48 protein-coding genes (1 of these 48 only partly in view) are annotated in these 57435 nt (G+C 70.0%); 16 read left to right on the plus strand and 32 right to left on the minus strand.

What is annotated here, in order from left to right; translation table 11 throughout:
* Positions 1 to 252: 252 nt before the first annotated feature.
* From AB0I10_RS08555 to AB0I10_RS08605, 11 genes are all read right to left on the minus strand, one after another.
* Complete coding sequence (locus AB0I10_RS08555; RefSeq protein ID WP_363151590.1) at positions 253 to 1530, minus strand: thymidine phosphorylase; 1278 nt, start codon at positions 1528 to 1530, stop codon at positions 253 to 255.
* Positions 1531 to 1639: 109 nt separating this feature from the next.
* A complete protein-coding gene (locus AB0I10_RS08560) occupies positions 1640 to 2032 on the minus strand; it encodes a cytidine deaminase (RefSeq protein WP_363151591.1) in 393 nt (130 codons plus the stop codon).
* Positions 2029 to 3279, minus strand: coding sequence for an ABC transporter permease (locus tag AB0I10_RS08565; RefSeq protein ID WP_363151757.1), 1251 nt, complete (start codon positions 3277 to 3279; stop codon positions 2029 to 2031). Before AB0I10_RS08565 ends, AB0I10_RS08560 begins: the two co-directional genes overlap by 4 nt.
* A 41-nt stretch (positions 3280 to 3320) precedes the next feature.
* Positions 3321 to 4427: an ABC transporter permease gene (locus AB0I10_RS08570; protein ID WP_363151592.1), complete on the minus strand. Its 1107-nt coding sequence runs from the start codon at positions 4425 to 4427 to the stop codon at positions 3321 to 3323.
* Complete coding sequence (locus AB0I10_RS08575) at positions 4424 to 5998, minus strand: ABC transporter ATP-binding protein (RefSeq protein ID WP_363151593.1); 1575 nt, start codon at positions 5996 to 5998, stop codon at positions 4424 to 4426. Before AB0I10_RS08575 ends, AB0I10_RS08570 begins: the two co-directional genes overlap by 4 nt.
* Before the next feature lie 232 nt (positions 5999 to 6230).
* Entirely contained in the window at positions 6231 to 7268 is a 1038-nt protein-coding gene (locus AB0I10_RS08580) for a BMP family ABC transporter substrate-binding protein (protein ID WP_363151594.1), read from the minus strand.
* Between the two features lie 197 nt (positions 7269 to 7465).
* Positions 7466 to 8692 (minus strand): amidohydrolase, encoded by a 1227-nt coding sequence (locus tag AB0I10_RS08585; protein WP_363151758.1) that lies wholly within the window; start codon positions 8690 to 8692, stop codon positions 7466 to 7468.
* Between the two features lie 139 nt (positions 8693 to 8831).
* Entirely contained in the window at positions 8832 to 9920 is a 1089-nt protein-coding gene (locus tag AB0I10_RS08590) for a hypothetical protein (protein WP_363151759.1), read from the minus strand.
* Between the two features lie 145 nt (positions 9921 to 10065).
* Positions 10066 to 11013 (minus strand): N-acetylneuraminate synthase family protein, encoded by a 948-nt coding sequence (locus AB0I10_RS08595; protein WP_363151595.1) that lies wholly within the window; start codon positions 11011 to 11013, stop codon positions 10066 to 10068.
* Positions 11014 to 11088: 75 nt separating this feature from the next.
* Positions 11089 to 12306 carry an acylneuraminate cytidylyltransferase gene (locus tag AB0I10_RS08600; protein WP_363151596.1) on the minus strand — a complete coding sequence of 406 codons (1218 nt, stop codon included), beginning with the start codon at positions 12304 to 12306 and terminating at the stop codon, positions 11089 to 11091.
* A 35-nt stretch (positions 12307 to 12341) separates the two neighbouring features.
* Entirely contained in the window at positions 12342 to 13697 is a 1356-nt protein-coding gene (locus tag AB0I10_RS08605; protein ID WP_363151597.1) for a DUF6716 putative glycosyltransferase, read from the minus strand.
* A gap of 187 nt (positions 13698 to 13884) precedes the next feature.
* On the opposite strand from AB0I10_RS08605, the gene AB0I10_RS08610 reads away from it, so the two are divergent.
* The 3 genes from AB0I10_RS08610 to AB0I10_RS08620 are packed head-to-tail and all read left to right on the plus strand — an operon-like array spanning position 13885 to position 17371.
* Complete coding sequence (locus AB0I10_RS08610) at positions 13885 to 14862, plus strand: glycosyltransferase family 2 protein (protein WP_363151598.1); 978 nt, start codon at positions 13885 to 13887, stop codon at positions 14860 to 14862.
* On the plus strand, positions 14862 to 16211 hold the full coding sequence (locus tag AB0I10_RS08615; RefSeq protein ID WP_363151599.1) for an alpha-2,8-polysialyltransferase family protein: 1350 nt from the start codon (positions 14862 to 14864) through the stop codon (positions 16209 to 16211). The genes AB0I10_RS08610 and AB0I10_RS08615 overlap by 1 nt, the downstream gene beginning before the upstream one ends.
* Complete coding sequence (locus AB0I10_RS08620; protein ID WP_363151600.1) at positions 16208 to 17371, plus strand: acyltransferase; 1164 nt, start codon at positions 16208 to 16210, stop codon at positions 17369 to 17371. The genes AB0I10_RS08615 and AB0I10_RS08620 overlap by 4 nt, the downstream gene beginning before the upstream one ends.
* Positions 17372 to 17404: 33 nt before the next feature.
* On the opposite strand, the gene AB0I10_RS08625 is transcribed toward AB0I10_RS08620, so the two are convergent.
* Complete coding sequence (locus tag AB0I10_RS08625; protein WP_363151601.1) at positions 17405 to 18097, minus strand: TetR/AcrR family transcriptional regulator C-terminal domain-containing protein; 693 nt, start codon at positions 18095 to 18097, stop codon at positions 17405 to 17407.
* A 38-nt stretch (positions 18098 to 18135) separates the two neighbouring features.
* On the opposite strand from AB0I10_RS08625, the gene AB0I10_RS08630 reads away from it, so the two are divergent.
* Both AB0I10_RS08630 and AB0I10_RS08635 read left to right on the plus strand, forming a co-directional pair.
* A complete protein-coding gene (locus AB0I10_RS08630) occupies positions 18136 to 19803 on the plus strand; it encodes an FAD-dependent monooxygenase (RefSeq protein WP_363151602.1) in 1668 nt (555 codons plus the stop codon).
* 82 nt (positions 19804 to 19885) lie between these two features.
* Positions 19886 to 20956 (plus strand): hypothetical protein, encoded by a 1071-nt coding sequence (locus AB0I10_RS08635; protein WP_363151603.1) that lies wholly within the window; start codon positions 19886 to 19888, stop codon positions 20954 to 20956.
* A gap of 48 nt (positions 20957 to 21004) precedes the next feature.
* On the opposite strand, the gene AB0I10_RS08640 is transcribed toward AB0I10_RS08635, so the two are convergent.
* The 3 genes from AB0I10_RS08640 to AB0I10_RS08650 all read right to left on the minus strand — a co-directional run bounded on the left by AB0I10_RS08640 (position 21005) and on the right by AB0I10_RS08650 (position 23767).
* Positions 21005 to 21574 (minus strand): S1 RNA-binding domain-containing protein, encoded by a 570-nt coding sequence (locus AB0I10_RS08640; RefSeq protein ID WP_363151604.1) that lies wholly within the window; start codon positions 21572 to 21574, stop codon positions 21005 to 21007.
* A 159-nt stretch (positions 21575 to 21733) separates the two neighbouring features.
* Positions 21734 to 23131, minus strand: a complete 1398-nt coding sequence (locus tag AB0I10_RS08645; RefSeq protein WP_363151605.1) for a gluconate:H+ symporter — start codon at positions 23129 to 23131, stop codon at positions 21734 to 21736.
* Positions 23132 to 23251: 120 nt separating this feature from the next.
* Positions 23252 to 23767: a gluconokinase gene (locus tag AB0I10_RS08650; RefSeq protein ID WP_363151606.1), complete on the minus strand. Its 516-nt coding sequence runs from the start codon at positions 23765 to 23767 to the stop codon at positions 23252 to 23254.
* Between the two features lie 132 nt (positions 23768 to 23899).
* Between AB0I10_RS08650 and AB0I10_RS08655 the strand changes: the two genes are divergently transcribed.
* A complete protein-coding gene (locus AB0I10_RS08655) occupies positions 23900 to 24601 on the plus strand; it encodes a FadR/GntR family transcriptional regulator (protein WP_363151607.1) in 702 nt (233 codons plus the stop codon).
* A 432-nt stretch (positions 24602 to 25033) separates the two neighbouring features.
* On the opposite strand, the gene AB0I10_RS08660 is transcribed toward AB0I10_RS08655, so the two are convergent.
* The gene (locus AB0I10_RS08660) at positions 25034 to 26632 is read right to left on the minus strand and encodes a methylmalonyl-CoA mutase family protein (protein ID WP_363151608.1); all 1599 of its coding nucleotides are present in this window, start codon (positions 26630 to 26632) and stop codon (positions 25034 to 25036) included.
* Positions 26633 to 26759: 127 nt separating this feature from the next.
* On the opposite strand from AB0I10_RS08660, the gene AB0I10_RS08665 reads away from it, so the two are divergent.
* On the plus strand, positions 26760 to 27614 hold the full coding sequence (locus AB0I10_RS08665; RefSeq protein ID WP_363151609.1) for a L,D-transpeptidase family protein: 855 nt from the start codon (positions 26760 to 26762) through the stop codon (positions 27612 to 27614).
* A 292-nt stretch (positions 27615 to 27906) separates the two neighbouring features.
* Here the strand turns inward: AB0I10_RS08665 and AB0I10_RS08670 are convergent, their stop codons facing one another.
* The 3 genes from AB0I10_RS08670 to AB0I10_RS08680 form a co-directional block, all read right to left on the minus strand.
* Positions 27907 to 28986, minus strand: a complete 1080-nt coding sequence (locus AB0I10_RS08670; RefSeq protein WP_363151610.1) for a hypothetical protein — start codon at positions 28984 to 28986, stop codon at positions 27907 to 27909.
* The gene (locus AB0I10_RS08675) at positions 28986 to 29801 is read right to left on the minus strand and encodes an RNA polymerase sigma factor (protein WP_363151611.1); all 816 of its coding nucleotides are present in this window, start codon (positions 29799 to 29801) and stop codon (positions 28986 to 28988) included. Before AB0I10_RS08675 ends, AB0I10_RS08670 begins: the two co-directional genes overlap by 1 nt.
* A 535-nt stretch (positions 29802 to 30336) precedes the next feature.
* Entirely contained in the window at positions 30337 to 31995 is a 1659-nt protein-coding gene (locus AB0I10_RS08680) for a glycoside hydrolase family 20 protein (RefSeq protein WP_363151612.1), read from the minus strand.
* A gap of 475 nt (positions 31996 to 32470) precedes the next feature.
* Here AB0I10_RS08680 and AB0I10_RS08685 point away from each other — a divergent pair, with 475 nt between their 5' ends.
* The 5 genes from AB0I10_RS08685 (at position 32471) to AB0I10_RS08705 (ending at position 36643) form a co-directional block, all read left to right on the plus strand.
* Complete coding sequence (locus AB0I10_RS08685; RefSeq protein WP_363151760.1) at positions 32471 to 32995, plus strand: 2-oxo-4-hydroxy-4-carboxy-5-ureidoimidazoline decarboxylase; 525 nt, start codon at positions 32471 to 32473, stop codon at positions 32993 to 32995.
* A gap of 228 nt (positions 32996 to 33223) precedes the next feature.
* Positions 33224 to 33604, plus strand: a complete 381-nt coding sequence (sdhC, locus tag AB0I10_RS08690) for a succinate dehydrogenase, cytochrome b556 subunit (RefSeq protein WP_363151613.1) — start codon at positions 33224 to 33226, stop codon at positions 33602 to 33604.
* A 9-nt stretch (positions 33605 to 33613) separates the two neighbouring features.
* The gene (locus AB0I10_RS08695) at positions 33614 to 34081 is read left to right on the plus strand and encodes a succinate dehydrogenase hydrophobic membrane anchor subunit (RefSeq protein ID WP_363151614.1); all 468 of its coding nucleotides are present in this window, start codon (positions 33614 to 33616) and stop codon (positions 34079 to 34081) included.
* A 25-nt stretch (positions 34082 to 34106) separates the two neighbouring features.
* Complete coding sequence (gene sdhA, locus AB0I10_RS08700; protein ID WP_363151615.1) at positions 34107 to 35867, plus strand: succinate dehydrogenase flavoprotein subunit; 1761 nt, start codon at positions 34107 to 34109, stop codon at positions 35865 to 35867.
* Positions 35867 to 36643, plus strand: coding sequence for a succinate dehydrogenase iron-sulfur subunit (locus AB0I10_RS08705; protein ID WP_363151616.1), 777 nt, complete (start codon positions 35867 to 35869; stop codon positions 36641 to 36643). Before sdhA ends, AB0I10_RS08705 begins: the two co-directional genes overlap by 1 nt.
* Here the strand turns inward: AB0I10_RS08705 and AB0I10_RS08710 are convergent.
* From AB0I10_RS08710 to AB0I10_RS08740, 7 genes are all read right to left on the minus strand, one after another.
* Positions 36627 to 37475: a hypothetical protein gene (locus AB0I10_RS08710; protein ID WP_363151617.1), complete on the minus strand. Its 849-nt coding sequence runs from the start codon at positions 37473 to 37475 to the stop codon at positions 36627 to 36629. The genes AB0I10_RS08705 and AB0I10_RS08710 overlap by 17 nt on opposite strands.
* A gap of 198 nt (positions 37476 to 37673) precedes the next feature.
* Complete coding sequence (locus tag AB0I10_RS08715; protein WP_363151618.1) at positions 37674 to 38984, minus strand: hypothetical protein; 1311 nt, start codon at positions 38982 to 38984, stop codon at positions 37674 to 37676.
* Between the two features lie 123 nt (positions 38985 to 39107).
* Positions 39108 to 40301 (minus strand): S8 family serine peptidase, encoded by a 1194-nt coding sequence (locus AB0I10_RS08720; RefSeq protein ID WP_363151619.1) that lies wholly within the window; start codon positions 40299 to 40301, stop codon positions 39108 to 39110.
* A 113-nt stretch (positions 40302 to 40414) separates the two neighbouring features.
* The gene (locus tag AB0I10_RS08725) at positions 40415 to 41860 is read right to left on the minus strand and encodes a hypothetical protein (protein WP_363151620.1); all 1446 of its coding nucleotides are present in this window, start codon (positions 41858 to 41860) and stop codon (positions 40415 to 40417) included.
* Between the two features lie 70 nt (positions 41861 to 41930).
* Entirely contained in the window at positions 41931 to 42242 is a 312-nt protein-coding gene (locus AB0I10_RS08730; protein WP_363151621.1) for a hypothetical protein, read from the minus strand.
* Between the two features lie 252 nt (positions 42243 to 42494).
* Positions 42495 to 43805, minus strand: a complete 1311-nt coding sequence (locus tag AB0I10_RS08735; protein WP_363151622.1) for a metallophosphoesterase — start codon at positions 43803 to 43805, stop codon at positions 42495 to 42497.
* 22 nt (positions 43806 to 43827) lie between these two features.
* On the minus strand, positions 43828 to 44163 hold the full coding sequence (locus AB0I10_RS08740; protein ID WP_363151623.1) for a hypothetical protein: 336 nt from the start codon (positions 44161 to 44163) through the stop codon (positions 43828 to 43830).
* A gap of 10 nt (positions 44164 to 44173) precedes the next feature.
* Between AB0I10_RS08740 and AB0I10_RS08745 the strand changes: the two genes are divergently transcribed.
* The gene (locus AB0I10_RS08745; protein WP_363151624.1) at positions 44174 to 45703 is read left to right on the plus strand and encodes a D-alanyl-D-alanine carboxypeptidase; all 1530 of its coding nucleotides are present in this window, start codon (positions 44174 to 44176) and stop codon (positions 45701 to 45703) included.
* Positions 45704 to 45716: 13 nt separating this feature from the next.
* Here AB0I10_RS08745 and AB0I10_RS08750 read toward each other — a convergent pair whose 3' ends face one another.
* The 4 genes from AB0I10_RS08750 to glyA all read right to left on the minus strand — a co-directional run bounded on the left by AB0I10_RS08750 (position 45717) and on the right by glyA (position 50177).
* Positions 45717 to 46796: a YihY/virulence factor BrkB family protein gene (locus AB0I10_RS08750; RefSeq protein ID WP_363151625.1), complete on the minus strand. Its 1080-nt coding sequence runs from the start codon at positions 46794 to 46796 to the stop codon at positions 45717 to 45719.
* 193 nt (positions 46797 to 46989) lie between these two features.
* On the minus strand, positions 46990 to 47571 hold the full coding sequence (locus AB0I10_RS08755) for a 2'-5' RNA ligase family protein (RefSeq protein ID WP_363151626.1): 582 nt from the start codon (positions 47569 to 47571) through the stop codon (positions 46990 to 46992).
* Positions 47572 to 47779: 208 nt separating this feature from the next.
* The gene (gene trpS, locus AB0I10_RS08760; RefSeq protein ID WP_363151627.1) at positions 47780 to 48790 is read right to left on the minus strand and encodes a tryptophan--tRNA ligase; all 1011 of its coding nucleotides are present in this window, start codon (positions 48788 to 48790) and stop codon (positions 47780 to 47782) included.
* A gap of 112 nt (positions 48791 to 48902) precedes the next feature.
* On the minus strand, positions 48903 to 50177 hold the full coding sequence (gene glyA, locus AB0I10_RS08765) for a serine hydroxymethyltransferase (RefSeq protein WP_363151628.1): 1275 nt from the start codon (positions 50175 to 50177) through the stop codon (positions 48903 to 48905).
* Between the two features lie 338 nt (positions 50178 to 50515).
* Between glyA and rocD the strand changes: the two genes are divergently transcribed.
* Positions 50516 to 51721 (plus strand): ornithine--oxo-acid transaminase, encoded by a 1206-nt coding sequence (gene rocD, locus AB0I10_RS08770; protein WP_363151629.1) that lies wholly within the window; start codon positions 50516 to 50518, stop codon positions 51719 to 51721.
* A 106-nt stretch (positions 51722 to 51827) separates the two neighbouring features.
* On the opposite strand, the gene AB0I10_RS08775 is transcribed toward rocD, so the two are convergent.
* Both AB0I10_RS08775 and AB0I10_RS08780 read right to left on the minus strand, forming a co-directional pair.
* A complete protein-coding gene (locus AB0I10_RS08775; RefSeq protein ID WP_363151630.1) occupies positions 51828 to 53018 on the minus strand; it encodes a glutathionylspermidine synthase family protein in 1191 nt (396 codons plus the stop codon).
* Between the two features lie 12 nt (positions 53019 to 53030).
* Positions 53031 to 53414 carry a hypothetical protein gene (locus AB0I10_RS08780; protein ID WP_363151631.1) on the minus strand — a complete coding sequence of 128 codons (384 nt, stop codon included), beginning with the start codon at positions 53412 to 53414 and terminating at the stop codon, positions 53031 to 53033.
* A 146-nt stretch (positions 53415 to 53560) separates the two neighbouring features.
* Here AB0I10_RS08780 and AB0I10_RS08785 point away from each other — a divergent pair, with 146 nt between their 5' ends.
* Together AB0I10_RS08785 and AB0I10_RS08790 are read left to right on the plus strand one after the other, a co-directional pair.
* A complete protein-coding gene (locus tag AB0I10_RS08785; protein WP_363151761.1) occupies positions 53561 to 54466 on the plus strand; it encodes a hypothetical protein in 906 nt (301 codons plus the stop codon).
* A gap of 190 nt (positions 54467 to 54656) precedes the next feature.
* Positions 54657 to 57435: the 5' portion of a DUF6531 domain-containing protein gene (locus tag AB0I10_RS08790; RefSeq protein WP_363151632.1), read on the plus strand. It continues 1979 nt past the right edge of the window; the window shows 2779 of its 4758 coding nt (coding positions 1-2779); its start codon is at positions 54657 to 54659; the stop codon falls past the right edge of the window.

The raw sequence follows: 57435 nt of genomic DNA on the forward strand, positions 1-57435 counted from the left end.
CCCACACTCAACGGGAGGGGCCGGACCGCAGGACGGAGTCCGGAGGTCCGGAACCGCACCCGACAGCCCCGCGCAGCGGCAACCGCCCCGCCGCAAGCACAGTGGCGGGGCGGCCAAAAACGCGGCTCAGGCAAAGCGCAGCGGACCGGCCCGCCGCAGGCGCAACGGCGACAAACCCCCACGGCGGGACAGCCGAAAACGGCGAGCAACCAAGCCGGCCCAGGCAAAGCGCAGCGGAAGCGCAGCGGACCCTTACGAGATGCGGTCCAGCACAATCGGGTTCCGGGTGAAGTCCGTGCCCGTGGGGGCGATGTCGTACGCGGACTCAAGGGACTTGAGGGCGTAGTCGAACTTGTCCGGGGTGTCGGTGTGGAGGGTCAGGAGGGGCTGTCCCTGCTGGATCTCGTCGCCGGGCTTGGCGTGCAGTTCCACGCCGGCGCCGGCCTGGACGGGGTCCCCCTTGCGGGCGCGGCCGGCGCCCAGGCGCCAGGCGGCGAGGCCGACGGCGTAGGCGTCGAGGGAGGTGAGGATGCCGGAGGTGGGGGCCGCGACGGTGTGCTTTTCGCGGGCTACCGGGAGCGGGGCGTCCGGGTCGCCGCCCTGGGCCTGGATCATGCGGCGCCAGTGGTCCATGGCGGAGCCGTCCGCGAGGGCCTTGGCGGGGTCGGCATCCTTCAGCCCTGCCGCGTCGAGCATTTCGCGGGCGAGCGCGAGGGTCAGGTCGATGACGTCCTGCGGGCCGCCGCCGGCCAGGACCTCGACGGATTCGCGGACTTCGAGGGCGTTGCCCGCGGTCAGGCCGAGAGGGGTGGCCATGTCGGTGAGCAGGGCCGTGGTGCGCACGCCGTGGTCGTTGCCCAACTCGACCATGGTGGCGGCCAGTTCGCGGGCGTCGCCGAGGTTCTTCATGAACGCGCCGGAGCCGACCTTGACGTCCAGGACCAGCGAGCCGGTGCCCTCGGCGATCTTCTTGGACATGATGGACGAGGCGATGAGGGGGATGGATTCGACGGTGCCGGTGACGTCGCGGAGGGCGTAGAGCTTCTTGTCGGCGGGGGCCAGGCCGTCGCCGGCCGCGCAGATGACGGAGCCCACGTCGCGGAGGACGTTCAGCATTTCGGGGTTGGTGAGCTGGGCTCGCCAGCCGGGGATCGCTTCGAGCTTGTCGAGGGTGCCGCCGGTGTGGCCGAGGCCTCGGCCGGAGAGCTGCGGGACGGCGGCGCCGCAGGCGGCGACGAGGGGGGCGAGGGGGAGGGTGATCTTGTCGCCCACGCCGCCGGTGGAGTGCTTGTCGGCGGTGGGGCGGGTGAGGGAGGAGAAGTCCATGCGCTCGCCGGAGGCGATCATCGCCGCCGTCCAGCGGGCGATCTCCGTGCGGTTCATACCGTTGAGGAAGATGGCCATCGCCAGGGACGACATCTGCTCATGGGCGACCTCGCCGCGGGTGTAGGCGTCGATCACCCAGTCGATCTGATCGTCGCTCAGCTCGCCGCGGTCGCGCTTGGTGCGGATGACGGAGATGGCGTCCATGAAGGCTTCCTTTCGAACGGGTAGGTCCGTTCTACACGCATAGAGCGGATGGCGGCCAGGGAATGTGGCAGCCATCCGCTCTCTGCGTGGTGTGTGGTGTCCCGGCGCGCTACCTGACCAGGTGCCCCGGGCCGAACGCGTCCGGCAGCAGTTCCGCCAGCGGCCGGATGCCGGCGGCCGTGTCGACCTGGAGCTCCGGGCCGCCGTGCTCGTAGAGGAGCTGGCGGCAGCGGCCGCACGGGACGAGGAGTTCTCCCTCGCCGTCGACACAGGTGAAGGCGGTCAGCCGGCCGCCGCCGCCCGCGAACAGGGCGGAGATCAGGCCGCATTCGGCACACAGAGCGAGTCCGTACGAGGCGTTCTCGACATTGCAGCCGGTGACGGTGCGGCCGTCGTCCACCAGGGCGGCGGCACCGACGGGAAAGCCGGAGTACGGGGCGTAGGCCCGGGACATCGCGTCCCGGGCCTGCGCGCGCAGCGACTCCCAGTCGGGAGTCCTCACTTGCCTTGGCCTCTTCTGTAGATCTTGCCGATGGCCTTCGGCGGCCGCAGTCGCTGCGCGGCCAACGAGAGCACCAGCAGCGTGGCGATGTACGGGGCGACGCCGACGATCTCCAGCGGGACCGTGTCGGTGGTGGTGTACCAGAGGGCGAGCAGCGCGGCGGCGACCAGGCTGATCACGGCCTGGGTGCGCTGTCCGCCGCGCAGCTTCCACAGCGCCAGGCCGACCAGCAGAACGGCGAGCAGGAGCAGCAGCGCGTGGACGGTGGGGCCGCCGCCGCGCAGCTGGAGCGCGTCCATGAAGCCGAACAGGCCGGCGCCCATGGCGACGCCGCCCGGCCGCCAGTTGCCGAAGATCATGGTGGCGAGGCCGATATAGCCGCGGCCGCCGGTCTGGCCGTCCTGGAAGATGTGGACGTAGATCGCGAGGAACGCGCCGCCGAGGCCGGCCAGCGCGCCGGATACGGCCACCGCCGCGTACTTGTAGCGGTAGACGTTGACACCCAGCGACTCGGCCGCGATCGGGCCCTCGCCGCAGGAGCGCAGCCGCAGGCCGAAGGCGGAGCGCCACAGGACGAAGAAGGTCAGCACGAAGATGCCGACGGTCACCAGGGTCAGCCAGGAGACGTTGGTGACCAGGGAGCCGGCGATGCCTGCCGTGTCGGAGACCAGGAACCAGTGGTGCTGCTCGATGGAGTAGAGCCAGTCGGACAGCCCGGGGACGGTGAACGTCGGCATATCGGCCATCGGCGGCGACTGCTTGTCGTTGCCGCCGGCGGCCGCTGCCGCGCTGCCTTCCGCGCCGAACCACAGCTTGGCGAGGAACTGGGTCAGGCCGAGCGCCATGATGTTGATGGCGACACCGGAGATGATGTGGTCGACGCCGAAGGTGACGGTGGCGAGCGCGTGCAGCAGTCCGCCGAGCGCGCCGCCGATGACACCGGCCAGCGCCGCGGCCCAGGGGCCGTGCTGCCAGCCGACCGCGCCCGCGGAGAACGCGCCGAGCATCATCATGCCTTCGAGGCCGATGTTGATCACGCCGGAGCGCTCGGACCACAGACCGCCGAGGCCGGCCAGGCCGATCGGCACGGCGGCGTTGAGCGCGGCGGTGTACTGGCCGGATCCGGTCAGGTTGTCGGCGCCGGTGACGATCCGCAGCAGGGACAGCAGGATCAGGCTGCCCGAGATGATCAACAGGATCTTGGGGTAGCTGAGCCTGGCCCGGGTCTTGTGCTTGTGCTTGTGCACATGCCCGGTGGCCGGGTCGACCGGGGCCGTGAGGTTCGTGCTCACGAGGACACCTCCGCCTTGTCGGTCTTGCGGGCCTGGGCGGCGAGCTCCTCGCCGACCTGCCGCTGCTGGAGTCTGAGGCCGTAGCGACGCACGACTTCGTAGGCGATGACGACGCACAGCACGATGACGCCCTGCATCACACCGACGATCTCCTGCTCGTACTCCTCGAATTCGAGCTGGGTGCCGGTGCGTTCGAGGAAGCCCCACAGCAGCGCGCCGGCGGCCATCCCGACCGGGTGGTTACGGCCCAGCAGCGCGATGGCGATACCGGTGAAGCCGATGCCGACGGGGAAGTCGGTGCCGTAGTTGTACGAGACGCCGAGCAGCGTCGGCATGCCGATCAGGCCGGCCGCGGCGCCGGACAGCAGCATGGAAGTGACGATCATGCGCTTGACGTTGACGCCGCCCGCCTCGGCCGCGGACTCGGACTGGCCGACCGTCCGCAGGTCGAAGCCGAAGCGGGTGCGGTTGAGCACGAACCAGTACGCGAAGCCGACGATGACGGCGATGACGATGAAGCCGTCGATGGGGTCGGGGGTGGTGGGGATGGTGAAGAAGTGGCTGGAGTCAGGGAGGTTGGGCGTGTGGAAGAGGTTGCCATCCTTCCGCGCCAGCCGGCCTTCCTGGAGGAAGTAGCCGATGACCGCGGCCGCGATGGCGTTCAGCATGATCGTGGTGATCACCTCGCTGACGCCGCGGGTGGTCTTCAGCAGGCCCGCGATGCCCGCCCAGACCGAGCCGACCAGCATCGCGACGATGATGATGATCGGGATCTGGAGGAAGCCGGGGAGGGTCAGCGCACCGCCGACCACCGCGGCGAAGAAGGCCGCGATGCGGTACTGGCCGTCGACGCCGATGTTGAAGAGGTTCATCCGGAAGCCGATGGCGACGGCCAGCGCGGACAGGTAGTACGGGACCGCCTTGTTGATGATCCAGACCTGGCTGTCGCTCTTGGAACCGAAGTCGACCATCACCGTGTAGGCGTAGATCGGGTCCTTGCCGGTGGCCAGGATGATCACCGAGGTGATGGCCAGCGCCGCGACGATCGCCAGCACGGGCGCGGCGATGCCCAGGATCAGCTTGTTCTTGTCGAGCTTCTTCACTCGGACTCCCCCTCCTGGGACGAGCGCGGCTCCGAGTCCGCGGCGGAGTCGCTGTCGGAATGGGCGAGATGGCCGCTGGCGGCGCCGGTCATGGCCGAGCCCAGCTCCTCCGGGGTGATGGTGGCGGGGTCCGCGTCCGCGACGAGCCGGCCGCGGTACATCACCCGCAGGCTGTCGGACAGGCCGATCAGCTCGTCCAGGTCGGCCGAGATCAGCAGTACGGCGAGACCCTCGTGGCGGGCGGTGCGGATCTGGTCCCAGATCTGCGCCTGGGCGCCGACGTCCACGCCCCGGGTGGGGTGCGCGGCGATCAGCAGCTTGGGGTGGTGGCTCATCTCGCGGCCGACGATCAGCTTCTGCTGGTTGCCGCCGGAGAGCGAGGCCGCGGTGACCTCGATGCCGGGGGTGCGGACGTCGTACTCGTCGACGATCCGCTTGGTGTCGGCTCGGGCGGCCTTCAAATCGAGCAGCCGGCCCTTGGCGTTGGGCTTTTCGGTGACATGGCCCAGGATGCGGTTCTCCCACAGCGGGGCTTCCAGCAGCAGGCCGTGCCGGTGGCGGTCCTCGGGGATGTAGCCGATGCCGTCCTCGCGCCGGGTGCGGGTGGGCAGATGGCTGATGTCGGTGCCGTCCAGCGTGATGGTGCCGCCGTCCGGGTCACGCATGCCCATGATGGCCTCGACCAGTTCGGCCTGGCCGTTGCCCTCCACACCCGCGATGCCCAGGACCTCGCCCTTGTGGATGGTCAGCGACACATCGTCCAGGACGGTGCGCTCCACCCCCTCCGCATCGGCGGTGGTCAGCCGCAGCCCTTCGACCTTCAGCATCTCCACGTCCGTGACGGTGGACTCGCGGGTCTGCGGCGAGGGCAGTTCGGTGCCGACCATCAGCTCGGCGAGCTGCTTGGGCGTGGTCTCGCTGGGGACGACGGAGGCGACGGTGGTGCCGCGCCGGATGACGGTGATGTCGTCGGCGACCGAGAGCACCTCGCCCAGCTTGTGGGAGATGAAGATGACGGTCAGGCCCTCGGCCTTGAGCTCGCGCAGGTTGTCGAAGAGCGCGTCGACCTCCTGCGGGACCAGGACCGCGGTCGGCTCGTCGAGGATGAGCGTACGGGCACCGCGGTAGAGAACCTTGAGGATCTCCACCCGCTGGCGGTCGGCGACGCCGAGGTCCTCGACGAGGACGTCGGGGCGGACACCGAGGCCGTAGCGGTCGGAGATCTTGATGATCTCGGCGCGGGCCTTGCCGCTGATGCCGTGCAGCTTCTCGCCGCCGAGAACGATGTTCTCCAGGACGGTGAGGTTGTCGGCGAGCATGAAGTGCTGGTGCACCATGCCGATGTTGCGGGCGATGGCGTCGGCCGGGCTGTGGAAGCTGACCTGTTCGCCGTCGATGCCGATGGTGCCCTCGTCCGGCTTCTGCATGCCGTAGAGGATCTTCATCAGCGTGGACTTGCCCGCGCCGTTCTCGCCGACCAGCGCATGCACGGTGCCGCGGTGGACGGTGATGTCGATGTCGTGGTTGGCGACGACGCCCGGGAACCGCTTGGTGATCCCGCGGAGTTCCACCGCCGGTGCCGCGGCGGGGGCGCTGTCTGCCTGGGGACTGCTGGACGCTTTGATGGCGCACTCTCCTCGGGGGCAGGGAGTGGTCGGAGGAGCGGGGAGGTGACGATATCGCGCCAACTTCACGCTACGCGCGTAGCGTTGACGCCGAAAAAATCAAAAGGCTGCCGGGGTGCCCCGGCGAACAGGCCCGGCGCGGCGGCGTGGTGGCCGCCGCGCCCGGCCCGGGAAAGACCTACTGCTTGGCGGGCGTGTCGCTGACCTTCACGTCGCCCGACGCGATCTTCTTCTTCGCCGCGTCGATCTTGGCCTGAAGGTCGTCGATGAAGCCGCCCGAGGTGGACAGCCGCACACCGTCGTCCTTGAGCGTGTAGCTCTTGTTGCCGTTCAGCGGCTTCTTGTCATCCACGCTCTTGACCAGGTCGTATACCGCCACGTCGACGTTCTTCATCACCGACGTGAGGATCGAGCTCTTGTACTTGGCCAGGCCCGGCTGCAGGTACTGGTCGGAGTCGACGCCGATCGCCCAGGTGCCCTTCTTGCCGGCGACCGTCTCGATCGAGCCATTGCCGGACTGGCCGGCCGCGGTGTAGATGACGTCGATGCCGGCGTCGAGCATGCCCTTGGCCTTGCCCTTCGCGGCGGCCGGGTCGTTGAAGCCCTTGTCGTCGTTGGCGTAGAGGTACTCGGAGGTGACCTTCGTCTTGGGGTCGGTGTCCTTGACGCCCTGCTCGAAGCCGGCCTGGAACTTCTGGATCAGCGCGTTGTTCACACCGCCGATGAAGCCGACCTTGTGGGTCTTGCTCTTCAGCGCGGCGGCGACACCGGCGAGGTAGGAACCCTCGTGCTCGGCGAAGACCATGCCGTAGACGTTCTTGGCCTCGGAGGGGGAGTCGACGACGCCGAAGGTGGTCTTCGGGAAGTCCTTGGCGACCTTGTTGACGGACTTGCCGTAGTTGAAGCCGACACCGATGACGGGGTTGTAGCCCGCCTCGGCCAGCGAGGACAGCCGCTGCTCGCGGTCCGCCTCGGTCTCGCCGTTCTTGGCGGTCATCAGCTTGGACTTCACGCCGAGGTCCTTCTCGGCCTTGTCCACACCACGGGCCGCCGCCTCGTTGAACGAGTGGTCGTCCCGGCCGCCGACGTCGAAGGCGAGTCCGACGCCCTTGTCCTTGCCACCGGACTCGGTGGACGACTCGCCGCAGGCACTCAGCGAGACAGTGAGGGCCGCGGTGGCGATGCCCGCGGCAACGATCTTGGATACCCGGCGCACGTGGGGCCCCTTTGGCTCGTAGCGCCTCCGTCGGCGCTGATTCCGCGGCATCGTAACGCGCGTAGATGCCAGATAAAGGGGAGGCTGGAAGCCGTTATCGGATCGTCGCGAACGGGAGCTGACCGCGGGGTTACGGGCGGCTGGGACCCGTCCGGTGGATCATGGCCGACCCGCGGCCCCGACCCACCGGACAGCCCTTACCCGTCGATCAGCGCCGCCGCGGTGAACATCTCCACACCCACCGTGATCGCCCGCTCGTCCACATCGAAGTCCCCGCGGTGCAGGTCGCGCCGCGAGACCTCGCCGGGCGGCCGCACCCCGAGCCGGGCCATCGCGCCCGGGACGTGCTCCAGGTACCAGGAGAAGTCCTCGCCGCCCAGGGACTGCTCGGTGTCCTCGACGGTGTGGGCGCCGCGCCGGGCGGCCATCGCGTCGTTCAGCAGCTGGGCGCTGACCGGCTCGTTGACCACCGGCGGCACCCCGCGCACATAGTTGATCTGCGACTTCGCGCCGTGCAGCGTGGCGAGCTCGTCGATCGCGGCATGCACCAGGTCCGGGGCCTCGCGCCAGGCGGCGAGATCAAGACACCGGACGGTGCCGGACAGCTCGGCATGCTGCGGGATCACATTGCAGGCGTGCCCGGACTCCAGCCGGCCCCAGGTGACGGCGAGGCCCGCCCGCGCGTCCACCCGGCGGGCGAGCAGGGCCGGCACATCGAGGGCGATCCGCGCCGCGGCGGTGACCATGTCGGTGGTCAGATGCGGGCGCGCGGTGTGCCCGCCGGGGCCGTCCAGTTCGACCTCCAGCCGGTCGCAGGCCGAGGTGATCGCTCCCGTACGCAGCCCGATCCGGCCGGCGTCGACCCGGGGATCGCAGTGCACGGCGAGGATCCGGCCGACGCCGTCCAGGACGCCGCATTCGATGACATCCGTGGCGCCGCCCGGCAGCACTTCCTCGGCGGGCTGGAAGATCAGCCGCACCGGGCGCGGCAGCAGCCCCGCGCGGGCCAGCTCGGCGAGCACCAGGCCCGCGCCGAGGACGACGGTGGTGTGGACGTCATGACCGCAGGCGTGCGCGCGGCCGGGGACCGTGGAGCGGTAGGCGACGGTCTTGGTGTCCGGGATGGGCAGCGCGTCGATGTCCGCGCGCAGGGCCAGCAGCGGGCCGACGGCCCCGGAGTCCGTACCGATGTCACATACGAGGCCCGTACCGATGTCCAGGACGCGGGGCCTGAGGCCCGCCTGCTCCAGACGCTCCCTGATCGCCGCGGTGGTCCGGAACTCCTGGTTGCCGAGCTCGGGGTGCATGTGCAAGTCACGGCGGAAGGCGATGAGTTCGGCGCACAGCTCCTCGGGCAGGGCGCCTGGGAGGGCGTTCCCGGCGGGGGTGTCGGTGGTATCAACGGAGTCGGCATCGAGGGACATCAGTTGGTTCACCCGTTGAAGGTTACGGGGCTGGAGGGGGCAACTGACCCTCGATCAACAAAAGTTCAGCCCCATAGGGGAAGAAAATCTACGCCGCCCGGCGCATGGAGTATGTGCGACAGGGGTATGCAGTAGGGCTTCATCCGGCGGCCATCTGCTGCCCGAACTGGAGTCGCTGCACGTCGCGGGCGGTGCCGGTGACCCCGTCCAGGAAACCCTGGGCGCGCGGTGACGCGTTGGTCGTCAGCCAGGCCGGATCGATGTCACACACGGCGACCTTCACCTCGGTACCGAGCAGGGCGAGCGGCAGGGTGTGCACCACCGTTGACGGGAAGCTGACGATCAGCCGTCCGATGGGGCCGCGCCGGGCGATCAGTTCGAGCGGCAGATCGGGGCGTACGACCTCCAGACCGGTTTCCTGGGTGAGCCGGCGCAGCTTGTCGGTGCTCTCCCGGCGGTGCGCGAAGTAGCGGGTGGCGCTGTGCGTACGGGCCAGCGCGCGGACCGCCTCCAGGTAGCGGTCCTCGTCGACGACGCCGGTTTCGACCAGCGAGGTGCCGACGATGTCGGCGGCGCGGGTGAGCCGGGGCGGGCCGAAGCGCTCGCGGGTCCAGGCGAATTCGTTGGTGGTGACGTGGACGCCGGGCGGCGCGTCGACCGGCATCGAGCTGAAGAGGCCGACGGTGCGGCGGCCGCCTTCCGGCGCCGGGGTGAGCCGGCGGCGCGCGGTGGCCGAGAACGGCGCGAAGACGAGGTCCCGGGGGCCGCGTCCGCTGCCGTGCCGGTGCCAGCGCACCAGCCGTTCGCCGCGGGCGAGTTGGGAGATGAACTCCATGGTGGCGGTGCCGTCGTCGACCACGACCAGATCGCGTGCCCGGGTGAGGGTGAGCAGCAGCTGGACGTAGCGGGAGAACGGGTCGCCGATGACGACGCGGCGGGCGCGGCGCAGCAGCGGGGTGAGCCCGCCGATGGTGCGGACCGGGGCGGTGGGGCCACCGCGGGCCTCCTCCCAGCGCACCGCATGGCCTTCGTCGCGGGCGAGTTCGGCCATCCGGCGGAGCTGGCCGCGGGTCATCGGGTCGTGCGGGGAGAGCACGACGACGGTGACCGCGGTGGCCTCTGCGGTGTGCGCCCATTCCAGGACGTTGAGCAGCTGCACCGGGCTCTCGACGAAGGCGAGGGTGCCGGTCTCCGTGGCGGCCGCGCGGGCCTGGTCACCGTCGGGCATGTGTCTCCTGCACTGCCGGGGCACCCCCAGGAGACGGCGGGCGGGAGTACCCGCCGTCTCCTGGGGCGGGACCTGCGAACCGGCCGCGGTCGGCTCGGCGCGGGTCCCCTCGGGTGAGCTCACGATGTGGGGCTCCTGTCGACCGTCAGACAGCTGCCGGCTCGCGGTCGGCGTCCGAACCCTCTGCGGACTCGGCTTCGGCGACCACACCGGCGACGCGGCGCAGCTTCTTCATCGGGCCGAGCTCGCTCTCGTAGACCTTCTTGACGCCGTCACCGAGGGACTCCTCGATGGTGCGGATGTCGCGGACCAGGCGGGTCAGACCGCCGGGCTCGACGGAGGCGGCCTGGTCGGAGCCCCACATGGCGCGGTCGAGGGTGATGTGGCGCTCGACGAAGGTGGCGCCGAGGGCGACCGCGGCGAGGGTGGTCTGCAGGCCGGTCTCGTGGCCGCTGTAGCCGATCGGGACGTTCGGGTACTCCTCCTGCAGGGTGTTGATCATGCGCAGGTTGAGCTCCTCGGCCTTGGCCGGGTAGGTGCTGGTGGCGTGGCACAGCAGGATGTTGTCGCTGCCCAGGACCTCGACGGCGTGCCGGATCTGCTTGGGGGTGGACATGCCCGTCGAGAGGATGACGGTGCGGCCGGTGGCGCGCATGGCGCGCAGCAGCTCGTCGTCGGTGAGCGAGGCGGAGGCGACCTTGTAGCAGGGCACGTCGAACTTCTCCAGGAAGGCGACCGACTCGACGTCCCACGGGGAGGCGAACCAGGCGATGCCGCGCTTCTTGCAGTACTCGTCGATGGCGCGGTAGCCGTCCTCGTCGAACTCCACACGGTGGCGGTAGTCGATGTAGGTCATGCGGCCCCACGGGGTGTCGCGCTCGATCTCCCACTGGTCGCGCGGGGTGCAGACCTCCGGGGTCCGCTTCTGGAACTTCACGGCGTCACAGCCGGCGTCGGCGGCGGCGTCGATCAGCGCGAACGCGTTCTCCAGGTCGCCGTTGTGGTTGATGCCGATCTCGCCGGTGACGTAGACGGGGCGGCCGGGGCCGGCCTCGCGGTTGCCGAGGTTGCGGAGGCGGGAGTTGCTGCTCATGGGGAGGTTCCTTCGTGGTTGATATGAGGGTGTGCGGGGGGGATCGGAGGGGTTACAGGGACGGGCGGGTGGGGGTTACAGCGACGGGCCCAGGAGCCAGGCGGCGATCTCGCGGATGGCGCCGCTGCCTCCGGGTGTGGCGGTGACCGCACGGGCCGCGCCGCGCACCACGTCGTGCGCCCCGGCGACGGCCACCGGCCAGCCGACGAGGTCGAAGCACGGGAGGTCGTTGACGTCGTTGCCGACGTAGAGCACCCGCTCGGGCGCGACGCCCTGCTCCTCGCACCACTGCTTGAGGGCGAGGTCCTTGCGGTCGATGCCGTGCAGAACGGGAACCTGCAGCTTGCGGGCCCGTGCGGCGACGACCGGGTTCTGCTCCGTGGACAGGATCAGCAGCTTGAGCTGCGCCTTGCGCAGCGCGGCGATGCCGAGGCCGTCACCGCGGTGCACGGCGACGATCTCCCGTCCATCGGTGTCGATCAGCACCCGGTCGTCCGTCTGGGTGCCGTCGAAGTCGAGTACCACCGCGTCGATGTCGTCGATGACCGGGAGGTGGGTGGGGGAAGCACCAGCGAGGGCGCCGGGACGCGGGGCGTCGAGCAGCGGCGCGAGCGCGCGGGCGCGGGCGAGGTCGTGCGGATCGTCGATCTCCAGCACCCGGGCGGGGTCGGTGCGGACGAGTTCCGTACGGCCGAAGAAGCGGTGGCCGCCGGCGCGGAAGCCGGTCGCCTCCATGGCGTAGGCGGCGCCGGTCTCCAACAGGTCCTGGGGGCGGTCCTGGCGGCGGGGCCGGAAGGACTTGTCGTGGTTGACGCCGTGGCCGCCGTCGGTGCTGCCCGCTTCCGGCTCGGCGTCGCGCCAGACGAACCCGTGGAACGGGGCGACGGTCAGCGCGCTGTCCGCACCGCCCTCGACGACCGCGGCGGCCACCCCGTCGATGTCCTCGCGGGCGATGAAGGGGCTGGTGCACTGGACGAGGAGCACGGCGTCGACGGTCGTGTCGTGCTCGGCCTCGTACGCGTCCATGGCGTGCAGCACCGCGGCCTCGCTGGTGGCGGTGTCGCCCGCGATGTCGCCGGGGCGCCGTACGACGACCGCTCCGGCGCCGCGTGCGGCGGCCGCGATCCCGGCGTCATCGGTGGACACGATCACATCGGTGACCAGGCGGGATGCCCGGCATGCGCGGACCGCGCGGGCCACCAGGGGCACGCCCCCGACGGGAGCGAGGTTCTTGGCGGGCACGCCCTTGGATCCGCCGCGGGCGGGGATGACGGCCACGACAGTGGGTGGCATTGCGGGCTCCTCAGTAGGGCGGGGGGCAAGGGCGGTCACAGCTGCCCCCAGCGGCGGATGGCCGGGGCGACGCGCTGGACGCCGTGGCGGTAGGCGCCGCGGGCGGCCTCGCGGACGGTGTCGCGGGCGACCCGGCGCAGTCCGCCGGGCTCCTCGGGCGCGTCCGCGTGGCCTGCGACCGGCTCGCCGTGCGGGTCCAGGCCGTGCCGGGCGAGGATGCCGGGGAGGTAGCCGGGGGCGGTGCGGGGTGTGTAGTACGGGGTGAGCGGCGGCAGCCGGTCGGCGGTGCGCAGCTCGGTGACCCGGGCGCGGGCCGCGTCGAAGGCCGTGTCGTACGAACCGTCGGCAGCCACGCCTTGGCGGGCCAGCCACTCGGGGTCGGGCTCCGGGCGGTGCCCGGCGTCCAGCTCGTCCCAGGAGGCGAGGCAGCCGGAGCCGAGGAAGTGGTGGTTGCCGAGGACCTCGCGGATGCCGAGGTCGGTGAGGACGGCGGTGGGGATGCCGCGGTGCAGGGACTCCAGGGCGGCGGTCGAGCTGACCGTCACCATCAGGTCGGTGCGGTCCAGGACCTCGCCCATGTTCCCGTACACCAGGCGGCAGTTGGACGGCAGTCCGGCCGGCGCCTTGGCGGCGAGCTTCTGGTACGGCAGTTCCTCGATGTGCGTGGTGTGCTCGCCCGGCTTGCTGCGGAGCTTGATCAGCACCTCGCGGTCGGGGTGCTTGCGGGCGTGCTCAACCGCCCTGCGCAGCAGGTACGTACGGTCCGCGCGGCTCTCCGGGACGGAGGGCTGGGCGGCGAACACCACGGTGTAGGGGTCACGTCCTTCGGTGTCGCAGTGACCCTTGTAGCGCTCGCCCCCGAGGAAGGGGAGGGCGCATTCGACGACGCTGCTGTCATCGGCGCCGACACCCCGGTAGACGTCGCGGAACCGGTCCGCGTCGTGCCGGGAGTTGGCGAGCACGACATCCGCGCCGTGCCGCAGCAGCAGCCCGTCGGCAAGCTTCTCGTAGACGACTCCGACATAGCCGGTGACGACGACGGGCCGGGTGTCGGCGCCGCGCCAGGCGCGGGCCAGGCCGTGCAGCATCGCCTGCACCGCGCCGCCTACACAGGCCAGCACGACGACGTCATATTGCGTACGGTCAATGGACCGGACGCTGTCCTTCATCTGCTCCAAGAAGGCGACGCCTCTGATTTCGCGCAGGGAATCCGCACGGGCGCCGACCTCTTCGAGCTGGCGGACCGTGGGAGTGGCGCGGCCGCGGAGCAGATAACCGTCGAGCCGGATGTCCGATTGGATGCGGTACGCTGTCAAAGCGCCCCATTTCCACCGAGTGTCCGAGTCGGCGAGTACGGCGACCCGCGGCGAAGAACTGGTACGTGATGGCACGTCGCAGACGCTAGGAAGGCATTCCGTTTCGCGGGCCAACTGGGTCGCAACAAAGGGTTAACAGCGGGTCGACGAATGGCGAACCGGCTCGTTTATCAGCCCGGTTAACCATCCCGCCATTCTTCGTTCACCTTGAAGTCCGCACCACGTAAAGACGAATGCCGACTCCGCCCCTAACGTCACCCGGGTGGTTAAGCTCTCCGTCATCGTGCCGTTCTACAACGTGCAGACATACGCGCCCGACACCCTGAAAAGCCTGGCGGCGAACGCCCGCGAGGACTTTGAATTCCTCCTCGTCGACGACTGCTCGCGCGACGAGACGCCGCAGATCCTGCAGCGCGCCGAGCGCGAGCTGCCGGGCGCCAGACTCCTACGGCACGAGAAGAACGGCGGCCTGGCCACCGCCCGCAACACCGGCCTGGACGAGGCGCGCGGCGAATACGTCACCTTCCTCGACGGCGACGACTGGCTGGCCCCCGGCTACTTCGAGGAACTCCTCGGCGCCATCGAGGAGTTGGGGTGCGACTTCGTCCGCACCGACCATGTCCAGTGCACCGCCCGCGCCCGTACCGTCCACCGCGTCCCGCACGGCAAGCGCGGCGTCGTCATGGACCCCCGCGACCTGATCCTGCCCGCCGACCGCTCCACCTCCGTCGACTACGCCTTCGCCTGGGCCGGTATCTACCACCGCAGGCTGCTGGACGACGGGGTGCTGCATTTCCGGCACGGGCTGCGCACCGCGGAGGACCGCCCGTGGATCTGGCGGCTGCACCGCGAGGCACAGTCCATGGCGGTGGTCGGGCTGCTCGGCGTCTTCTACCGGCGCGGGGTGGCGTCCTCGCTCACCCAGATCGGAGACGTGCGGCAATTGGACTTTATCCGCGCCTTCGACCAGGTGATCGAAGAAACCGCACAAGACCGTGATGCGCATCTGCTGCTCCCGAAGGCAGTGCGCACCTATTGCGCGATCATTTCCCACCATCTCGGCTCGATCGAGCGGTTCGAACCGCAGGTCGCCAAGAAATTGCGTTCGATGAGTGCCGCGGCGATGAAACGCATGCCGCAGGACGTACTGAAGGAAGCACTGGATTCCATGGATGTGCAGCGCGCGTCCCGGCTGCGGCGACTGCGCCGCCGCCCGGTCCCGGCGGAGGTCGCCGCCTGATGCCCAACCGGCCCCGTACCCAGATCTTCATGGCGTCCACGCTGTACGGCGCGGCGACGCTCGCCGCCGCACTGGACGCCGACGGCTTCGAGCCGGCCGACCGCCGGCTGCTGCTGCTCAGCAACAACGCCACCACCCCCGAGACCACCCCGTCGCTGGACACCATGCCGGGCTTCGCGCAGCTGCGGGGCCGCTTCGACCGGGTGCTGTCGTGGAACGAGACGATCAGCCCGTTCCACCCCGGTGGCTGGTCCCCGCGACCGGACGATGTCCCGCTGTGGGAGCGGTACTTGCGGCTCCTGTGGGGCCTGGGCGACTCCCAGGTCGAGCTGATCGTGGAATCCATCCAGGTCAACCCGGCGATGGCGCTGGCCCAGCTGTTCCCGGACGCGCCCATCGACGTCTACGCCGACGGCCTGATGAGCTACGGCCCCACCCGCAACAAGCTCGACCCGCTGATCGGCACCCGCATCAACCGCCTGCTGCACCTGGACCTGGTGCCGGGCCTGACCCCCCTCCTCCTCACCGAGTTCGGTGTCGAGCCGCAGACCGTACCGACCGACGCCTTCACCAAGGTGCTGGCCGAACTCTCCGACGCCAGCGGCGAGTTGGACGTGCCGTCGGGTGCCGCGCTACTGCTCGGCCAGTACCTCTCCGCGCTGGGCATCCTCACCCCGGAGGAGGAAGAGGACCTGCACGTACGGATGGTGCGCGGCGCCGTCGAACGAGGCCACCGCGAGATCGTCTTCAAACCGCACCCGTCCGCGCCGGCCCGCTGGTCCCGGATGCTGGAGCGGGAGGCCGAGAAGCTGGACATCGAGCTGACCGTGCTGGACAGCCCGGTGCTGGCCGAGGTCCTCTACCAGCGGATGCGTCCCGCGCTGGTCGTCGGCTGCTTCTCCACGGCGCTGCTGACCGCCGCCGCCTTCTACGACCTGCCGACCGCCCGGACCGGCACCGGGCTGCTGCTGGAGCGGCTCACGCCGTACCAGAACAGCAACCGCATCCCGGTCACGATCGTGGACGCGCTGGTGCCCGACCTCGGCGACCGCGGCGAGCGCCCGGACCCCAACACCACCGACATCGGCGGCCTGGTCACCGCGGTCGGCTACGCCATGCAGCACCAGATCTACCCCAGTCTGCGCCCGGTCGCCGAGCGCTATCTCGCGACCCACCTCGACCAGCGCACCCGGCGCTACTTCAAGCGCCGCCGGCTCACCTCGCTGGCGCTGCCCGGCGCGATCCCGTCCCAGCTGTCGTTCATCCCGCGCAACGCCACCGTGCGCCGGGTCGCGCGCCGGGCGCGGGCCGTACAGCGGCGCCTGAAGAAGCGGGCCGCGTTCGGATGACCACCCCTCAGCTGACGTCCGGCGCGCGACCCGTCGCGCCGGACGCCGCCACCACCGCCCCTAACCCCGTCATACCGATGCGCAGCCGCGGCGGCGCATCGCGGCTGCGCGCGCTGGACGGACTGCGGCTGCTCGCCGCCCTGATGGTCGCCGCGTACCACTACGCGGGCCGCGACGGCGAGATATCCCAGGCTTGGGGCGGGTCGCCCGCGCAGCAGTTCCCCACCGCCTCAGGCCTGTTCGCGTACGGCTGCCTGGGCGTGCAGATCTTCTTCGTGATCAGCGGCTTCGTCATCTGCCTCAGCGGCTGGGGCCGGACACTGCGCGCCTTCGTCGCCTCCCGCGTCTCCCGCCTCTACCCGGCGTACTGGGCCGCGATCCTGCTGGTCACCGCGGTCTTCGCACTCCCCTGGGTCGCGTACGAAGCGCTGGCACCCAGCGATGTGCTGACGAACCTGACCATGCTGCAACAGCCGCTCGGCGTGGACCGGGTCCTGGGCGTGTGCTGGACGCTCTGGGCCGAGATGCGGTTCTACGCGCTCTTCGCGCTCTGCGTCGTGCTGCCGGGCGCCACCCGCGGCCGGGTGGTCCTCTTCTGCGCCGGCTGGACACTGGCCGCGGCCCTCGCCCAGGCCGCGAACGAGCCGTTCCTCAACGTCGTCCTGATGCCGGAGTACGCCCCGTTCTTCATCGGCGGCGTAGGCCTCTTCCTGCTGCACCGCTACGGCTCCCGCGATCCGGTCGCCTGGACGATAGTGCTGGTCAGCTGGCTGATCGGACAGCATTACTCGGTCGTCCGGCTCTGGCACTCGGAGTCCGCCACCGGCTTCTCCTACCGCTCGTCGGCCGGCATCATCGCCGTCGTGACGATCGGATTCGCGCTGGTCGCGGCCGTCGCCCTGGGCAAACTGCGGTGGGCGAACTGGCGCTGGCTGACCGTGGCGGGCGCGCTGACCTACCCGTTCTACCTGGTGCACGAGCATCTGGGCTGGGTCGTCGTGCGCACGTTGCACCACGACTTCGGCCTGCCCTCGTACGCCACGCTGATGCTGACCGTCGGCCTGATGCTGCTGCTGGCGTGGGTGCTGCACCGGTGGGTGGAGCGTCCCCTCACGCCCGTGTTGCGGCGGTCGATCGACCCGAAGCGGCCGACGGCCTGAGGGGCGGGGCGCCGGCCGGCGCCCCGCCGCCGCTCAACTCCCCGCGCGCCGGCTCATGGTGGCTTCGATGCCCGCGACGATGATGCGCAGCCCGACCTCGAAGTTCTGCTCGATGTCGCCGAACAGCGCCTGGCCGGCCCGCGCCGCGAGCGGATACCCCCCGCCGAGCCGCTGCTCGCGGCTGTCGATGTCGTAGGCCGGATCACGACTCTCCGGATCGCGGGCCTCCGGATCGCCCGGGTCCGGATAGACCGACTGCTCCTCGATCACCAGGCCGATCGTGAAGTTGTACGCGGTCCACCACGCGCGCGCCGCGTCGGCCAGCGGGAAGCCCGCGTCGGTGAACCGGCCCATGAGCGTTTCGAGCGGCGCGGCGTAACTCTCGTCGGTCATCCGCATACCGCTGAAGACCTTGCCGCCGTCGCGATATCCGAGCAGTTCGCGGCGCAACTCCGAGCAGCTGACAATGACCGTCTCCTGCCAGGTACCGCCGAACCCGGCCGAGCCGGGACCCCCCGCCAGCAGGGTCCCGGTCATCCGCCGGAACATCTCGGTGGCCATCTCGTCCAGCAGCGCCTGCTTGTTCTTGAAGTGCCAGTACAGCGCGGGTGCCTGGACGTTCAGCTCCTTCGCGATCCGGCGCAGCGTGAGCCCTTCCAGACCCACCTCGTTCAGCAGGCCCAGGGCGGTTTCCACCACGAGGTTCCGGTCAAGTCGCAAAGCCATATTGACAACTTAACACCGTTAAGCACATGCTCGGAAGCATGGAACTTAACAACGTTAAGGACGTCCCGAGTGCTGCCCTTACCCACGAAGTCACTCCCGGCGCCACTCCCGACGGCACCTTCGACGCCACCTCCGACGACACCTCCGTCGACGTACTGATCGCCGGCGCCGGCCCGACCGGCCTCGCCCTCGGCATCGACCTCGCCCGGCGCGGCATACGCGCCCTGATCGTCGAGCGCCAGGACCGTCTCTCACAGGGCGCCCGCGGCACCGGACTCCAGCCCCGCACCCAGGAGGTCTACGACGACCTCGGCGTACTCGACGCCGTCCGGGCGGCCGGCGGCCTCTACCCGCCCAGGGCCACCTGGGAAGACGGCCGGATCGTCGCCACCCACGAGATGCTCGAACACGTCGACCCGACCCCCTCCACACCGCACTCCAACGCGTGGATGATCCCCCAGTGGCGCAACCTGGAGCTGCTCCACGAACGCCTGTGGGAACTCGACGGCAGCATCCTCTTCGGCACCGAACTCATCGATTTCACCCAGGACTCGGACGGCGTCCAGGCCCGCCTCCGTCGCACCGACGGCAGCGTGCGGACCCTCCGCGCCGCCTATCTGGTCGCCGCCGACGGCGGACGCAGCACCGTACGCAAAGCCCTCGGCATCGGCATGAGCGGACCGTCCCTCACCCCGAGCGCCGTGGTGCTCTCGGACGTGGCGGTCGACGGCCTCGACCGCGACCACTGGCACAGCTGGCCCCTGCCGAACGGCGGCTTCGTCACCCTGCTCCCGCTCGCCGGCACCGACCACTTCCAGTGCTTCACCATGGACCCGGACCGCGAGCCGGACACCTCCCCCGAGGCCGTACGCGACCGCATCGCGGCCGGCACCCACCTCGCCCGCGACCAGATCCGCGAGGTCCTCTGGGCGTCCGTCTACCGCCCCAAAGCCGCCATGGCCGACCGCTACCGCACCGGCCGGGTCTTCCTCGCCGGCGACGCGGCCCACATCCACTCCCCGGCCGGCGGCCAGGGCCTGAACACCAGCGTCCAGGACGGCTACAACCTCGGCTGGAAGCTCGGCCAGGTCCTGCGGCACGGCGCCCCGGACGCCCTCCTCGACAGCTACGAGACCGAGCGCCGCCCGATAGCCGCCCGCATCCTCGACACCAGCACCCGGCTGCACCGCTCCCGCTCCATGCGCCGCGGCAAGGACCTCCACCAACTCGACATCGGATACCCCGACAGCCCCCTCACCCGGGAACTCCGCGAGGACGTCCCCGAGGACGCGCTGCACGCCGGCGACCGCGCCCCCGACGCGCCGTGCACCACGGCCGACGGCACCCCCACCCACCTCTTCGACGCCTTCCGCGGCCCGCACTTCACCCTGCTCGCCCTCGGCGACACAGCCCTCAATCCGGCATCGCCGCCCACCGGTTCCGCCCTGCCGCCCACCGATCCGGCCCTGCTGCGCACCGTCCGCGTCGGCGGTCCCTCCCCCGACCTCATCGACACCGACGGCCACATCGCCAACGCCTACGGCACCGCCCCCGCCGTCTTCCTCATCCGCCCCGACGGCTACCTGGCCCTCGCGGCACCGGCCGAGAACGCGGCCGCACATGTGGCGGCGTCCTTGGCGCACTTGGCGCCCTCGGCGCACTGGGAGGCACGTCTCGGGGCGGGCACCCCGCAGCCGGCTCGGTAGGGGGTCCGCCTCGGCCGTCAGAGGGAGTGAGATCGTCCCGTGGGGCGACGTTGCCCGCGTCGGCCGATGCGACGTTGTGGGCATGACCGATGTCGAACGCACAACGATGCGGGCGTCGTTACGTGAAACCTGGCGCAAGTGGCCGCGCTGGGTGGGACCCGCGACGCTCTGCTGGGCCGTGGTCCAAGGCGGGCTCGCACTGGTCTGGGCACTGGCCGGCCGGCCACTCGCCGACCGGGGCGCCGCTCCGAGGCCGGCCGCAGCGGACATGAGCAGGCCGACCGCCGATTGGTTCGTTTTCGCGGTGACAGTGCTGGCGGCGGTCGCGGTGCCGGCCGCCGCGCGATACAGGGAACGGCCCGCGGTGCGGGCGCTGCCGTGGGTGGCCTGCGGGCTGTCCGTGGCCTCGGCGTTCGGCCTGCTCATGGACGTACTGGGACTGCTGCTCGGCCAAGGCGTCGACAGTCCGCCCGCCGCCGTGCAGCACGCACTCGGCCTGCTCGGCGCGGTACTGCTCGCCGCCACCGCCCGTTCCCACCGGTCCGCTGCCTGCGGCCGGTGCGGCGGGGCGCACGAGAAGGTGATCAGACCGGCCCCCTCCGCGGCACCCCGCCGCGTCCACCTCTTCGCGTACGCCGGGACCCTGGCGTTCCTGCCGTACGCGGCGATGAAGGTGACCTGGGCGACAGGCGGCGCGTTCGCCGGGGTGAGCAGCGCGGAGATGCACGCCGACTCCGAACGGAACGGAGCCTCCGGGCTCTGGCTCACCCTGGATTCCTGGGGCCTGGACCCCACCGCGCTGCTCGCCGCACTCGGCGTGTTCCTGCTCTTCGGACTGATCCGGCCCTGGGGGCAGGTTTTCCCCCGCTGGACCCTGATCCTGCGCGACAGGAGAGTGCCCCGCTGGCTGCCGCTCACCCCGGCACTCATCGGCACGGCCACGCTGGTGCCGTACGGCGTGCTCGGATCCGGCTACTTGGCCCTTGCCACGGCCGGCGCACTACCCGTCCGGCGCGGCGACTTCCACTCCGACGCGGACGTCCTGCTGGTGGGCTGGATCGGGGCCACCGCCTTCGCTCTCTACGGCGTCGCACTGCTCGTCGCCGCCCGCTCGTACTGGCTCCGCACCCGGCCCGTTTGTCCGCCTCGCTAGGGGGTGTCGTCAAACTCCCGCCTGGCCCGCGACGGGCACACAGATGAGTCATCGGAGATCAGGGGAGACCTGCCGTCGGGAGAGGAACAGCCTGCGCCGTTCTCGGTCGACTTCGGTGACGACGACCGTGACATCGTCACCGACCTGGACGACGTCTTCCGGAGCTTCCACGGACGTCGATGTGAGCTCTCGACGATGGACCAGTCCCTCGATCCCGTCAGCGACTTGAACGAAGACACCGAACGGCACCCGCTTGGTGACCCGTCCGCGCAGTTCCTGGCCCACGGCGATGCACTCGGCGAATGCCTGGAAGGGGTCGGACTGCGTCGCGCACAAGGACAGCCTGGCCTCCGCGTTCCAGGTATCGAACTGGAGGAACTCGCACGAAACGCGCTGTCCGACCTGAACGACATCGGAAGCCGCTTCGAACCGCCGCCAGGACAGTTCGGGGATCGTGATGAACCCGACACCGGGAAAGACCGGATGTTCGGGGCCCTCGTCCAGGGCCACGAACACGCCGAACCGTTCAATCGCCGCGACCGTGCCGGACAGGGTCTCGCCGCGGTGCAGTGACCCCAAGAACGCCCAGAGTTCCGGGCTTTCAGACTGCCAGTCCATGCTCTCCAGCCTTTCATCAGGCGCTGTGAGCTCTCCGCCGCCCCGCGTCCGCACCAGTCCGTCGTCGCTATGGGAGGCACGGCATGGGGCAAGACACGGGGCACGACACGGGGCACGCCATGGGGCACGGCATAGGGCGCGCGCCGGCTGCGCAGTTGCCTACAGGACCAACGACAGCAGCAGCACGCACCCGATCCCGACGACCGAGATCAGCGTCTCCATCACCGACCAGGTCTTGAGCGTCTGGCCGACGTTCATGCCGAAGTACTCCTTGACCATCCAGAAGCCGGCGTCGTTGACGTGGCTGAAGAACAGCGAGCCGGAGCCGATGGCCAGGACCAGCAGGGCTCCGTGTGTGGGGCTCATATCGGCGGCGAGCGGGGCGACCAGGCCGGCGGCGGAGATGGTGGCCACCGTGGCGGAGCCGGTCGCGAGGCGGATGGCGACCGCGATCAGCCAGGCCAGCAGCAGGGTGGAGATGTTCCAGTCCTTGGAGATCTCCAGGATCATCTGGCCGACGCCCGCGTCCACCAGCGTCTGCTTGAAGCCACCGCCCGCGCCGACGATCAGCAGCACACCGGCGATCGGGCCGAGCGACTTCTCGACGGTGGTGGCGATCCGGCCCTTGGTGAAGCCGGCCGCCCGGCCGAGCGTGAACATCGCGACGATGACGGCGGTGAGCAGCGCGATCAGCGGCGAGCCGACGACGTCGAAAACTCTCTGGGTGGCGTTCTCCGGGTCGTCGATGACGATGTCCACCAGCGCCTTGGCCAGCATCATCACGACCGGGAGGAGGACGGTCGCGACGGTGATGCCGAAGCCGGGGCGCTTTTCAAGGTCGTCGGAGGCGCGCTCGGGGACCAGCTTCTCCGGCGGCTGGATGTCCACCCAGCGGGCGGCGTAACGGGAGAAGACCGGGCCCGCGATGATCGCGGTCGGGATGGCGACAACTACGCCCAGCGCGAGGGTGATACCGAGGTTCGCGCCGACCGCGTCGATGGCGACGAGCGGGCCCGGGTGCGGTGGGATCAGACCGTGCATGACGGAGAGTCCGGCCAGCGCCGGGATGCCGATCCGCATCAGGGAGAAATTGCCGCGCTTGGCGACCAGCAGGACGACGGGGATGAGGAGGACGATCCCCACCTCGAAGAAGATGGGCAGCCCGACGATGCCGGCGATCAGCACCATGGCCCAGGGCATCGCCCTCCCTCCCGCCTTCGCCAGGATCGTGTCGACGATCTGGTCCGCGCCGCCGGAGTCGGCGAGCAGCTTGCCGAGGACGGCGCCGAGCGCGATCAGTACGCCGGTGCCGGCGACCGTGGTGCCGAGGCCGGTCGAGAAGCTGGCTATCGCCTTGTCGAGGGGCGCGCCGGCGATCGCGCCGAGCACCAGCGAGCCGATGATCAACGACAGAAAGGCATGGAGCTTGAACTTGCTGATGAGCAGGACGATGACGGCGATGCCGGCCAGGACGGCGATGCCCAGCTGCGCATGACCGGCCGAGGTGATGGGCTCGGCCGCATCCGCTGCGAGCATCTCGACGCTGAGATGTGTCACGGCGATTCCCTTGTTCGGAGGGGAAGGGGAAAGGAAGGTGGTGCTGGTGGGGGGTGGGGCTTCAGGGGATCCGGCCTTGCCGCCCGGCCCGTACGGTCGCCGGGCCGGGCCGCTGTCCGACTAGCCGGCCGACTCCCGCCGGCGCAGCGCGGCGACCGCCCGTTCGGCGATCTGCTGCGGCGTACCGGAGACATCCGCCGCGACGCCCGCCTCGTCGGTGCCGAGCGGTTCGAGCGTGGCGAACTGGGAGTCCAGCAGGGCGGTCGGCATGAAGTGGCCCTTGCGCTCGGCCATGCGCTCCTCGATCAGCGCGCGGTCGCCGGTGAGGTGCAGGAAGACGATTCCGGGCGCGGCCGCGCGCAGCCGGTCGCGGTAGGCGCGCTTGAGGGCGGAGCTGCTGACGACGCCGCCGCGGCCGGCCCGGTCGTGCGCCCAGGCGCCGATCGCGTCGAGCCAGGGGCCGCGGTCGTTGTCGTCCAGCGGGGTGCCCGCCGACATCTTGGCGATGTTGGCCGGCGGGTGGAAGTCGTCGCCCTCGGCGTACGGGACGCCGAGTTCGGCGGCCACGAGCGGGCCGATCGTCGTCTTGCCGGTGCCGGCGACTCCCATCACGACGATGACCTGGGGGGTGCGCATCCCGTTTACCTCGCTGTCTCCATCGACCTCGTGCGTCGCCCCACTGAAACCCATTAGGTACGACGTATTCAAGAGGCTGTGATGCAAACGTCATACTTATTGCTCGGGTCGGCAGGAACGTAGGCTTGGCCCATGGAAAACGAGGGGAAGGGGCTGCACGCCCGCGTGCTGGAGTCCCTGGGGCCCGCGATCACCGCGGGCGACTACCCTCCGGGCACGATCCTGCGTACGGACGAGCTGGAGCGGCGCTTCGACGTCTCCCGCACGGTCATCCGCGAGGCGATCCGGGTACTGGAGTCCATGCAGCTGGTCGCTTCCCGGCGCCGGGTCGGGGTGACCGTCCGCCCGACCGAGGAGTGGAACGTCTACGACCCGCGGGTGATCGGCTGGCGGCTGGCCGGCCGGGACCGCCCCCGGCAGCTGCGGTCGCTGACCGTGCTGCGCTCGGCCGTCGAACCGGTCGCGGCGGGCCTCGCCGCCACCCATGCCACCCCCGAGCAGTGTGCCGAGCTCACCGAACACGCCATGGGGATGGTGGCCACCTCACGCGGCCAGCAGCTCGACGCCTATCTCGTGCATGACACGGCCTTCCACCGGGTGGTGCTCAGCGCCTCCGGCAATGAGATGTTCGCCAGGCTCGGCGATGTGGTCGCGGCCGTGCTGACCGGCCGCACCCAGCACCATGTGATGTTCACCGACCCCGACCCCGCCGCGGTCACCCTGCACGTCCAGGTCGCGGAGGCGGTACGCACCGGCGACGCGGAGCGCGCGGAGCGACTGACCCGGGAGATCACGGCAGGCGCCATGGCCGAACTGGACGTACTGGCGCCGTGACGCTGCGCTTGGCTTGGGCCGTCTTGGTTCCCGCCGTTTTCGGCTGACCCGCCGTGGGGGTTTCTCGCCGTGTCGCCTGCGGCGGGCGAGGCCGCTGCGCGGGGCTGTCGGGTGCGGTGACGGGCCTCCGGACTCCGTCCTGCGGCCCGTCACCTCCCGTTGTGGTGGGAAGGGAAGGCGAGTGGGGGCGCGCCTTCGTCGCCGCCTGCTGCTCGTGGTCTGAAGGCCCCGTTTTCAGGAGAGCTGTCACGACGGCGCACGCCACCACCGTCTTTTCACCACCCACCCACGGGAGGGGCCGGACCGCAGGACGAAGTCCGGAGGTCCGGCACCGCGGCCGAACAGCCCCGCGCAGCGGCAACAGCCCACACCAGCCACAACAGCGCCGCACCCGGCAACGCACCGAACCCCGTCGGCCCAAGCCCAGCGCAGCTAGAACGCATCCGTAGGCACATACGTCCCCCACACCTCACGCAACGCATCACACACCTCGCCCACGGTGGCCCTCGCCCGTAGTGCCTCTCTCATCGGGTACAGGACATTGCCGCTGCCCTCGGCGGCCTTCTTCAACGCGTCCAGTTCGGTGGCCACCACCCTCCCGTTGCGACGGTCCCGCAGTACGGCCAGCCGCTCGACCTGCTGCGCCTCGATCGCCGGGTCGACCCGCAGCGGCTCGTAGGGCTCCTCCTCGTCCAGCTGGAAACGGTTGACGCCGACCACGACGCGTTCGGCGGCATCCGTCTCCTGTGCGATGCGGTACGCGTTGCGCTCGATCTCGCCCTTCTGGAAGCCCCGTTCGATGGCGGCCACCGCACCGCCCATATCCTCCACGCGGCCCATGAGTTCGAGGGCCGCAGCCTCCACCTCGTCCGTCATCGACTCGACGGCATAGGACCCGGCGAACGGGTCGACGGTGGCGGTGACATCGGTCTCGTACGCGAGCACCTGCTGCGTACGCAGCGCGAGCCGGGCCGCTTTGTCCGTCGGCAGTGCGATGGCCTCGTCGAAGGAATTGGTGTGCAGCGACTGCGTGCCGCCGAGCACCGCGGCCAGTCCCTGGACGGCCACCCGGACCAGATTCACCTCCGGCTGCTGGGCGGTGAGCTGGACTCCCGCGGTCTGCGTATGAAAGCGCAGCATGAGCGATTTGGGATTCCGGGCGCCGAACTCCTCCTTCATCACTCGGGCCCAAATCCTTCGCGCAGCACGGAATTTGGCGACTTCTTCGAGGAGTGTTGTACGGGAGACGAAGAAGAAGGAGAGGCGCGGGGCGAAGTCGTCCACTTCCATACCGGCGGCGACTGCGGTCCGGACGTACTCCACGCCATTGGCGAGGGTGAAAGCGATTTCCTGTGCGGGCGAGGCGCCGGCCTCGGCCATGTGGTAGCCGGAGATCGAGATGGTGTTCCACTTGGGGATCTCGGCGCGGCAGTACTTGAAGATGTCGGCGATCAGCCGCAGGGAAGGCTTGGGCGGGAAGATATACGTCCCACGCGCGATGTACTCCTTCAGTACGTCGTTCTGGATTGTCCCGGTCAACTGACCGGGCGCCACTCCTTCTTCCTCACCGACCAGTTGGTACAGGAGAAGCAGCAGAGCGGCCGGGGCATTGATCGTCATGGATGTGGAGACCTTGTGCAACGGAATGCCGCCGAAAAGCACCCGCATGTCCTCGGCGGAGTCGATGGCCACCCCGACCTTGCCGACCTCACCCGCCGCGATCGGCTTGTCCGAGTCGTGGCCCATCTGCGTCGGCAGGTCGAAGGCGACCGAGAGGCCGGTCGTGCCATGGGCGATCAGCTGCCGGTAGCGGGCGTTGGACTCGCGCGCGGTGCCGAAGCCCGCGTACTGGCGCATCGTCCAGGGCCGACCGGTGTACATCGACGGATACACCCCGCGGGTGAAGGGGTAGGCCCCCGGGGCGCCGAGCCGGCGCTCCGGATCCCAGCCGTCCAGCGCCTCCGGCCCGTAGACGGGCTCGATGGGCAGGCCGCTCTCGTTGTACCGCACACTGCCCGACTCGCGCGCCATGGGTGTACGCCTCCCACTGGGTGACGGGGATTACGCCTTGCTCACAGGATGCCCGCAGGTTCGCCACCCCGCAGCGCTGGGAAGCATCAACGGTGGCTGTGACACCGGTGAATCCCGGGGGTGGGACATGCGACGGAGGAGCGGAAGACCCGCGGCGGGTACGGCGCTGCTGGTGGCGGCGGTACTGGCGGCCGGCGTCGGCTGCCGCCCGGTGACCGTCACAGGCGCCGGGAACGCGGAGGGCAAGGCCGCCCCCCAGGCCCCAACGGCAGGCGCCGCCCAGCACCCACCGCAAGCCGGCACCAAGCCCTCGTCCCCCACGAGGCAAGCCCGCCGCCCCCACCATCCCGCTCAGCCGGTCATGGCTTACGGCTCCCGGGGCGCCCAGGTGCGCGAACTCCAGGCCCGACTGGCCCAACTCGGCCTCTTCGACCGGTCCCCGACGGGCTACTACGCCTCGGTCACGGCCGCCGCCGTCCGGGCATTCCAGAAACAACAGGGTGAACCGCGCACCGGCACCGTACGGCCCACCACCTGGAGCGCCCTGCTCTCCCGCACCCGCCGGCCGTCGCACATCCAGCTCCACCCACCCACCACGAAGCCGCTGGACACCCCGGACCCACGCTGCATGAGGGGCCGGGTGATCTGCATAAGCAAGAAGAGCGGCACCCTCGCCTGGATGGTCAACGGAAAGATCGTCTCGGCAATGGACGTCCGCTTCGGCTCGCAGTACACCCCGACCCGTGAGGGCACCTTCGCCATTACGTTCAAGAGTCGGCACCACGTCTCGACGATTTACCACTCGGCGATGCCGTATGCGATGTTCTTCAGCGGCGGCCAGGCGGTCCACTATTCGAAGGACTTCGCAGCCCGGGGCTATTCGGGCGCGTCACACGGCTGCGTGAACGTAAGGGATGAGGGGAAGATCGCCGCCGTCTTCGCACAGGCGAGGAAGGGCACGAAGGTGGTCATCTATCACTAGCGGATTCCGCCGGCAGATTCCCATCTCCCCGCTCCGCCCCAAATCTCTGACCGAAGCGAAAATTGAGCAACCCCCACCCACACCAGCCACCTCCGCGAGAGCGGCGCCGGTTTAGGCGCAAAAAGGTGCGGCGCCGGTTTAGGCGCAAAAGAAGGGGGCGCGGGCAGGGCCGGGGGAACGTGCCCCGCCCGCGCCGAGTGCGCGGAACCGTAGGTACGGGGGGGACCCCGGCTCCAGCGCAGCCGATGACCAGTCGGCTTCAATCTCTACTGCGTCACTGGCTCAAAAAACGTCACACCTGGCCGGTTGGGGCCGGGCTCGGGGTGGTGCTTCCGGGGGTGGAAGGGGTCGCGGTGGGGGCGGGTGCAGGGGTGGATGCGCCGGGGGACGGGCTCAGTGACACGGCCGGGTCAGCGTCGTCGTCCCCGTCGCCACCGCCTTGGCCGTTGCCGTTCCCGTTCCCGTTGCCGCCGCTGCCGCCGTGGCCCGAGCCGCCGGATCCGCCGCCGTAGCCGTCGTCGCCGCCCGAGCCGCCGCCGTTCTCGTTGGAGGCCAGGTACTTGCGGCAGAAGGCGCGCACCTTGTCGCGGCCGCCGGCTGCGTGCTCCAGGCGGCGGAGCATGTCGCGGTCCATGCTGTCCTGCTTGCCGGACTGGTAGTTGTGACACAGCGCAAGGAGGAGCTTCTTGCGGTCGCCGTCGTCGGGGCGGGATTTCCCGTCGTCACCGGATCCGCCGGCGACGGTGTTCTCGTGACCGGGGTCGCCGCCCTGGGTGCCGTCCCCCGGTCTCTGGCTGCCGCTGTGCCCGCCGCCCGGCGTCGTGGGACCGGTGGTGCCCTGGCCCGGGGTCGCGTCGGGAGACTGGGGTGTCACGCCCGCGCTCCCCCCGTCCGGCTGCTTGCTTTCGAACGTTCCCGGGGTTTCGGCGGCGGAGACGCTGGAGCCGGGCTCGGGCTCGGGGCCGTCGCCTTCGAATGGGGGCAGCATGCCGGTACCGGCCGCGACGGCGACGCCGCCGATCGCGCAGACCGTCAGCGCGACCGCGAATCCTCGCCGAAAGGGGCGCCCGAGGCGGGCGCGTTCGGCGATGCCGCCGGAGCGGGTGGTGCTCACCGCGGAGACCCGGTCGCCGGTGGCACGGTTGCGCGGCCAGGCGCCGGTGCCGTGGTGCGCGCGGCGGAAGGCGGCTATCGCGGCCTCTTCGCCGGGGAGCTCGGTGGTCCCGGGGGCGCCCCCGCCGACGGCCTTGGCGGCCTCCAGCAGCTGTTCGAGTTCGCGTGCGCCGACACCGTCCCGGGGCCCGGCCGGGTCACCGCGCAGCATCCGCTCCGCAGCGTCCTTGTCGAGCCAGTTGTACGGGTCGTCGGCCATCACATGTCCTTCTGCGTTCGTGCGGCCGTTTCCGTCACACCCGGTGAGTACGATTCCGCCACGCCGTCGCGGCGTCTTCGGCCCTGGGCGGGCACCCCGTCTATCGTTCCACCACCCTTGCGGCCGCCCTCTTCGGGCTGGTCGGCGGGGGTGTCCGCGCTCTGCTCCGCACCGTCGGCGACAACTGGCCGCCCTCGTCCGGCGCTGCTGTTCTCATCGTCGTCCGGGCTCCGGGCCGCGCCGATGCCGGGATCGTCGGCTATCAGCTCGGCCAGCCGTCGCAGTCCCCGGTGCGCCGCGGTGCGCACCGCGCCGGGCCGTTTGCCCAGTACCTGCGCCGCGCTCTTGGCGTCGAGTCCGACGACCACCCGCAGCACCACGGCCTCGGCCTGGTCCTGCGGGAGCCCGGATATCAGGCGGAAGGTGTGGCCGGTGCCGAGGGCTTCCATCGCCTCGCCCACGGTGTCGGACGTGCTGGGGGTGTCGGCGAGTTCGCTCTCGTCGCCGCCGATCACGGGGCGGCGGCCGCGCATCCGGATGTGGTCCAGGGCTCGGTTGCGGGCGATACGGGCGGCCCAGCCGCGGAACCGGTCGGCGTCGCCGCTGAAGCGGGCGAGGTCGCGGGTGATCTGCAGCCAGGCTTCGGACGCGACATCCTCGGCGTCCGGTTCGCCCACCAAGGTCCGTACATATCCGAGAAGTCGGGGATGCACGGCGCGGTAGACGGTACGGAACGCCGCCTCATCACCGTTCTGCGCCGCCTGCACGGCAACCGTCAGCCGACTGTCGTCCGGCTGAATGTCGTCCCCTCGCACGGGTCCATCCTGTCGCACGCGGAATGTCCGCCGCCCGGTCCTTGCTGCTTTCTTGGTTCACTCGGCTGCTCTTCTGACCGCCGCCGCTCCCCCAGCTCTGCGCCGCGGCGCGTCGGGAAACCTTCGGTAACCCGACGTGTCCCTGCTGACGGTAACCCGTGTACGCGCACTCTCCGAACCCGGGCCCTCGCACGGAGCGATCAACGAATTCTCCGACGCCCCGGCACCGACCAACCGGCAAACCGGCACAACACGGCGCTTCCCGCCTCGTCGAACCGGTCCGACCAGCACGCCTACCGGCGCGAACCCGCACGTTACGGGCCTGGCCCGGCCCGCGTCCAGAGCACTGGCCGTGCGCCGGCCCGTACCCCGTGTGACGCTTTCGGGCCGTCCGGCGCTGTATCGAATAGAGGGCCTTGACGGGTCCTCCGCGAACGACGGCCGGGGCCTCTCCTGTGGGGGGTGGCGGCCCCGGCCGTCCTCGTTCGCCCGCGTGTCTCGCGTGTCGTACGACACGCCTACCGCACGCCCGCCGTCACACCCGGTCGGCCAGCGCCTTGAAGTCCGTCCAGGACATGGCCGGCGGCCGCGGGTCCCAGGTCTTCTGCGCCAGCGCCGCGAGCGGCATCCGGATACCGGCCGCAACCTGCTGCGGCGTCTGCGAACCGGCCAGATCGCACCAGATCGCGAACCGCGCCCCCGGAATCCGGGCCGGGCCGGTCTGGCTCTCGGGCACCGACACCGGCGCGGTGCCGCGCAGCACCCGCGGCGTCCAGCTGCGGTAGATCCGCTCGCCGGTCGGATAGGTGAACTCATTGGGCTCGCCGAGCACGTAGTACAGGTACTCGTCGTTGAAGTTCATCACCGTGCGGCCCTCGTCCAGATACGCCGCCGGGTCGCGCGCCCCGATCTCCTTGCCGGTCCAGTAGTCGGCGACACGGTCCTTGTCCGCCTGCACCTGCCCGTCGGCGAAGAACCCGTCGTTCCATGCCTCGATGCGGTTCTTGCCCGCCGCCCGCACGGTCTTCTCCCGGTCGTTGAGCCAGCCGGTCGCCAGGTCCTCGATGCTGCCGTTCGGCCCGTACTTCTCCCGTGCGGCCTGCGCGAGCTGCGGATACCGCGCCTCCGGGTTGCTGGACATCAGCGCCTGGTACTCGTCGCCGCCCAGGTGCCAGTACGCGGGGGCGCCCTTGGGGTTGGTGAACAGCGCCGCGTACTCGCGCAGCAGCGAATCGACCAGCTCGGCGGCCTTGGGCTTCGAGATGTCGATCGCGCCGCGCACCGGGCTGCCCTGCGCGTTCCGCAACTGGAGGTCGGGGTAGTGCTCCAGTACGGCGCCCAGGTGGCCCGGCGAGTCGATCTCCGGGATGACGGCGATATGCCGGCTCCTGGCCACCCGCACCAGATGGCGGACCTGGTCCTTGGTGAGGTGGTCCGCGGAGACGATCTCCGGGTGGGTGTCGCTCTGGATGCGGAAGCCCTGGTCGTCGGAGAAGTGCAGCTGGAGCTGGTTGAGCTTGAGGTCGCCGAGCTCCCGGATGCGGGCCTCGATCCAGTCCGCGCTGAAGGGCTTGCGGGCGTTGTCCAGCATCATGCCGCGCTGTGGACGGCCCGGCCGGTCCTCGATGGTGCCCTCGGGAAGCCCGCCGGCGGCGCGTACCGCCTGCTTGACGGTGCGGGTGCCGTAGAAGACGCCGGCGTCGGTGGGCGCCGTGAGGGTGAGGCGGGTGTTGCGGGCGGTGAGGGTGTAGGCCTCGTCGGCGGTGTTGCGGGCCGGTGCGTTGTTCGGCCGTCCCGCCGCGGTCTTCCCCGTCAGCTTCAGCTCGACATCCCCTGGCCGTACGGCCTGCTTGCCCCATACGACCGGCAGCCCGCCCAGGTCCCGGGCCAGCAGCTGCGCCTCGTCGGCGACGGCGCTCTTGGCGCCGGCCGGGACCACGACCCGGGCCCCCTTGGACGGGCGCCAGCCGCGTCCGTCGGCCGGGCGGAAGGCCCGTACGGCCGGGACGGTGCGGGGCGGTCCGGTGACCGCGGCCCAGGTGGGGGTGGGGGCGGCGGCCGGTGTGGCCGAGGCGCCGGGACTGCCGGGGGGCCGCGTGTCGGCGGCGTCCGAACAGCCGGTGAGCGCCGACGCGACGGCCAGGGCCGCGGCCAGCAGCGCGGCCCAGTTCGCCGGGCCCTTCGGATACGACATCGTGCAATCCTCACTTTTCTGGGCGAAGGCATTGCCAGGTGCGCGCGAGCGAGTCGTCCACTAAGCGCGCGAAAGCTCTCTCATCCGGGTGAAATTCGCGCATCCGTCGGACAGTGGTCGACAAGCGTCGTTAACGTGGCCTCGCCATCCGTCACCCCCTTCCCAGGGGTCCGGACCGCCGGTGTTCCGCCGGGGTGCCGCCTCGTCCGCGCCACCACCGCCGCACCCGCCTCCGGTTCACGGCCGCTGGGCACCCGTCCGGCCTCGTCAGATTTCATCCGATTCCGTCAACTTTCATCCGTTTCCGTCCGGCTTACCGTCCAGCTTCCGTCAGCAGCCCGTCCCGCACCCGCCGACCCGCCCCGCAGCCGCCGAAAAGATCCATTCGCATCCGTCCGAGGAGCCCACGCTGTCCGGTGACAACCCGGCCGCCAGGCCGACGACGCTGCATCTGTCGCATTCCCCGCGGTGCGGCATACCTTCCCAGAGCCGGATCGTTCCGCCACATGGGCCTCCCGGCTGCGTCGGGCTCGACCGCTTCAACTCCCTCGCGCAGGACGACACCGTGGCCGCGCTGCTGAGCTGCTGCGGCAGCCGCCGCTGGGCCGAGCGGATCGCCGCGCACCGCCCCTATCCCGACCTGGAATCGCTGGCCGCCGCGTCCGACGAGGCCTGTTACGACCTCACCCCGGCCGAGTTGGACGAGGCCCTCGCCCAGGAGTCCGCCTCGCCTCCCCCGCTCGCCGGCGCCCGCGGCCTCGGCACCCTCGCCGCGCACACCGCCCTGCGCGCCGCGCACGCCGAATACGAGCGGCGCTTCCGCCATGTCTTCGTGATCTGCCTGGACAGCTGCCCCGACGGCGAGCTGCTGGACCATGTGCTGTCCGGCATCCGCACCCGGCTGGGCAACGCACCGGACGAGGAGCGGGCGGTCACCGCGGAGGAACTGCGCCGGCTGGCCCGCGGCCGGCTCGCGCGGCTCGCGGCCTGCCTCCCGTAGCCCCGGCACCCACCTCGGCCGCTCGACTCGCGGCTTGCCTCCCGTAAACGTCTGTTTCGTGCTTGTGTGATAGCCCGTTGGTGCCTGTTTGATCACACCTAAGGACCCCGGCGGGAGGAACCGACACCGCGTCGCTACGATGGCCAGGGCCGGTGGACCGTACCCGGCCGGGTCGTGACCGACAGAGAAGCCGGCAGGCCCCAATCCCCGCTCCCGGAGGGTTTTTCCGTGCCGGCTGGAACGCTGTACCGCGGCCGGGAAGGCATGTGGTCCTGGGTGGCTCATCGAGTCACTGGCGTCCTCATCTTCTTCTTCCTGTTCGTACACGTCCTCGACACCGCTCTCGTCCGTGTCTCTCCCGAGGCCTACGACGATGTCGTCGCGACTTACAAGACACCCCTTGTCAACGTGCTGGAGTACGGCCTGGTGGCCGCCATCCTCTTCCACGCGCTCAATGGCCTCCGGGTCATCGCGGTGGACTTCTGGTCCAAGGGCCCGAAGTACCAGAAGCAGATGCTCTGGACCGTTGTCGGCGTCTGGGTCGTGCTGATGGCCGGTGCCTTCTACCCCGTGCTGCAGCACACCCTGCGCACGCTGTTCGGGAGCTGATGACGCGAGATGTCTGCTGAAACGACTCCTGTGAACGACTCGGTGTCCCTGTACGACGTGGACCACCCGGCTCCCGTGATCGAGCCGCCGCGCAAGCGCACCAAGAAGACCCCGAAGTCCACGCGCACCAACTTCGAGCTGTACGGCTGGCTGTTCATGCGGCTGTCCGGCATCGTGCTGGTCGTCCTGGTCCTGGGGCACCTGCTGATCCAGCTGGTGCTGGACGGCGGCGTCTCCAAGATCGGCTTCGCGTTCGTGGCCGGCCGCTGGGCCTCGCCGTTCTGGCAGGCCTGGGACCTGGTCATGCTGTGGCTGGCCATGCTGCACGGCGCCAACGGCCTGCGCACCGTCATCAACGACTACGCGCAGCGGGACAACACCCGCTTCTGGCTGAAGATGCTGCTCTACACCGCCACGGTGTTCACCGTCCTTCTGGGCACGCTGGTGATCTTCACCTTCGACCCGAACATCCGCTAGGCCCCGGGGCTGAGGTAACCGACCAATGCAGATCCACAAGTACGACACCGTCATCGTCGGCGCCGGCGGTGCGGGCATGCGCGCGGCCATCGAGTCGACGAAGCGCAGCCGCACCGCGGTCCTGACGAAGCTCTACCCGACCCGGTCCCACACCGGCGCCGCGCAGGGCGGCATGGCCGCCGCCCTCGCGAACGTCGAGGAGGACAACTGGGAGTGGCACACCTTCGACACGATCAAGGGCGGCGACTACCTGGTCGACCAGGACGCCGCCGAGATCCTCGCGAAGGAGGCCATCGACTCGGTCCTCGACCTGGAGAAGATGGGCCTGCCGTTCAACCGCACGCCGGACGGCACGATCGACCAGCGCCGCTTCGGCGGTCACTCCCGTAACCACGGTGAGGCCCCGGTCCGCCGGTCCTGCTACGCCTCGGACCGCACCGGCCACATGATCCTCCAGACGCTGTACCAGAACTGCGTCAAGGAGGGCGTGGAGTTCTTCAACGAGTTCTACGTGCTGGACCTGCTGCTCCAGGACGACCCCGAGACTGGGGTGAAGAAGTCCGCGGGCGTCGTCGCGTACGAGCTGGCCACCGGTGAGATCCACGTCTTCCAGGCGAAGGCGATCATCTTCGCGTCCGGCGGCACCGGCAAGTTCTTCAAGGTGACCTCCAACGCGCACACCCTGACCGGTGACGGCCAGGCCGCGGCCTACCGCCGCGGGCTGCCGCTGGAGGACATGGAGTTCTTCCAGTTCCACCCGACGGGCATCTGGCGCATGGGCATCCTGCTGACGGAGGGCGCCCGTGGTGAGGGCGGCATCCTCCGCAACAAGGACGGCGAGCGCTTCATGGAGAAGTACGCGCCGGTCATGAAGGACCTCGCCTCGCGCGACGTCGTCTCGCGCTCCATCTACACGGAGATCCGCGAGGGCCGCGGTTGCGGTCCCGAGGGCGACCACGTCTTCCTGGACCTGACGCACCTGCCGCCGGAGCAGCTGGACGCCAAGCTGCCCGACATCACCGAGTTCGCGCGGACGTACCTCGGCATCGAGCCCTACACGGACCCGATCCCGATCCAGCCGACCGCGCACTACGCCATGGGTGGCATCCCGACCAACGTCGAGGGCGAGGTGCTGGCCGACAACACCACCGTCGTCCCGGGCCTGTACGCCGCCGGCGAGGTCGCCTGCGTCTCCGTGCACGGCGCCAACCGCCTGGGCACCAACTCGCTGCTGGACATCAACGTGTTCGGCCGCCGGGCCGGCATCGCGGCGGCCGAGTACTCCGCCACGGCCGACTACGTCGAGCTGCCCGAGGACCCGGCGCAGCTGGTCGCCGACCAGGTCGAGCGGCTGCGCACGTCCACCGGGACCGAGCGGGTGGCGGAGCTGCGCAAGGAGCTCCAGGAGTGCATGGACGCCAATGTGATGGTGTTCCGCACCGAGCAGACGATCAAGACGGCCGTCGAGAAGATCGCCGAGCTGCGCGAGCGCTACCTGAACGTGTCCATCCAGGACAAGGGCAAGCGGTTCAACACCGACCTGCTGGAGGCCATCGAGCTGGGCAACCTGCTCGACCTGGCCGAGGTCATGGCGGTGTCCGCGCTGGCCCGCAAGGAGTCCCGCGGCGGTCACTACCGCGAGGACTACCCCAACCGCGACGACGTCAACTTCATGCGGCACACCATGGCGTACCGCGAGGTGGGCGACGACGGCACGGAGTCGATCCGTCTCGACTACAAGCCGGTCGTACAGACCCGCTACCAGCCGATGGAGCGTAAGTACTGATGAGCACCCCGACTCTGGACAAGGCGGCCGAGGCCGGCCAGCCCGAGGCCGGCTTCGCCGACTCCCCGTACATCACGGTCACCTTCCGGATCCGCCGGTTCAACCCGGAGGTCTCGGAGGACGCCAGCTGGCAGGACTTCGAGCTGGAGATCGACCCCAAGGAGCGCGTCCTGGACGCACTCCACAAGATCAAGTGGGACCAGGACGGTTCGCTGACCTTCCGCCGTTCCTGCGCCCACGGCATCTGCGGCTCCGACGCCATGCGCATCAACGGCAAGAACCGTCTGGCGTGCAAGACGCTGATCAAGGACATCAACCCGCAGAAGCCGATCACGGTCGAGGCCATCAAGGGCCTGACGGTGCTGAAGGACCTTGTCGTCGACATGGAGCCCTTCTTCCAGGCGTACCGCGACGTCATGCCGTTCCTGATCACGACCGGCAACGAGCCGACCCGTGAGCGCCGGCAGAGCGCCGAGGACCGCGAGCGGTTCGACGACACCACCAAGTGCATCCTGTGCGCCGCGTGCACGTCGTCCTGCCCGGTGTTCTGGAACGACGGCCAGTACTTCGGTCCGGCCGCGATCGTCAACGCGCACCGCTTCATCTTCGACAGCCGTGACGAGGGCGGCGAGCAGCGGCTCGAAATCCTCAACGACAAGGACGGCGTCTGGCGTTGCCGTACGACCTTCAACTGCACGGACGCCTGCCCGCGCGGTATCGAGGTCACGAAGGCGATCCAGGAAGTCAAGCGCGCACTGATCACGCGCCGGTTCTGACTTTGCGGCCACACCGCCGCCGCTCTCGCGGAGGTGGTTGCTCGCCATGCGGGTTCCTCATGTGAGGGTCGCCGTGCGTGTGGACAGGGCCTCGCTTCCATAGACGGAAGCGGGGCCCTTCCGCGTCCCCCGGTGCCCTCGCCGGATACACCAGCACCGGCGGCAACTCGCCGTCCGCCAGCGCCACCGGCACCTCATGGCAGAAATAGGACGGGACGAAGACCAGCCCCCGCCCCGCCAGATGCAGTTCCCGGTCGACCGGATAGCCGACCTCCAGGACCGGCGGCCGCCACCGCATCAGCGGCCCGAACGTCCGCAGCATCGCCTCCGCGCCGGACTCGCCCAGCGCATGCCGCCGCAGCGCCCGGTCCGCGCCGACCGACTCCGCGATCCGCGGCCAGCCCGGCGCGATCGCGAGATGGTGGTACGTGCGCAGACTGCGGGCGAGTTGACGCAGCGCGGCCGGTTCCCCGTCCGCGATATCGCGCGCCCAGCCCGGCAGCGGCTGCTGCCCGGCCAGCAGGGTCAGCTCGGCGCGCAGCCGCTTCCGCGGGGTGCTCATCACGGCCTCAAGACCGGGCTCGACGCCGTCCGAGGATTCGAACGGGGTGAGAAAGTCCGGGAAGTAGCCGTGCTGCGGCACCAACGGCAACAAGGTGCGTAACGGCCCGGGCCCGTGCCGCACCGCATGCTGCCGCCAGGAGGCCAGCGCCGGCTCGGCTCGGCATTCCCGCAGGCTGTGCAGGCTCAGCACGGTCTCCCAGAGCGGGTCGGCCCCGTCGGCCACTCTCGTACGAAGCAGATCCTGCGCGGTGAAGTGCACTCGTAGCACGCCGTCCCCCGGTGTTCATACGCCCGCCGCTCCCCCGAACGGCGTGCACACGAGGATCCGTGGATGGGGCGGCTGCTGCAAGGGAGACACGCGGGGATGTGGTGGATGGAGTGAATTGGGTTGCGGGGGTGGGGAGTTGGAGGCGGCCGTTGGGAGGTGATCGTTACGCGTCGGTCGTTGCGCGTCGGTCTTCGGCCGTCAGCGGAGGAGGCTGCGCAGGTTACGGCCGCGGTGGTGGCTCACCACAACCCGGGCGACCAGTGGCGCAAACGCGGCGAGCCCGGCAAGCATCAACGTCGCGGCGTCTCCGACACCGAGCGTGATGGCGAGGAGAGCCAGCAAGCCGATCAGCAGCCACAACATCCCTCGGGCCTGGAGGTCCGCCTGCCATCGCGGTCGCGTCCACACGGCACGCAGCTCACCGCCTTCGGGGAGTTCCGTGCCCGCCGATACGGACTTCCCTGAAGGCAGGCGAGAACCGTCGGCGCCTTCCGCCCAGCCCCGGACATAGCGTTCGCCGTCCACGACCAGGACCCCCTGGACGAACTTGTGGGCACGCGACGTCCGGTCATCCCGCGCCCAGTAGAGCGTCGCCGGACGGCCGGCCAGGCTCCGGTCGAGCTCCACGGGATCAACCACCCGGTCCGTGAAGAGATCCAGCCGCTGCCCGCGAGACCCTTCGACCTGCACCCGGGGATTCGACCGGTTCGCCTCGCCCTTCGCAGGCGTGGGGCCCAGCGCCACTCCCGCGCCGAGCACGGTGACCGGGAGCCAGCGGGCTTTCCCCGTACGCATAGCGGGCCGTATCCCACTGGCGGCGCCGGCGGACGCCCCGCCGATCTTGGCCATGAACACCCACAGCGCGATCCAGCCGAGCATGATGATCCACAGTCCCGTCGGCGCCGCCCCGCCGATCCTCTGCCGCAGGTCGTCCGGGTCACCGTCGACGTAGGCACCGAGCTCCGCCGACGACGGCGCGTACAGAGCCCACACCTGGTCACCGCGCTCCACCGGCGTCTTGGAGTCGAACTGGCCCCAAGCGGTCACCGCACCCTTGTCGAACGGCACGGAGACCTCGATTTCCATGCTGTAGTGCCCGGAGTTCTTGGTCCGGTGGTACTCCGACGAGAGCACCTTCTGCACCTCTACCGTGCCGATGCGCCCGCCCGCCCGGTCGATGGCCCACGCTTCGGGCGAGTACGACATCGCCGCATAGGCCACCAGGAACGCCGGGACGAACACGGCGGCGCACCCGGCACGCAGCCACGCTGTGCGCTGGTCGGGCCACCAGTACTTCCGCGTCCCGATGCCGCCCGGCTCCGGGTCCCGCCCCATGCGGACGAGCACGAGCGCGGCGGCAACTCCCGCCACGGCCAACGCGAGACATGCCAGCAGGTCCCAACGCGGCAGCGGCAGCGAGGGCTGCATCAGCACCCGCACCAATGTCGCCGCCAGCCCCACACCTCCAAGGGCCAGGCATGCGGTTATGGCGCGCGGATTCCGTGTCATGCGAAAACGTCCCTCAGGCAAGGTGTTGAAGCAGTCTGCGAGCGGACAGCGAAGGGCCGCGCGGTGCTCCCGCGCGGCCCTTGAGCTGCGAGAATTCTTATGGATGCGGGGAGAGCCTCGGGCTCAGCCCCAGGACTGGTTGGCGTTCCTGCGGCTACGGGTGACTGCCACGATGGCGATCACGATGCCGACGACGAGCAGTGCGCCGAGGCCGATGCCGCCGTAGAGCATGAACTTGTCCTTGGCGCCCATCCGGGGGTTGGGGTCGGCGCCCTTTTCCACGCCGGGCTTGACGCCCGCCTGCGGCGCCTCGCCCTTCGGCATTGCCAGCGGGCCGTCCTTGGGGCCTGCTGCGATGTCCTTCCGGAGCGCGGGGCCGGGCTGGATGAAGCCGTAGCCGTAGTGGGCGTCCGGGAGCTTGAGGCCCTTGGCCTTCTCCGCCTTCGCCAGACCCGCCGTCTTCACCAGGCGGTTGGCGATCTGGCCGGGGGTGAGCTTCGGGAACTTCTCCTTGAGGAGGGCGGCGGTGGCGGAGACGTAGGCAGAAGCGGACGAGCTGCCGTTCACCGTCTTGTAGCCCGAGTCGCTCGTGCCCCTCACGGTGGGGATTCGCACGCCGGGTGCCAGCAGATCCATGTCGGAGTTGTAGTTGTTGTCGCCGGAGGCCTCGCCGTACTGGTCCACCGCTCCGACACCGATCGCCCCCGGGCAGCCCACCGGATAGCTCCTCTTGGACCAGCCGTCGTTGCCCGCGGCGGTCACGACCACGACACCCTTTTCGAGGGCGTAATGGATGGATTCGCACATGTCGCCGTCCCGGACGCTTCCGCCGTAGGACATGTTGATGACGTCAGCACCGTGATCCACGGCCCACCGTGTGGCCTGCCCGTTGTTGTCGAACGTCGGGACAGGAAGGATCTTGGCGTCGGGAGCCAGTCCCTTGACGCCTTCGGATCCGCCCGGGCCGTGTCCGCGGCCCGCAATGATCCCGGCCATCGCGGTGCCGTGGTCGCGGACGTCTTCGTTAGGGCGCTTGGGGTGTTTGGCTGACTCGGCCTGTTGCGCCGGCCCGAAGTCCGGTCCAGGAAGGAACTGCCCCGGCAGGTCCTGATGGGTCGTACGGAAACCACTGTCCAGCACGGCCACCGTCACACCCTTGCCGGTGGCGTCCTTCCACAGATCCTGGGCCCCGAACGCCTCCAACGGCCACAGATCCTTACGCGTTTGATCTGCGGACGCCGTGCCGCTCGCGGTGAGCAGCAGCGCTCCGGTCAGCGCAGCACCCACCGTCGCGCGCAGTGTTCGGGTGACCCTCATGCTTCGCTCCTTCTCGCTCTGCTCTCCGGGCGGCGGTGTTCCGCCGAGGAAAAGCCCCGCACATCAGGTGCGGGGCCACTCCTCACTGGCCGCCGTGCGACGGTGTCGCCGGCCTACTCGATGACGCGAGGCGCCACATTACGTTGCGGGGTCCACGTCTCCGCGTCCTCCACCAGGTAGTCGGGGCGCTGCTTGCTGTTGCGCTCCTGCTCCTCGCGGCCGCCCTTGCCCTTGGCACCAGCGGCACCCGGCGCGCCGACCGGCCCGGCCTTCTTACCGCCACGACTGCGGTGCAGTCCAGAGCCGCCCTGCTTGGCGCCGCCCCCGGGCATGCCCGGCTTGCCGACCACGCCACCACGTGTACGCGCCTGCGCACCGGTGCGTCCGGCCGCGCCCTTGGCGCCCGCCTTGCCGCTGCCGGCGCCCGGTGCACCAGCACCGCCGCCGCGCATACCACCGGCACCGGGCATACCGCCACGCATACCGCCGCCACCGCCAGGGCGCATACCGCCGCCCACCATGCCGATGGCGCCCCCGATCGCACCGTCGGAGGACCCTCCGGCGGGCACGGCGTGTCCGACACCCGCTCCACCGCCAATGGCACCGGCGCTCGGCGGCGGGGTCATCGTCCCGCCGGCCACACCGTCGAGTCCGGTGGTCACGGGCACGTCGGGCCGGCTGATGTTGGGTCCGCCGAAGCCCGGCGGGACGGCATGACCGCCGCCCACCCCGTTGGGCATGTTCGTCTGGTACTCCGACGGATCCGGCCGCGAGGCGCTCGTGTCGGGCATGTTCACCGGGGGCGGCTGCTTGTGGTTCGACGGCGGCGTCGGCCAGTCCCCCTGGGGCGGGGGCTCGCCGGGGCCCTCGCGGTACCCCTTGGTGTGAACCGCGTAGTTGGCCGCCAGCTCGTCCATCACGATGACGGCCTCGACCTGACGCTCCTTGCTCAGGGACAGATTGTCCCGGTTGAGCTCCAGCGCCATACGGGCGTCCATCTTGGGGTTCGCCATGTCCTGGTGGAACTGGCTGTCGTCCCCCTTGTCGTCCTTCATCTTTTCCCAGTTGCCCGGGTCATGGATCTTGGACATGGCCTTCTTGGCCTCGCGAAGACTGTGCGCGACGCTGCCTTCCGACCCGTACTCGCGTGAACCGATCAGCGAACTCTCGACGTTCCGGGAGTGCCCGTACGTCCGGTCGATCTTCTCAAGTACCTTGCCGGCTTCCCTGCGGAAGGCCTCGGCTGCCGAGCCCTCCCAGTGCGCCGAGGCGTGTTCGACGGCGTCGGTGAAGGCCTTGCGGATGCCGCCCCGCCCGTCTTCGCCCGCGAGGCGGTCGGCTGAGGCACGCCAGTGCTGGCCGGACGTCTCGATCGCGCCGGGATTGGCGTTCTCGATCATCGCCCGGAGATCGTTGATGCCGTGGTGATGGAAGTCGGAAGGCGAAGTAGGCGTGAGGCGCTGGCCCTTGAACGACTTGAGTCGTTCGTTCCTCTCCTCCGCATTCCGCTGCTTCTCCATCGCCTTGGCGCTCTCGTACTCCTGCCTGGCGTCAACCACGCCGGCCCCCCTTCATCGTCATCCCTCTCGTCCCTGCGCCACGCTTCGTTCCTGCACCGCCGCTGACGGGTCAGCCGTTCATCGAGACCTTGGCACCGTGCTCCTGGTCCTCGTAGGCGCCCCGGCTGGCTTCCGTCTTGTCACCGAATTTGGTGATGAGCCCCTGGAGCGCCGTGATGACCTGCGACATGTACTCCTGCATGTCGTCGTGGGCACTGGCGAGATCCCCGCACTCGATGAAATTGACCCCAAAAGCCGACTTCGGGATGGTTGTGCTGTATTTCATCTTCTGGCTGGGTTCATCCATGTCGCCCTGAAGGCGCTTGAGCTGGCGCACAACGCTGTCCAGCTCCTCAAGGTCGACCTTGAACTGCTTGCTCATAACGCTCTCCCCGTTTCCCCGCGTGCCCCGCTCGCCGCCCTCGCGCCGCCCCGTCAAGCCACCACGATAAGGACAACCTAAAGACAATAAAGAATAGGGAGTTGACGGCCGGAAAGGCAAGATCGTAAGTCATGATCTGTCCGATTCGCGGCACAATGCGACCGCACTTTGTAGACAGCCCGTTACCAAGTACCCCGCAGGCGCGCCATCCACCCGTCCCGGGGCACTCCACTTCCCCTCCGGGGCGGCAAATTACGCCCGCAGTGAGGCCAGTTCGACCACCGTGACGTCCGGCGGAGCACCCACCCGCACCGGCGGCCCCCAGGCGCCCGCGCCCCGGGTGACGTACAGCTGAGTGTCGCCGTACCGCTTCAGCCCGGCGACGATGGGGTTGGCGGCCGCGGCGAGGTACGTGACCGGCCACATCTGGCCGCCGTGGGTGTGGCCGGAGAGCTGGAGGTCGACGCCGTGGCGGACGGTGTCGTGGATGGTGACCGGCTGGTGGGCCATGAGGACGACCGCGCGGGCGGGGTCCCGGCCACCCAACGCCAGGGCGTAGTCCGGACCCGCGTCCTCGCGCTCGCCCACGAGGTCGTTGATGCCGGCGAGATCGAAGCCGGGGAGTTCGGTGCGCGCGTTCTCCAGCGGGTGGATGCCCAACTCCCTTATGTGGTCGACCCATTGGGCGGCGCCGGAGAAGTACTCGTGATTGCCGGTGACGAAGTAGGCGCCGTGCCGGGCACGTAGGTCACGCAGCGGTTCGGCGGCCGGGGCGAGGTCGGCGACATTGCCGTCGACCAGGTCGCCGACGATGGCGACCAGATCGGGGTTGGTCCGGTTGATCGTCTCGACGATGCGCCGGGTGTGCGCGCGGCCGAGGACCGGGCCCAGGTGGATATCGCTGACGACGGCGATACGGAAGCCGTGCGCGGCGCGCGGCAGTTTGGCCAGCGGCACCGTGACGCGCTTCACGCGCGGGCCGCTCAGCGTCGTCGCGGTGCCGTAACCGACGGTGGCCGCGGCGGCCAGGGACGCGCCCGCGGCGACGGCCCGCGCTACGAAGAGCCGGCGGGGCGGATGGGCGAGCGGCGGCAGGGCGCGGGTGCCGGGCGGGAGCAGGGTGGGGGCCGTGGCCGGGGCCGGTTCGACGGCGGGCGCCGCGGAGGCCACCGCCACGGAAGGCGGCTGCTCCGGCGTTCCGTCCGTAGCCCCGAACTTCTGGCCGTCCCGCCTCGCCCGATGGGCGTCCCGCCTCGCCGCCACCCGCAGCCACACCAGCCGTACGACTTCGCCGACCAGCAGCGCCAGTTTGAGGTAGAGCACCAGCGCCAGCCAGAGATATCCGGGCCAGGCCAGCGCCTGTTGAACGGCGAAGGGGGCGCCGACGCGGCCGGAGAGCAGAGCCGCGAGGCCGGTGATCGGCAGCACGAAGGCAGCGGCCGTACCCACCCGGCGCGACCGGCTGCCTGGCGCCGTGGTGTCGCGGACGAGACGGCACCACAGATAGCCGTGCACAGCGCCGAACAGCCCCAGGACCAGGACCACGATCAGGGCGAAGAACACGGCGACTCCCCGTGCCCGTGCTTCAGGAAGCCGATGAGGGTGAGGAGGAGGTGGGCTTGTCGGGCCCGTCGGTGTCGTTCGACTTCTCACGGCGCAAGGCCCGTACTCCGCGGAACCCGATCACCCCGATCGCCGTCCCCAAGAGAAAGGAAGTCACCGCGAGCAGCAGATGGACCCAGAAGTAGGCAGTCGGGTCACCGGCGTCGTCGAAGGCGAGACCGCTCCCGTCCTTCCAGAGATTCTTGACGAAAGTGATCCAGATGAACCAGCTCCAGACCCCGAAGGCGAGCAGGAACCAGGACACGGGGCGAGAGAGGGTCGCGGGGGTGCGGGGGGCGTCCCCCGAAGAGCGCAGCATAAGTTCCAGTATGGGCAGCGGCTCCATCCGGCGGTCGGCAGGGGCACTCTTCCGTGGGGCGCTGTCTGGTTCCGGGCCACGGACGGGTACGTTCACCGACGTGCCGATGACCTTCGCTGCTTCCACGGCTTCCTCCGCATCCGCGGGTTCCTCCGCTTCGACCAACTCCTCCGCTTCCACGGGCTTCCGCGCTTCGGCCGATCCCGACACCGCCGTGAGATCGGCGCGTACGGGCAGTCGGGCGCGTACGGGAAATCAGACCCGGCGTACGGGAAGTCCGGTCCGGCGTACGGGATATCCGATCCGTACGGTCGCCGCGCTGGCCTCCGGCGCGCTGCTGGCGTCCCCACTGCTGCTGGCCGGCACCGCGTCCGCCGATCCCAAGGACGAGACGCCCAAGGCGCCCCCGCCGCCCGCCAAGATGTCGAAGGTCGGCGGTGACCGGCTGGGTGTGCCCGGTGTCCAGGTCGACCTGGCGCCCGGTGCGCCGAAGCTGCCGGGAGCCGACCAGGTCACGGCCCGTTCGTGGATCGTTGCCGACGCCGAGTCGGGCAAGGTGCTGGCCGCCAAGAACCCGCACTGGCAGCTCCCTCCGGCCAGCACCCTGAAGATGCTGTTCGCCGACACGGTGCTGCCGAAGTTCCCCAAGGACCAGAAGCACACGGTCAAGCCGGCCGACCTGGCGGGGATGGGCGAGGGCAGCAGCCTCGTCGGGATAAAGGAGAACCTGAGCTATACGGTCCACGACTTGTGGCTCGGGGTGTTCCTCCGTTCCGGGAATGACGCGGTGCGCACCCTCGCGGCGATGAACGGCGGTGTGGACGCCACCGTCGCTCAGATGCAGCAGCGCGCCAAGGAGCTGAACGCCAACGACACCCATGTCGTCACACCGGACGGCTATGACGCACCGGGGCAGGTCTCCAGCGCGTACGACCTGAGCCTGTTCGCCCGCGCGGGGCTGCAGAACGCCGAATTCCGGGAGTACTGCTCGACGGCCAGCGCGCAGTTCCCCGGTGACAAGGGCAAGGACGGCAAGCGGGCGAAGTTCGGCATCCAGAACACCAACCGGCTGCTCAGCGGCGACTACGACATCAAGCCGTACCCGGGTATCGCGGGCGTGAAGAACGGCTCGACCACGAATGCCGGGTCGACCTTCACCGGCGTCGCCCAGCGCGGTGACCGCAAGCTCCTCGTCACGGTCATGAACCCGGAGAAGAAGGAGCACAACCAGGGGTACCGGGAGGCCGCCACGCTCTTCGACTGGGGCTTCAAGGCGTCCGGGAAGGTGGAGCCGGTCGGCCGGCTCGTCGGGCCCACGAGCGAAGAGGACGGGTCGGGCGTCGACGGAAACGGCAACGCGAAGAACGGGCGGGAGCAGGCCCAGGCGGCGCTGGACGCCGCCGACGGCTCGGGCGGCGCGTGGACGGCCGTGGGGATCACCGGCGGCGCGCTGGTGGTGCTGGGCCTCGCGGCGCTCGGCGTCCACCGCCGCTGGCCGCTGCCGGAGCTGGTCCGCGGGCGGCGGCACCGGAAAGAGTGAGCGGGTCGCGGGGTCAGCGGGCTTCGGGGGACGGGCTGGGCGGGGTCGGGGGCGGGGCGGGCTGGGTACGAGGGCCCGGCGGCCCCTCCGCCCCCGGCTCGTCCGACTCCCCCGACTCGTCCAGCTCCCCCAGTTCATCCGACTCCCCCGGCTCCCCCGGCTCCCCCGGCTCGTCCGACTCCCCCGGCTCCCCCGGCTCCCCCGGCTCGTCCGGCTCGTCCGGCTCCCCCGGCTTCCCTTCGCTCCCCGCACGCGGTGTAGCCGTCCACGCCGCGCAGAACACCAGCAGCTTCGCCGTGAAGTTGATCCACAGCAGCAGCGCGATCGGCGTGCCGAACGCGCCGTACATGCTCTTCGACGCGACGCCCCTGAGATAGCCGCTGATCAGCAGCTTCAGCAGTTCGAAGCCGACCGCGCCGATGAAGCTCGCGACGATGACGGCGCGCCGTGGCGGGTGCACACCGGGCAGCTTGGTCAGGACGTAGGCAAGCAGCAGGAAGTCCGTGAGGACGGCGATGCAGAAGCCGGCGCCCGAGAGCAGGATGCTGCCGATGCCGCCCCGCTCCAGGCCGATCGCGTCGGCGGCCTTGCCCACCGCGGAGCTCGCGAAGCCCGAGCAGGCGACCGAGAGGAGTGCGACGCCGCCGAGGCCGAGCAGCAGTCCGCCGTCCCGGAGCCTGCTGAGGAAGAAGTTGATGTCCTCCTCGCCCTTCTCCCAGACCGCGCGCAGACAGTCGCGCAGCGCCTCGACCCAGCCGATGCCGGTGAACAGCAGCAGGACACCGGCGATCAGCCCGACCGTTGCGGCGTTGTCGACCAGGGAGGCGAGATCGAGCTGCCCGGAGATGCCGGGGATCTGCTGGGCGAGCTTGCCTTCCAGGGTGTGGAGTTGGCTGTCGCTGAGCACTGCGGCGCCGATCGCGGCGGCGACGGTGAGCAGGGGGAAGAGCGCGACGAAGCTGGTGAAGGTGATCGCGGCGGCGAGCCTGGTCCAGTGCACCCGCTCCATGCGCTCGTACGCGCGCCAGAGGTGCGTGGTCATCAGCCAGGCGGCGGCCGGTCCGATCACCGGCAGCCTGCGCAGCCAGTCCATGGCGTTCCCCTCTCGCCCTCATACGCCGTGTGCCGTGCGGCGGTGTCCCCGGTGATCCGGAACACTAGCTTCCGCGTACCCGGGAAACGCAGACACATAGCCCGTGCCATGCCGATTCGCCTTCGCGCAGGGGCTGGGGCTGGGGCTGGGGACGCGCCGTACGGCACCCGCCGCTGGACGGGCTCCCGCCGCGCTACGACGCAGGCGCCGGCGGCCGCGAGAGGTCGGCCTGCCGGGGGACTCCCGCCGGCTGCGTCCCGAACGGGTACTCCCGCTCCAGGCGCCACACCGCGTCCGGGCCCTGCTCGTACAGCGCGAAGCCGCCGATCGTCCACGCCGCGGAGAAGTCCTTGAGCTCGGCGTGTGCGCGGTCCATCGCCTCCTCGGCGATGCCGTGCGCCACCGTCACATGCGGGTGGTACGGAAACTGGAGCTCGCGGGCGCAGGGGCCGGAGGCGGCGCGGACGCGGGCCTGGAGCGCGGTGCAGCCCGCCTCGCCCTCGGCGACCTTCACGAAGACGACCGGGGAGAGCGGGCGGAAGGTGCCGGTGCCGTCCAGGCGGAGCAGGAACGGGCGGAAGGAGGCCGCGACCTCGGCGAGGTGCTGCTCGACACCGGGCAGCGCGTCGGCGCGCACCTCCGTCGGCGGGAGGAGGGTGATGTGCGTGGGGATGCCGTGTGCGGCAGGGTCCCCGAAGCCCTCGCGCTTCCTCTGGAGGAAGCTTCCATAAGGCTCCGGGACCGCGATCGAAACGCCCAGCGTTACGGTCCCCACTGCGTTCTCCCTCCTGATGTTCCCGCCATGATGCGCTCGATGTTCCCGTCATGCTCGCGCACCGCTATCAGTGTGCCGGGTGCGCGCCCGATCCGGGGAGCGTCCTCGGTCCTGTTATTGGCAGGCCCATGAGCCCCCGGGGCGGGGGCGCGGGGCCCCGGACCGTCCGCGAAGCCGGCCGGAACCGGCCTCGCGGGACGTCCCGTCATTACTTCGCCGGCAGCAATCCGAGCCGGTCATAGGTGGTGGCGAGGGTCTCGGCGGCCACCGCGCGGGCCTTCTCCGCACCCGTGGCCAGGATTGAGTCCAGCGTCTCCGGGTCGTCCAGATATTCCTGCGTACGGTCCCGGAACGGTGTGACGAAATCGACCATCACCTCTGCGAGGTCGGTCTTGAGCGCTCCGTAACCCTTGCCCTCGTAATCGCTCTCCAGCTTCGGGATGTCCGTGCCGGTGAGCGTGGAGAGGATGGTGAGGAGATTGCTGACGCCCGGCTTCTCCTCGCGGTCGAAGCGGATCACCGTGTCGGTGTCCGTCACGGCGCTCTTGATCTTCTTCGCGGTGACCTTGGGCTCGTCGAGGAGGTCGACGATGCCCTTGGGCGAGGACGCCGACTTGCTCATCTTGATCGACGGGTCCTGAAGATCGAAGATCTTCGCCGTCTCCTTGACGATGTACGGGTTCGGGATGGTGAAGGTGTCGCCGTAGCGGGTGTTGAAGCGGTCCGCGAGATCGCGGGTCAGCTCCAGGTGCTGGCGCTGGTCCTCACCGACCGGGACCTGATCGGCCTGGTAGAGCAGGATGTCGGCGACCATCAGCACGGGGTAGGTGAACAGGCCGACCGTCGTACGGTCACTGCCCTGCTTCGCCGACTTGTCCTTGAACTGGGTCATCCGGGACGCCTCACCGAAGCCGGTGACGCAGTTCATGACCCAGCCGAGCTGGGCGTGCTCGGGCACATGGCTCTGGACGAAGAGCGTGCAGCGCTCCGGGTCGAGGCCGGCGGCCAGCAGCTGGGCAGCCGCGACACGGGTGTTCCGCCGCAGTTCGGCGGGGTCCTGCGGGACGGTGATCGCATGCAGGTCGACCACCATGTAGAAGGCGTCGTGGGACTCCTGCAGCGCCACCCACTGGCGGACGGCGCCGAGGTAGTTGCCCAGGTGGAAGGAGCCGGCGGTGGGCTGAATGCCGGAGAGCACACGCGGACGATCGAGAGCCATGGCACCGATTGTCTCAGGTCCGTCTGCGCTCCCCGGCGCATGGTCGGCCGAAGGGGGATCTGGCTCGGGGCGGGGCGACCCGGGTCCCGGGTCGCCCCTGCTCAGCCGCCGATCAGTCGCCGGTCGGCAGCCCCGGCGCCGGGTAGCCGGACATCAGCTCCGCGACCTCGCCGCGGATGGCCGCCAGGGCCGCCTCGTCCCCCGCCCCCGCGGCCGTCACAGCGCGGTCGATCCACTCCGCGACCTGCGCCATCCGGTCCGTCCCCAGGCCCCGGGAGGTGAGCGAGGGGGTGCCGATCCGGATGCCGGACGGGTCGAAGGGCTTCCGCGGGTCGAACGGGACGGTGTTGTAGTTCACGACGATGCCGGCCCGGTCCAGCGCCTTCGCGGCGACCTTGCCCGGTACGTCCTTGGACGTCAGGTCGATCAGCACCAGGTGGTTGTCCGTGCCGCCGGAGACCAGGTCGAAGCCGCGGGCCAGCAGTGCCTCGGCGAGCGCCTTGGCGTTGGCGACGACGGCGTGCGCGTACTCCCGGAAGGACGGCGCGGCCGCCTCGTGCAGCGCGACCGCGATGGCGGCCGTGGTGTGGTTGTGCGGACCGCCCTGGAGGCCGGGGAAGACGGCCTTGTCGATGGCCTTGGCGTGCGTGGCACGGGACATCAGCAGGGCGCCGCGCGGACCGCGCAGGGTCTTGTGGGTGGTGGTGGAGACGACGTCGGCGTGCGGGACGGGCGAGGGGTGCGCGCCGCCCGCGATCAGTCCGGCGATATGCGCGATATCGGCGACGAGTACCGCGTCGACCTCGCGGGCGATCTCGCCGAAGGCGGCGAAGTCGATGGTGCGCGGCACGGCCGTACCGCCACAGAAGATGATCTTCGGGCGTTCCTTGCGGGCGAGATCACGGACCTCGTCGAAGTCGATCAGCGCCGTGTCCGCCCGTACGCCGTACTGCACGCCGTTGAACCACTTGCCGGTCGCCGAGACACCCCAGCCGTGCGTGAGGTGGCCGCCCATCGGCAGCGACATGCCCAGCACCGTGTCGCCGGGCTCGGCGAAGGCCAGATACGCGGCGAGGTTGGCGGGCGAGCCGGAGTACGGCTGGACGTTGGCGTGCTCGACGCCGAAGACGGCCTTGGCGCGCTCGGCGGCCAGCGTCTCGACGCGGTCGATGTTCTGCTGGCCTTCGTAGTAGCGACGGCCGGCGTATCCCTCGCTGTACTTGTTCTGCAGGACGGTGCCGGTGGCTTCCAGGACGGCGGTGGAGACGTAGTTCTCGCTGGGGATCAACCGCAGCGTGTCCGCCTGGAGCTGCTCCTCGGCGCCGACGAGAGCGGCGAGTTCGGGGTCGGCGGCGGCCAGCGCGGGATGCGAAAGGGGCAGTGACATGGTGTCCTCCGGGGCGGTCGAACGGTGATCCGGTCGGGTCCCGGGGTGCCCAGGCGGGCGGCACCTCGTGATGGCGGCACCCGGTGCGGGTGGCCGCGCCCCGCTCCCTCGGGGTTCATTCCCCGTACGCCAGTCGCGGTGCGCACCGCAGAGTCTAGACGGGCAGGTCCGGTAAGTCCTGGACTTCTCCGGTCCTGGCCGCCGATCACCCGGAGGGGCCCGGGCGGGACGAAAAAAGCCTGGCCAGGGCACCAAAGCCTGGTCGGCGCAACAATGGAAGCAACGAGGGAAGGGCCCGCAGTGCCCGCATTTGCACGGCCTACCGAACGGAGTCACCGGTGACGACCACGGAACGCTGCATCGCCGCCGCCGAAGCCCACAGCGCGCACAACTACCACCCGCTCCCCGTCGTCGTGGCCACCGCCGAGGGTGCCTGGATGACGGATGTGGAGGGCCGGCGCTATCTGGACATGCTCGCCGGGTACTCCTCGCTGAACTTCGGTCACGGCAACCGCCGGTTGCTGGACGCGGCCAAGGCCCAGCTGGAACGCGTCACGCTCACCTCGCGCGCCTTCCACCACGACCGGTTCGCGGACTTCTGTACGCAGTTGGCCGAGCTGTGCGCGATGGACATGGTGCTGCCGATGAACACCGGCGCCGAGGCGGTCGAGACGGCCGTGAAGACGGCGCGTAAGTGGGGCTACCAGGTCAAGGGCGTCCCGGACGGCCGGGCGAAGATCATCGTCGCGGACAACAACTTCCACGGCCGGACGACCACCATCGTCTCCTTCTCCACCGACGCCGAGGCCCGCGCCGGCTTCGGCCCGTTCACCCCCGGCTTCGAGATCGTCCCGTACGGCGATCTGGCGGCGCTGGAGGCCGCTGTGGACGCCGACACCGTGGCGGTGCTCCTGGAGCCGATCCAGGGCGAGGCGGGCGTGCTGGTGCCGCCGCCGGGCTATCTGGCGGGCGTGCAGGAGCTCACCCGCAGCCGGGATGTGCTGTTCATCGCCGACGAGATCCAGTCCGGCCTGGGCCGCACCGGCCGGACCTTCGCCTGCGAGCACGAGGGCGTGGTCCCGGACATGTATGTGCTGGGCAAGGCGCTGGGCGGCGGTGTGGTGCCGGTGTCGGCGGTGGTGTCCTCCCGCGAGGTGCTGGGGGTGTACGCGCCGGGCGAGCACGGCTCGACGTTCGGCGGCAACCCGCTGGCGTGCGCGGTGGCCCTGGAGGTCATCGCGATGCTGCGGTCCGGCGAATTCCAGGAGCGGGCAACGGAGTTGGGCAGGCATCTGCACAGCGAGCTGGGGCTGCTGGTGGGCGGCGGCGCGGTGGACGCGGTACGCGGGCGCGGACTGTGGGCGGGCGTGGACATCAATCCGTCGCGCGGCACCGGCCGGACCGTCTCCGAGCAGCTGATGGCGCGCGGCGTGCTCGTCAAGGACACCCACGGCAGCACGATCCGGATCGCTCCGCCGCTGATGATCAGCAAGGAGGATCTGGACTGGGGGCTGGAGCAACTGCGGCAGGTACTGGAGGCGTAGCCCCGGCAGCGGGGCGCAACCCTCTCGGGACATGCAGCGGGCGGCCGGCGGACCGCAGCCCTGGCCGCTCGCTGCGCCCTGCCCGACGCGCGGTGCGCTGGCCGGCTCAGAGGATCACATGCGGCAGAAACCGCGCATACTCATCCGTGACCGGCCCCGCCGACTCGCGGATGCCCAGCCCCGCCGACTCGTCCTCGACGACCCACGCGCCGAGCACCACCCGATTGCCGTCGAAGTCCGGCAGCGGCGCCAACTCCTGGTAGCAGCAGGGGTCTTCGGGCCCGCGCAGCACCGGTTCCGCGCCCGGTTCGTGCAGCGTGACCCCGGCGCCCTCCCGGCCCAACAGCGGCTTGGCGACGTAACCCTTCGTACGCGCCAGCTCGCGCGGCCCGTCCAGATAGGCCGGCAGCAGATTCGGATGGCCGGGGAACAGCTCCCAAAGGACCGCCAGCAGCGCCTTGTTGGAGAGCAGCATCTTCCAGGCAGGCTCGATCCAGAGGGTGGAGCCGGTGCCGCCGCCGTTGTCGAGTGTGTCCAGGACGTGCGGGCCGAACTCGTCGGTGGCCAGCCACTCCCACGGGTAGAGCTTGAAGCAGCCGCGGATGAACCGCAGCCGCTGGTCGACGAAGCGGCCCGAGAGCCGGTCCCAACCGATGTCCTCCACGGAGATCGCGACCGTCTCCAGACCCGCCTGCTGCGCCGTCTCCTCCAGGTAGGCGACGGTCATCAGGTCCTCGCCGAGCTCATCGCCCGCCGAGTGCGCGAAGTGCAGCGGTGCGCCCGGCGGCAGCAGCGGCGCCTGCCGCTTCCAGGCCGCCACCAGCCGCTCGTGCAGCGAGTTCCACTGGTCGGCGCCGGGAAAGCGCTCCTCCATCCAGAACCACTGCGGACTCGCGGCCTCCACCAGCGAGGTCGGCGTATCCGCGTTGTACTCCAGCATCTTGGCCGGCCCGGTGCCGTCGTAATGCAGGTCGAACCGCCCGTACAGGGAGGGGAGTTCGTCGCGTCGACGCCAGGACTCGGCGACCAGCCCGGCCAGCCGCGGGTCGTCGATCCCGAGGTCGGCGAAGCGGTCCCGCTCCACGATGTGGGCGGCCGCGGCCAGGCACATCCCGTGCAGCTCCTCGACGACGTCCTCCAGCGCCTCGACCTCGGGCAGCGAGAACTCGTAGTACGCGCTCTCGTCCCAGTACGGGCGCAGGGAGTCGTCGGGATAGCGGGTGAGCGGGTAGATCAGCCCCTGCTCCTCGACGGTCTGCTGCCAGCCCGGCCGGGGCGTGATGGTGTGCCGCTTCATCGGAACCGGCCCTCACCCTCCGCCGGAGCCCGAGCAGCCGAAGCCGCCGCGGTTGACGGCCGTGCTCTTGCTGAACGTGCCGCTGTCGGCGTACTTGCCGCTGGTGCTGTCCGGGCCGTAGTACCACTGCCCGTCGACGGACTTCCGCTGTTTGCCGTACCCGCCGGTGCTGCTGCCCCCGCTGGACGTACCGCCGGAACTGCTGGAACTGCTGCCGCCCGCCGAGCAGTTCTTGCTGTCGACGACGCGATAGCCCTTGAGGGTGTCGTAACTGTTGCGGTCCACGCAGCGCTTGTCCGGCTCGGAACCGCAGGACGTGAGAGCGGCGGCCAGCGCGCCCATCCCGCCCAGGATCACCGTGCTCGACCGCAGCCGGCGACGTGCTTTCTCAGCCATCTCTTGCCTTCCCCCGTGGACATGGCAATGAACAAATAAACATCTGCTGGAGTGCGGATCAGCCTAGATGACCGCTCGGCGCCGCCCGCCCACAGGCCCGCCGGTTTTCCGACTCCGCCCCCTACAGTCGTTTCGTGATCCTTGGCATGATCTGCGCACTCGGCTCGGCGGTGTGCTTCGGCACCGCCTCCGTCCTACAGGCCGTCGCGGCCCGCGCCACCACCCCGGGCAAGGGTTCCGGCCTCGACCCGCGCCTCCTCCTGCAGGTCCTGAAGCAATGGCGCTATCTGCTCGGCCTGACCCTGGACGCCCTGGGCTTCCTCCTTGAACTCGTAGCCCTCCGCTCCCTCCCCCTCTACGCGGTCGGGGCGGCGCTGGCGGCCAGCCTCGCGGTGACGGCGGTGGTCGCGGCGCGGGTGCTGCACGTCCGGCTCAGCCGCGCCGAGTGGCTCGCGGTGGCGGTGGTCTGCGGCGGCCTCGCAATGATCGGGCTCGCCTCCGGCGCGGAGGGACACCGTACGGGCTCGTCCGCCCTGCGCATCGGCATACTGGCCGCCGCGCTCGCCGTCCTCGCGTGTGGAGCGCTGGCCGGCCGACTCCCGGGCCGCGCCCGCGCCGCGACCCTCGGCCTCGGCGCGGGCCTCGGCTTCGGCGTTGTGGAGGTCTCCGTCCGCCTCATCGACGTTTTCTCCGTCTCCTCCGTCTCTTCCATCTCCTCCCTCTCAGCTCTCCTCACCAACCCCGCCGTCTACGCCCTGCTCCTGGGCGGCGGTGCCGCCTTTCTCCTGCTGACCTCGGCCTTCCAGCGCGGCTCGGTCACCGCCGCCACGGCGGGCATGGTGATCGGCGAGTCCATCGGCCCGGCACTGGTCGGCGTCGCCTGGCTCGGCGACCGCACCCGCCCGGGCCTGGCGCCGCTGGCTGCCGCGGGCTTCGCGCTGGCGGTGGCGGGCGCACTGGTCCTGGCCCGCTTTGGGGAGGTGCCGGGGGAGGGGGGTGGGGAGGGGCATCCAACGGAGGGGCGGGGGTTGGACGCGGTGGAGGAACCGTGAGGGGAGGCCGTAGGGGGTCCTGAGGAGAGGACTACGCCCCAGGAATCACTCGGCCTATGAGCTGGCCCGTCCGTGGCGAATTGCCGGATTTGGCGTCATCACAGGTGACTCATAGGGCCCTTGGGGAACCGTTCGCCCAGCTGAAATAGTCTGATCATCTGGCAAGGGTTTTCCGGGGGGAATGTTTCGCATGGGTGTTGTGCTGCCGGGCTGGGCGGATGAGCTGCTCGACCTGATCGGTGTCTCGTGGCCGAACGTGGACGAGGACGACTACCGCGAAATGGCCAATGCCATGCGGGAGTTCGCCGACGACATCGACGAGGGCGCGAACGAGGCCCACACCGCGATCCAGGGCCTGGTCGGTACGGCCGGCGGCTCACTGGCCATTGAGGCACTCAACGCCCACTGGGCGAAGATCAACGGCACGCACCTCAAGGGCCTCGCCGACTGCGGCCGTATGGCGGCGACCGCGATGGACGGCGTCGCGATCCTCATCGAAGGCGCCAAGATCGCCGCAGTGGTCCAGCTGGGCATCCTCGCCGCGGAGGTCATCGCCGCCCAGGCCGCAGCCCCCTTCACCCTCGGGCTCTCCGAGGTCGGCGCGCTGGCCGCGACGCAGGCAACCCGCATGATCGTCAAACGCCTCTTCAAGGAGGTCTGCCAGCAGGTCGCCGAACAGGTCATCAGCATCGCCCTCACCCCCGTCGAGGAAGCCCTCGCCTCGATGGTCGGCGACCTCGTCGTCCAACTCGGCGCCAACGCCCTCGGCGTCAAAGACGGCGTCGACCTCGGCCAGACCGCCAAAGCCGGCAAAGACGGCTTCAACCAAGGCGTCACGGACGCCAAGGACGCCGCCAAATCCGCCGCCGACAACCCCATGGAACTCCTCAGCGCCGGCGGCCGCCGAGGCGGCGGAGGCAGCAGCAGCTCCGGCGGCGGTAGCGGATTCAGTTTCGACAAGGACGAGCACGACAAGGTCGTCACCAGCCTGGAGAGCGCCGGCGGCACCTTCCGCAACAAGGCCGGCGGCAAGATCGGCCGAGCCAAGAGCCACCACGGCCGCACCCGCGGCAAGGACTTCATCGCCGACGCCGCCAACACGATGCTCGACAAGGTCATCGACGGCATCGAGAACGCCGTCAAGAAGACCGCCAAACACCTCGACGACAACATGACCCGCGGCGTCAAGCAGATGGCCAAGAACCATCACGAGAACGACAAGGGCCTCGCCGACCACTTCAAGGGTCTTGGGAAGGACGGCAAGGGCGATCCCAAGAGGCCGGGCGGAGGCGGATCAGTCCCGGGCGGCAGCGACGGCGGCAAGTCGCCGAACTCGAAGGGTCCCCATTCCAAGGGACCTTCGAAGAGTGAGGCGGCCAAGCAAGCGGACGCCGACGATCCTCACGACAAGACCCGCAAGGACGAGAAAAAGTGCACGAACGGCACTGACCCGGTCGATCTGGCCACCGGCAAGGTGTTCTTGGTCCAGAACGACATCGCACTGCCTGGCGCCCTGCCGCTGGTCTTCACTCGTAGATACGAGTCGTCGACCCGTATCGGGCGACACATCGGCCCGTCCTGGTCCTCCACCGTCGACCAGCGCCTAGAAATCGACGCCGAAGAAATCGTCTTCGTCACCGAGACCGGGATGCTGCTGCGCTACCCGATCCCGCAGACCGGCCAGATGGTCCTACCAAAGAATGGCCCGCGCTGGCCCCTGACGCGCACCGACCAGGACGACTGGGCCGTCCACGACCCAGAGACGGGTCAAACCCGCTACTTCAGCAACGCCCTGCACGCCCCAGGCCTGGCCCTGCCCGATGAGTTCACGGACCGTAACGGGCACCGGATCACCTTCGACTACGCGGACGAGACCGGCACCCCGTACGCGATCCGCCACAGCGCCGGCTACGAACTGAAACTGACCTGCGACGAGCACGGCCGCCTCACCGCCCTGCACCTGGCCGGCGCAGCCGACGACGGTTCGGACCAGCTGATCCGCTCCTACGGGCACGACGATGACGGCAATCTCACCAGCGTCACCAACTCCGAGGGCGCGGTGACCCGGTTCGAGTACGACACCGACCACCGGATGACTGCCTGGGTTGACTCCAACCATTCCCGCTACGAGTACGCCTACGACGACCGTCACCGCTGTACGGCCCAGTCTGGCGCCGAGGGGCACCTGGCGAACCGGTTCACCTATGGCGAAGTCGATCCCGAAACCGGGCACCGCACCAACACCCACACCAACGGGGAAGGTTTCTCAACCCGGTACCTCATCAACGGCCTTCTCCAGGTCATCGCGGTCGCCGACCCCCTCGGCAACACCACCCGCACCATCTACGATGCGCACGACCGTCCCCTGCGGATCACCGATCCCCGCGGCAACACCACACACCTCACTTACGACGGGGACGGGCACCTGATCTCCGCCGTCCGCCCGGACGGCTCCGCCAGCACTGCCAGCTATACCGACCTGGGCCTCCCAGCGCAGGTCTCCGGCCCGGACGGCCGGACCGTCCGCCAGGAGTACGACGCCAAGGGCAACCGGATCGCCGTCACCGACCCCACCGGCCAAACCACTCGCTTCACCCACGACGAATACGGCCACCTCACCTCGGTCACCGACCCACTGGGCCACACCACCCGCATCGAGTGCGATACGGCGGGACTGCCCCTCACGGTCACCGACCCTCTTGGCGCCGTCACGCATTTCCGCCGGGACCTCTTCGGCCGTGCCACCACCGTCACCGACCCTCTCGGCAACGCCACCCACTACCAGTGGACCCCCGAAGGGCTCCTCAAGTCCCGGGTGAACCCGGATGCCACCGAGGAATCCTGGGCCTTCGACGGCGAGGGCAACTGCATCTCCCACACCGACCCCTTGGGCCAGGTCACGACGTTCGAGTACGGCCACTTCGACCAGCTGAAGGCGCGCACCGACCCAGACGGCGCGCGCCACGAGT

Source organism: Streptomyces sp. NPDC050636 (assembly GCF_040654775.1).
GTDB lineage: Bacteria > Actinomycetota > Actinomycetes > Streptomycetales > Streptomycetaceae > Streptomyces.

What these genes read in the sequence shown, in the direction of transcription:
- AB0I10_RS08590 (WP_363151759.1), bottom strand. Translation starts at nt 9,920, where the DNA reads ATGCCCGACGGTGACCAGGCCCGCGCGGCCGCCACGGAGACCGGCACC.
- AB0I10_RS08730 (WP_363151621.1), bottom strand. Translation starts at nt 42,242, where the DNA reads ATGAGCAAGCAGTTCAAGGTCGACCTTGAGGAGCTGGACAGCGTTGTG.
- AB0I10_RS08640 (WP_363151604.1), bottom strand. Translation starts at nt 21,574, where the DNA reads ATGGACTGGCAGTCTGAAAGCCCGGAACTCTGGGCGTTCTTGGGGTCA.
- AB0I10_RS08785 (WP_363151761.1), top strand. Translation starts at nt 53,561, where the DNA reads ATGATCTGCGCACTCGGCTCGGCGGTGTGCTTCGGCACCGCCTCCGTC.
- AB0I10_RS08630 (WP_363151602.1), top strand. Translation starts at nt 18,136, where the DNA reads ATGGAACTTAACAACGTTAAGGACGTCCCGAGTGCTGCCCTTACCCAC.
- AB0I10_RS08595 (WP_363151595.1), bottom strand. Translation starts at nt 11,013, where the DNA reads ATGAGCAGCAACTCCCGCCTCCGCAACCTCGGCAACCGCGAGGCCGGC.
- AB0I10_RS08740 (WP_363151623.1), bottom strand. Translation starts at nt 44,163, where the DNA reads ATGCTGCGCTCTTCGGGGGACGCCCCCCGCACCCCCGCGACCCTCTCT.
- AB0I10_RS08600 (WP_363151596.1), bottom strand. Translation starts at nt 12,306, where the DNA reads ATGCCACCCACTGTCGTGGCCGTCATCCCCGCCCGCGGCGGATCCAAG.
- sdhA (WP_363151615.1), top strand. Translation starts at nt 34,107, where the DNA reads ATGCAGATCCACAAGTACGACACCGTCATCGTCGGCGCCGGCGGTGCG.
- AB0I10_RS08620 (WP_363151600.1), top strand. Translation starts at nt 16,208, where the DNA reads ATGACCACCCCTCAGCTGACGTCCGGCGCGCGACCCGTCGCGCCGGAC.
- AB0I10_RS08745 (WP_363151624.1), top strand. Translation starts at nt 44,174, where the DNA reads ATGGGCAGCGGCTCCATCCGGCGGTCGGCAGGGGCACTCTTCCGTGGG.
- AB0I10_RS08720 (WP_363151619.1), bottom strand. Translation starts at nt 40,301, where the DNA reads ATGAGGGTCACCCGAACACTGCGCGCGACGGTGGGTGCTGCGCTGACC.
- glyA (WP_363151628.1), bottom strand. Translation starts at nt 50,177, where the DNA reads ATGTCACTGCCCCTTTCGCATCCCGCGCTGGCCGCCGCCGACCCCGAA.
- trpS (WP_363151627.1), bottom strand. Translation starts at nt 48,790, where the DNA reads ATGGCTCTCGATCGTCCGCGTGTGCTCTCCGGCATTCAGCCCACCGCC.
- AB0I10_RS08665 (WP_363151609.1), top strand. Translation starts at nt 26,760, where the DNA reads ATGCGACGGAGGAGCGGAAGACCCGCGGCGGGTACGGCGCTGCTGGTG.
- AB0I10_RS08780 (WP_363151631.1), bottom strand. Translation starts at nt 53,414, where the DNA reads ATGGCTGAGAAAGCACGTCGCCGGCTGCGGTCGAGCACGGTGATCCTG.
- AB0I10_RS08625 (WP_363151601.1), bottom strand. Translation starts at nt 18,097, where the DNA reads ATGGCTTTGCGACTTGACCGGAACCTCGTGGTGGAAACCGCCCTGGGC.
- AB0I10_RS08585 (WP_363151758.1), bottom strand. Translation starts at nt 8,692, where the DNA reads ATGTCCCTCGATGCCGACTCCGTTGATACCACCGACACCCCCGCCGGG.
- AB0I10_RS08635 (WP_363151603.1), top strand. Translation starts at nt 19,886, where the DNA reads ATGACCGATGTCGAACGCACAACGATGCGGGCGTCGTTACGTGAAACC.
- AB0I10_RS08660 (WP_363151608.1), bottom strand. Translation starts at nt 26,632, where the DNA reads ATGGCGCGCGAGTCGGGCAGTGTGCGGTACAACGAGAGCGGCCTGCCC.
- AB0I10_RS08655 (WP_363151607.1), top strand. Translation starts at nt 23,900, where the DNA reads ATGGAAAACGAGGGGAAGGGGCTGCACGCCCGCGTGCTGGAGTCCCTG.
- AB0I10_RS08715 (WP_363151618.1), bottom strand. Translation starts at nt 38,984, where the DNA reads ATGACACGGAATCCGCGCGCCATAACCGCATGCCTGGCCCTTGGAGGT.
- AB0I10_RS08650 (WP_363151606.1), bottom strand. Translation starts at nt 23,767, where the DNA reads ATGCGCACCCCCCAGGTCATCGTCGTGATGGGAGTCGCCGGCACCGGC.
- AB0I10_RS08615 (WP_363151599.1), top strand. Translation starts at nt 14,862, where the DNA reads ATGCCCAACCGGCCCCGTACCCAGATCTTCATGGCGTCCACGCTGTAC.
- AB0I10_RS08555 (WP_363151590.1), bottom strand. Translation starts at nt 1,530, where the DNA reads ATGGACGCCATCTCCGTCATCCGCACCAAGCGCGACCGCGGCGAGCTG.
- AB0I10_RS08750 (WP_363151625.1), bottom strand. Translation starts at nt 46,796, where the DNA reads ATGGACTGGCTGCGCAGGCTGCCGGTGATCGGACCGGCCGCCGCCTGG.
- AB0I10_RS08705 (WP_363151616.1), top strand. Translation starts at nt 35,867, where the DNA reads ATGAGCACCCCGACTCTGGACAAGGCGGCCGAGGCCGGCCAGCCCGAG.
- AB0I10_RS08775 (WP_363151630.1), bottom strand. Translation starts at nt 53,018, where the DNA reads ATGAAGCGGCACACCATCACGCCCCGGCCGGGCTGGCAGCAGACCGTC.
- AB0I10_RS08670 (WP_363151610.1), bottom strand. Translation starts at nt 28,986, where the DNA reads ATGGCCGACGACCCGTACAACTGGCTCGACAAGGACGCTGCGGAGCGG.
- AB0I10_RS08695 (WP_363151614.1), top strand. Translation starts at nt 33,614, where the DNA reads ATGTCTGCTGAAACGACTCCTGTGAACGACTCGGTGTCCCTGTACGAC.
- AB0I10_RS08680 (WP_363151612.1), bottom strand. Translation starts at nt 31,995, where the DNA reads ATGTCGTATCCGAAGGGCCCGGCGAACTGGGCCGCGCTGCTGGCCGCG.